65 protein-coding genes, 1 pseudogene and 1 riboswitch (1 of these 67 running past the window's edge) are annotated in these 56517 nt (G+C 46.3%); of the genes and pseudogenes, 49 read left to right on the forward strand and 17 right to left on the reverse strand.

Translation table 11 applies throughout. The annotated features are described in order from the left end of the window. Window positions 1-94 precede the first annotated feature (94 nt). The 3 genes from BV11031_RS00870 (at window position 95) to BV11031_RS00880 (ending at window position 1896) form a co-directional block, all read left to right on the forward strand. Window positions 95-532 carry a YusW family protein gene (locus tag BV11031_RS00870; RefSeq protein ID WP_010330026.1) on the forward strand — a complete coding sequence of 146 codons (438 nt, stop codon included), beginning with the start codon at window positions 95-97 and terminating at the stop codon, window positions 530-532. A gap of 218 nt (window positions 533-750) precedes the next feature. Continuing rightward, window positions 751-1578, forward strand: a complete 828-nt coding sequence (locus tag BV11031_RS00875) for an ABC transporter ATP-binding protein (protein WP_082246356.1) — start codon at window positions 751-753, stop codon at window positions 1576-1578. Between the two features lie 30 nt (window positions 1579-1608). Next, the gene (locus BV11031_RS00880; RefSeq protein ID WP_082246360.1) at window positions 1609-1896 is read left to right on the forward strand and encodes a YusU family protein; all 288 of its coding nucleotides are present in this window, start codon (window positions 1609-1611) and stop codon (window positions 1894-1896) included. A 16-nt stretch (window positions 1897-1912) separates the two neighbouring features. On the opposite strand, the gene BV11031_RS00885 is transcribed toward BV11031_RS00880, so the two are convergent. Then, window positions 1913-2800, reverse strand: a complete 888-nt coding sequence (locus BV11031_RS00885; protein ID WP_010330023.1) for a LysR family transcriptional regulator — start codon at window positions 2798-2800, stop codon at window positions 1913-1915. A 136-nt stretch (window positions 2801-2936) separates the two neighbouring features. Between BV11031_RS00885 and BV11031_RS00890 the strand changes: the two genes are divergently transcribed. Both BV11031_RS00890 and BV11031_RS00895 read left to right on the forward strand, forming a co-directional pair. Next, window positions 2937-3677, forward strand: coding sequence for an SDR family NAD(P)-dependent oxidoreductase (locus BV11031_RS00890; RefSeq protein WP_010330022.1), 741 nt, complete (start codon window positions 2937-2939; stop codon window positions 3675-3677). Window positions 3678-3695: 18 nt separating this feature from the next. Beyond that, entirely contained in the window at window positions 3696-4079 is a 384-nt protein-coding gene (locus BV11031_RS00895) for a tautomerase family protein (protein WP_010330021.1), read from the forward strand. Between the two features lie 36 nt (window positions 4080-4115). Here BV11031_RS00895 and mdtP read toward each other — a convergent pair whose 3' ends face one another. From mdtP to BV11031_RS00915, 4 genes are all read right to left on the reverse strand, one after another. Further along, window positions 4116-5732 carry a multidrug efflux MFS transporter MdtP gene (mdtP, locus tag BV11031_RS00900; RefSeq protein WP_010330020.1) on the reverse strand — a complete coding sequence of 539 codons (1617 nt, stop codon included), beginning with the start codon at window positions 5730-5732 and terminating at the stop codon, window positions 4116-4118. Between the two features lies 1 nt (window position 5733). Then, window positions 5734-6204 (reverse strand): MarR family transcriptional regulator MdtR, encoded by a 471-nt coding sequence (mdtR, locus tag BV11031_RS00905; RefSeq protein WP_010330019.1) that lies wholly within the window; start codon window positions 6202-6204, stop codon window positions 5734-5736. Window positions 6205-6362: 158 nt separating this feature from the next. Next, window positions 6363-6695, reverse strand: a complete 333-nt coding sequence (locus BV11031_RS00910) for a spore coat protein (protein WP_010330018.1) — start codon at window positions 6693-6695, stop codon at window positions 6363-6365. Between the two features lie 12 nt (window positions 6696-6707). Then, entirely contained in the window at window positions 6708-6953 is a 246-nt protein-coding gene (locus tag BV11031_RS00915; RefSeq protein ID WP_010330017.1) for a hypothetical protein, read from the reverse strand. Between the two features lie 94 nt (window positions 6954-7047). On the opposite strand from BV11031_RS00915, the gene BV11031_RS00920 reads away from it, so the two are divergent. Continuing rightward, complete coding sequence (locus BV11031_RS00920) at window positions 7048-7956, forward strand: proline dehydrogenase family protein (RefSeq protein ID WP_010330016.1); 909 nt, start codon at window positions 7048-7050, stop codon at window positions 7954-7956. Between the two features lie 24 nt (window positions 7957-7980). On the opposite strand, the gene BV11031_RS00925 is transcribed toward BV11031_RS00920, so the two are convergent. After that, entirely contained in the window at window positions 7981-8127 is a 147-nt protein-coding gene (locus BV11031_RS00925) for a YuzL family protein (protein WP_010330015.1), read from the reverse strand. 172 nt (window positions 8128-8299) lie between these two features. Here BV11031_RS00925 and BV11031_RS00930 point away from each other — a divergent pair, with 172 nt between their 5' ends. The 19 genes from BV11031_RS00930 to sufB all read left to right on the forward strand — a co-directional run bounded on the left by BV11031_RS00930 (window position 8300) and on the right by sufB (window position 25096). Beyond that, entirely contained in the window at window positions 8300-10669 is a 2370-nt protein-coding gene (locus BV11031_RS00930) for a 3-hydroxyacyl-CoA dehydrogenase/enoyl-CoA hydratase family protein (protein WP_129550672.1), read from the forward strand. 10 nt (window positions 10670-10679) lie between these two features. Continuing rightward, window positions 10680-11855, forward strand: coding sequence for an acetyl-CoA C-acetyltransferase (locus BV11031_RS00935; RefSeq protein ID WP_010330014.1), 1176 nt, complete (start codon window positions 10680-10682; stop codon window positions 11853-11855). Between the two features lie 14 nt (window positions 11856-11869). Beyond that, window positions 11870-13654, forward strand: a complete 1785-nt coding sequence (gene fadE / locus BV11031_RS00940) for an acyl-CoA dehydrogenase FadE (protein ID WP_010330013.1) — start codon at window positions 11870-11872, stop codon at window positions 13652-13654. Between the two features lie 111 nt (window positions 13655-13765). Continuing rightward, complete coding sequence (locus tag BV11031_RS00945; protein WP_010330012.1) at window positions 13766-14122, forward strand: arsenate reductase family protein; 357 nt, start codon at window positions 13766-13768, stop codon at window positions 14120-14122. A gap of 66 nt (window positions 14123-14188) precedes the next feature. Then, entirely contained in the window at window positions 14189-14572 is a 384-nt protein-coding gene (gcvH, locus tag BV11031_RS00950; protein WP_010330011.1) for a glycine cleavage system protein GcvH, read from the forward strand. A gap of 55 nt (window positions 14573-14627) precedes the next feature. Continuing rightward, on the forward strand, window positions 14628-14864 hold the full coding sequence (locus tag BV11031_RS00955; RefSeq protein WP_010330010.1) for a YusG family protein: 237 nt from the start codon (window positions 14628-14630) through the stop codon (window positions 14862-14864). 71 nt (window positions 14865-14935) lie between these two features. Beyond that, on the forward strand, window positions 14936-15298 hold the full coding sequence (locus BV11031_RS00960) for a toprim domain-containing protein (protein WP_026014508.1): 363 nt from the start codon (window positions 14936-14938) through the stop codon (window positions 15296-15298). A 1-nt stretch (window position 15299) separates the two neighbouring features. Beyond that, complete coding sequence (locus BV11031_RS00965) at window positions 15300-15620, forward strand: thioredoxin family protein (RefSeq protein WP_010330007.1); 321 nt, start codon at window positions 15300-15302, stop codon at window positions 15618-15620. 107 nt (window positions 15621-15727) lie between these two features. Next, window positions 15728-16072, forward strand: a complete 345-nt coding sequence (locus tag BV11031_RS00970; protein WP_010330006.1) for an SCP2 sterol-binding domain-containing protein — start codon at window positions 15728-15730, stop codon at window positions 16070-16072. Between the two features lie 114 nt (window positions 16073-16186). After that, window positions 16187-16293: riboswitch (SAM riboswitch) on the forward strand. A gap of 105 nt (window positions 16294-16398) precedes the next feature. Beyond that, a complete protein-coding gene (gene metN, locus BV11031_RS00975) occupies window positions 16399-17424 on the forward strand; it encodes a methionine ABC transporter ATP-binding protein MetN (protein ID WP_010330005.1) in 1026 nt (341 codons plus the stop codon). Further along, a complete protein-coding gene (gene metP / locus BV11031_RS00980; protein WP_010330004.1) occupies window positions 17417-18085 on the forward strand; it encodes a methionine ABC transporter permease MetP in 669 nt (222 codons plus the stop codon). Before metN ends, metP begins: the two co-directional genes overlap by 8 nt. A 13-nt stretch (window positions 18086-18098) precedes the next feature. Beyond that, entirely contained in the window at window positions 18099-18923 is an 825-nt protein-coding gene (gene metQ, locus BV11031_RS00985) for a methionine ABC transporter substrate-binding lipoprotein MetQ (protein WP_010330003.1), read from the forward strand. An 84-nt stretch (window positions 18924-19007) separates the two neighbouring features. After that, window positions 19008-19385 carry a carboxymuconolactone decarboxylase family protein gene (locus BV11031_RS00990; protein WP_026014507.1) on the forward strand — a complete coding sequence of 126 codons (378 nt, stop codon included), beginning with the start codon at window positions 19008-19010 and terminating at the stop codon, window positions 19383-19385. A gap of 192 nt (window positions 19386-19577) precedes the next feature. Continuing rightward, window positions 19578-19715 (forward strand): YuzK family famiily protein, encoded by a 138-nt coding sequence (locus BV11031_RS00995; RefSeq protein ID WP_052245606.1) that lies wholly within the window; start codon window positions 19578-19580, stop codon window positions 19713-19715. Window positions 19716-19908: 193 nt separating this feature from the next. Then, a complete protein-coding gene (gene sufC, locus BV11031_RS01005) occupies window positions 19909-20694 on the forward strand; it encodes a Fe-S cluster assembly ATPase SufC (protein ID WP_003327022.1) in 786 nt (261 codons plus the stop codon). Between the two features lie 17 nt (window positions 20695-20711). Next, the gene (gene sufD, locus BV11031_RS01010) at window positions 20712-22025 is read left to right on the forward strand and encodes a Fe-S cluster assembly protein SufD (RefSeq protein ID WP_010330000.1); all 1314 of its coding nucleotides are present in this window, start codon (window positions 20712-20714) and stop codon (window positions 22023-22025) included. Further along, window positions 22025-23245 carry a cysteine desulfurase SufS gene (sufS, locus tag BV11031_RS01015; protein ID WP_010329999.1) on the forward strand — a complete coding sequence of 407 codons (1221 nt, stop codon included), beginning with the start codon at window positions 22025-22027 and terminating at the stop codon, window positions 23243-23245. Before sufD ends, sufS begins: the two co-directional genes overlap by 1 nt. Continuing rightward, entirely contained in the window at window positions 23235-23678 is a 444-nt protein-coding gene (sufU, locus tag BV11031_RS01020) for a Fe-S cluster assembly sulfur transfer protein SufU (protein ID WP_010329998.1), read from the forward strand. Before sufS ends, sufU begins: the two co-directional genes overlap by 11 nt. 20 nt (window positions 23679-23698) lie before the next feature. Next, window positions 23699-25096, forward strand: a complete 1398-nt coding sequence (gene sufB / locus BV11031_RS01025; protein ID WP_003240854.1) for a Fe-S cluster assembly protein SufB — start codon at window positions 23699-23701, stop codon at window positions 25094-25096. Window positions 25097-25139: 43 nt separating this feature from the next. Here sufB and BV11031_RS01030 read toward each other — a convergent pair whose 3' ends face one another. The 3 genes from BV11031_RS01030 to BV11031_RS01040 form a co-directional block, all read right to left on the reverse strand. Further along, a complete protein-coding gene (locus BV11031_RS01030) occupies window positions 25140-25490 on the reverse strand; it encodes a BLB8/JUQZ-1 family protein (protein WP_026014506.1) in 351 nt (116 codons plus the stop codon). A 195-nt stretch (window positions 25491-25685) separates the two neighbouring features. Then, window positions 25686-25964: a hypothetical protein gene (locus BV11031_RS01035; protein ID WP_010329996.1), complete on the reverse strand. Its 279-nt coding sequence runs from the start codon at window positions 25962-25964 to the stop codon at window positions 25686-25688. Continuing rightward, entirely contained in the window at window positions 25964-26110 is a 147-nt protein-coding gene (locus tag BV11031_RS01040; protein ID WP_010329995.1) for a hypothetical protein, read from the reverse strand. The genes BV11031_RS01035 and BV11031_RS01040 overlap by 1 nt, the downstream gene beginning before the upstream one ends. Window positions 26111-26268: 158 nt before the next feature. Here BV11031_RS01040 and BV11031_RS01045 point away from each other — a divergent pair, with 158 nt between their 5' ends. The 7 genes from BV11031_RS01045 to BV11031_RS01075 all read left to right on the forward strand — a co-directional run bounded on the left by BV11031_RS01045 (window position 26269) and on the right by BV11031_RS01075 (window position 33108). Beyond that, window positions 26269-27387 (forward strand): NAD(P)/FAD-dependent oxidoreductase, encoded by a 1119-nt coding sequence (locus BV11031_RS01045; RefSeq protein ID WP_010329994.1) that lies wholly within the window; start codon window positions 26269-26271, stop codon window positions 27385-27387. A gap of 100 nt (window positions 27388-27487) precedes the next feature. Beyond that, a complete protein-coding gene (locus tag BV11031_RS01050; RefSeq protein WP_010329993.1) occupies window positions 27488-27862 on the forward strand; it encodes a nucleotide excision repair endonuclease in 375 nt (124 codons plus the stop codon). A 198-nt stretch (window positions 27863-28060) separates the two neighbouring features. After that, window positions 28061-29047, forward strand: a complete 987-nt coding sequence (frlB, locus tag BV11031_RS01055; protein WP_010329992.1) for a fructosamine deglycase FrlB — start codon at window positions 28061-28063, stop codon at window positions 29045-29047. A gap of 80 nt (window positions 29048-29127) precedes the next feature. Continuing rightward, window positions 29128-30396 (forward strand): ABC transporter substrate-binding protein, encoded by a 1269-nt coding sequence (locus tag BV11031_RS01060; protein ID WP_010329991.1) that lies wholly within the window; start codon window positions 29128-29130, stop codon window positions 30394-30396. Window positions 30397-30453: 57 nt separating this feature from the next. Beyond that, the gene (locus tag BV11031_RS01065) at window positions 30454-31332 is read left to right on the forward strand and encodes a carbohydrate ABC transporter permease (protein ID WP_010329990.1); all 879 of its coding nucleotides are present in this window, start codon (window positions 30454-30456) and stop codon (window positions 31330-31332) included. Between the two features lie 3 nt (window positions 31333-31335). Continuing rightward, window positions 31336-32238: a carbohydrate ABC transporter permease gene (locus BV11031_RS01070; protein ID WP_010329989.1), complete on the forward strand. Its 903-nt coding sequence runs from the start codon at window positions 31336-31338 to the stop codon at window positions 32236-32238. Window positions 32239-32253: 15 nt separating this feature from the next. Further along, on the forward strand, window positions 32254-33108 hold the full coding sequence (locus tag BV11031_RS01075) for a fructoselysine 6-kinase (protein ID WP_010329988.1): 855 nt from the start codon (window positions 32254-32256) through the stop codon (window positions 33106-33108). Window positions 33109-33132: 24 nt separating this feature from the next. Here the strand turns inward: BV11031_RS01075 and frlR are convergent, their stop codons facing one another. Further along, window positions 33133-33861, reverse strand: a complete 729-nt coding sequence (frlR, locus tag BV11031_RS01080; protein WP_010329987.1) for a transcriptional regulator FrlR — start codon at window positions 33859-33861, stop codon at window positions 33133-33135. A 180-nt stretch (window positions 33862-34041) separates the two neighbouring features. Here frlR and BV11031_RS01085 point away from each other — a divergent pair, with 180 nt between their 5' ends. Continuing rightward, window positions 34042-35145, forward strand: a complete 1104-nt coding sequence (locus BV11031_RS01085) for an ABC transporter ATP-binding protein (protein ID WP_010329986.1) — start codon at window positions 34042-34044, stop codon at window positions 35143-35145. 32 nt (window positions 35146-35177) lie between these two features. Here BV11031_RS01085 and BV11031_RS01090 read toward each other — a convergent pair whose 3' ends face one another. After that, complete coding sequence (locus BV11031_RS01090; RefSeq protein ID WP_010329985.1) at window positions 35178-36044, reverse strand: endonuclease I family protein; 867 nt, start codon at window positions 36042-36044, stop codon at window positions 35178-35180. A 354-nt stretch (window positions 36045-36398) separates the two neighbouring features. Here BV11031_RS01090 and allC point away from each other — a divergent pair, with 354 nt between their 5' ends. The 3 genes from allC to BV11031_RS01105 all read left to right on the forward strand — a co-directional run bounded on the left by allC (window position 36399) and on the right by BV11031_RS01105 (window position 40050). Then, window positions 36399-37637 (forward strand): allantoate deiminase, encoded by a 1239-nt coding sequence (gene allC / locus BV11031_RS01095; protein WP_010329984.1) that lies wholly within the window; start codon window positions 36399-36401, stop codon window positions 37635-37637. 17 nt (window positions 37638-37654) lie between these two features. Next, the gene (gene pucG / locus BV11031_RS01100; RefSeq protein WP_026014505.1) at window positions 37655-38905 is read left to right on the forward strand and encodes a (S)-ureidoglycine--glyoxylate transaminase; all 1251 of its coding nucleotides are present in this window, start codon (window positions 37655-37657) and stop codon (window positions 38903-38905) included. A 452-nt stretch (window positions 38906-39357) separates the two neighbouring features. Beyond that, window positions 39358-40050, forward strand: coding sequence for an aspartate/glutamate racemase family protein (locus BV11031_RS01105; protein WP_010329982.1), 693 nt, complete (start codon window positions 39358-39360; stop codon window positions 40048-40050). 118 nt (window positions 40051-40168) lie between these two features. Here the strand turns inward: BV11031_RS01105 and BV11031_RS23320 are convergent, their stop codons facing one another. Together BV11031_RS23320 and pucR are read right to left on the reverse strand one after the other, a co-directional pair. After that, window positions 40169-40330: a hydroxyisourate hydrolase gene (locus BV11031_RS23320; RefSeq protein WP_164834087.1), complete on the reverse strand. Its 162-nt coding sequence runs from the start codon at window positions 40328-40330 to the stop codon at window positions 40169-40171. 10 nt (window positions 40331-40340) lie between these two features. Continuing rightward, on the reverse strand, window positions 40341-41936 hold the full coding sequence (gene pucR / locus BV11031_RS01115; RefSeq protein WP_010329981.1) for a purine catabolism transcriptional regulator PucR: 1596 nt from the start codon (window positions 41934-41936) through the stop codon (window positions 40341-40343). A gap of 174 nt (window positions 41937-42110) precedes the next feature. Here pucR and BV11031_RS01120 point away from each other — a divergent pair, with 174 nt between their 5' ends. Further along, window positions 42111-43451 (forward strand): allantoinase, encoded by a 1341-nt coding sequence (locus tag BV11031_RS01120; RefSeq protein WP_010329980.1) that lies wholly within the window; start codon window positions 42111-42113, stop codon window positions 43449-43451. A gap of 15 nt (window positions 43452-43466) precedes the next feature. On the opposite strand, the gene BV11031_RS01125 is transcribed toward BV11031_RS01120, so the two are convergent. After that, complete coding sequence (locus BV11031_RS01125; protein ID WP_026014504.1) at window positions 43467-44738, reverse strand: glycosyltransferase; 1272 nt, start codon at window positions 44736-44738, stop codon at window positions 43467-43469. A 106-nt stretch (window positions 44739-44844) separates the two neighbouring features. Here BV11031_RS01125 and BV11031_RS01130 point away from each other — a divergent pair. The 6 genes and pseudogenes from BV11031_RS01130 (at window position 44845) to yunB (ending at window position 49522) form a co-directional block, all read left to right on the forward strand. Next, window positions 44845-45180 (forward strand): annotated as a pseudogene (locus BV11031_RS01130) (YunG family protein). A gap of 37 nt (window positions 45181-45217) precedes the next feature. Continuing rightward, on the forward strand, window positions 45218-46066 hold the full coding sequence (locus tag BV11031_RS01135; RefSeq protein WP_010329977.1) for a DUF72 domain-containing protein: 849 nt from the start codon (window positions 45218-45220) through the stop codon (window positions 46064-46066). Between the two features lie 17 nt (window positions 46067-46083). Beyond that, on the forward strand, window positions 46084-46905 hold the full coding sequence (locus tag BV11031_RS01140; protein WP_010329976.1) for a sulfite exporter TauE/SafE family protein: 822 nt from the start codon (window positions 46084-46086) through the stop codon (window positions 46903-46905). 19 nt (window positions 46906-46924) lie between these two features. Next, window positions 46925-48313, forward strand: a complete 1389-nt coding sequence (locus BV11031_RS01145) for a bifunctional metallophosphatase/5'-nucleotidase (protein ID WP_010329975.1) — start codon at window positions 46925-46927, stop codon at window positions 48311-48313. Between the two features lie 64 nt (window positions 48314-48377). After that, complete coding sequence (locus BV11031_RS01150) at window positions 48378-48683, forward strand: YunC family protein (RefSeq protein ID WP_010329974.1); 306 nt, start codon at window positions 48378-48380, stop codon at window positions 48681-48683. Window positions 48684-48754: 71 nt separating this feature from the next. After that, on the forward strand, window positions 48755-49522 hold the full coding sequence (yunB, locus tag BV11031_RS01155; protein WP_010329973.1) for a sporulation protein YunB: 768 nt from the start codon (window positions 48755-48757) through the stop codon (window positions 49520-49522). Between the two features lie 28 nt (window positions 49523-49550). On the opposite strand, the gene lytH is transcribed toward yunB, so the two are convergent. After that, window positions 49551-50531 (reverse strand): L-Ala--D-Glu endopeptidase, encoded by a 981-nt coding sequence (gene lytH / locus BV11031_RS01160; protein ID WP_026014503.1) that lies wholly within the window; start codon window positions 50529-50531, stop codon window positions 49551-49553. Window positions 50532-50766: 235 nt separating this feature from the next. Between lytH and lipA the strand changes: the two genes are divergently transcribed. Then, on the forward strand, window positions 50767-51663 hold the full coding sequence (lipA, locus tag BV11031_RS01165) for a lipoyl synthase (protein ID WP_010329971.1): 897 nt from the start codon (window positions 50767-50769) through the stop codon (window positions 51661-51663). Between the two features lie 15 nt (window positions 51664-51678). On the opposite strand, the gene BV11031_RS01170 is transcribed toward lipA, so the two are convergent. Beyond that, window positions 51679-52299 carry a YhcN/YlaJ family sporulation lipoprotein gene (locus BV11031_RS01170; RefSeq protein ID WP_241210322.1) on the reverse strand — a complete coding sequence of 207 codons (621 nt, stop codon included), beginning with the start codon at window positions 52297-52299 and terminating at the stop codon, window positions 51679-51681. A gap of 128 nt (window positions 52300-52427) precedes the next feature. Between BV11031_RS01170 and BV11031_RS01175 the strand changes: the two genes are divergently transcribed. From BV11031_RS01175 to nucF, 3 genes are read left to right on the forward strand one after another with little or no spacing between them, the layout of a single operon-like run. Then, the gene (locus tag BV11031_RS01175; RefSeq protein ID WP_010329969.1) at window positions 52428-52703 is read left to right on the forward strand and encodes a YutD family protein; all 276 of its coding nucleotides are present in this window, start codon (window positions 52428-52430) and stop codon (window positions 52701-52703) included. Between the two features lie 23 nt (window positions 52704-52726). Continuing rightward, the gene (locus tag BV11031_RS01180) at window positions 52727-53161 is read left to right on the forward strand and encodes a DUF86 domain-containing protein (protein ID WP_010329968.1); all 435 of its coding nucleotides are present in this window, start codon (window positions 52727-52729) and stop codon (window positions 53159-53161) included. Between the two features lie 28 nt (window positions 53162-53189). After that, window positions 53190-53960 (forward strand): 5' nucleotidase NucF, encoded by a 771-nt coding sequence (nucF, locus tag BV11031_RS01185; protein ID WP_010329967.1) that lies wholly within the window; start codon window positions 53190-53192, stop codon window positions 53958-53960. Window positions 53961-53986: 26 nt separating this feature from the next. Here nucF and BV11031_RS01190 read toward each other — a convergent pair whose 3' ends face one another. After that, a complete protein-coding gene (locus BV11031_RS01190; RefSeq protein WP_010329966.1) occupies window positions 53987-54487 on the reverse strand; it encodes a phosphatidylglycerophosphatase A family protein in 501 nt (166 codons plus the stop codon). A gap of 152 nt (window positions 54488-54639) precedes the next feature. Between BV11031_RS01190 and cotNH the strand changes: the two genes are divergently transcribed. Further along, window positions 54640-55692, forward strand: a complete 1053-nt coding sequence (gene cotNH, locus BV11031_RS01195; RefSeq protein ID WP_010329965.1) for a spore coat-associated protein CotNH — start codon at window positions 54640-54642, stop codon at window positions 55690-55692. Between the two features lie 167 nt (window positions 55693-55859). Beyond that, a protein-coding gene (locus BV11031_RS01200) for a homoserine dehydrogenase (RefSeq protein WP_010329964.1) crosses the window boundary here: on the forward strand, window positions 55860-56517 show its 5' portion. The gene runs 644 nt beyond the window's last position; the window shows 658 of its 1302 coding nt (coding positions 1-658); the start codon lies at window positions 55860-55862; its stop codon lies off the right edge, out of view.

Below are 56517 nucleotides of genomic sequence, written 5' to 3' on the forward strand. Positions count from 1 at the left end.
GTTATACGCCTCGGCTTTTTCAATCCATCTCTGAATGAGGATTCCATTCTCTGGACATACCTAAAACAAATGGAATCCTACAGGGGGGAGACATATGCGTTTGATCAGAGCAGCCGGGGCTATTTGCTTCGCAATGGTTCTGATTGCTGGCTGCCGTCTCAACGAAGACAAGCAGCAGGCAGAAGGAGAAAATACAGCCGTCACCCAGCTGAAGTCTGTTCCTTACAGCGATTTTTCGCTCCGTGTGAGCTACGGAGATGGTGAGCATAATCGGTATGAAGGCATATATACAAAAAAAGGGACTCAGGAAACAGCGGAAATCCAGGATAAGCTCTCCGGTGTCAAGCAGGAGGGGGAAGAAGCCTTAGATGAGATGAAAATGATTCTGAGCGAGCTTTCCGTAACAGAGCAAATGGCTGAATCTGAAGTGATTCACAGTGTGCTGGCAGCGTTTAATCTGGACAGCCATTATGATCATATCGACTTAAAACTAAAGCTGAAGGACGGCTCAGTCAGAGAAATTAAGAAATGATCTTGTGATGAAAAACCCATAAACGCCAATTATGTCCAAAATACTAATTGAAAATGATTTTCAAAGTCACTGTTTTCTGCTACAATGAGGGATATATGGCCATATGAAAATGGCTGAATATCGAATCACTTGCATTGATGACAATTGACTTCAGACGCATATATATAGAAAACGTGTAATACATAGTGCTGCTAAAAAGCCAGCAAAAAGGAGCGGTTATGGGTATGAGTGCAATTTCTACAGAAACGCTGAGCTTAGGATACGGGGATGCCGTTATTATTGATGAGTTGAATTTAACCATTCCAAAAGGTGAAATTACCGTATTTATTGGCAGCAACGGCTGCGGAAAATCGACACTTTTACGTTCATTAGCGCGCCTGATGAAGCCGAGAGGCGGTTCAGTGCTGCTGGAAGGAAGAGCGATTGCCAAGCTTCCGACGAAGGAAGTCGCAAAAGAGCTCGCAATCCTGCCGCAGGGCCCTTCGGCTCCAGAGGGGCTGACGGTGCATCAGCTGGTGAAGCAAGGAAGGTACCCTTACCAAAATTGGCTGAAACAGTGGTCAAAAGAGGATGAGGCAGCGGTTGAGAGAGCGCTTAAAGCAACCAAACTTGAGGACATGGCTGACCGCGCCGTCGACTCTTTGTCAGGAGGACAGCGCCAGCGGGCTTGGATCGCGATGACGCTTGCGCAGGAAACGGATATTATCCTTCTGGATGAGCCGACAACGTATTTAGACATGACGCACCAAATTGAAATCCTTGATTTGCTGTTTGAGCTGAATGAAAAGGAAGAGCGGACGATTGTGATGGTTCTTCATGACTTAAACTTGGCATGCCGCTACGCGCATCACCTTGTAGCCATAAAAGATAAACGGATTTATGCTGAAGGACGTCCGGAAGAGGTTATCACCTGTGACCTTGTGCAAAATGTGTTTTCTATGAACTGCCAGGTTACACAGGACCCGCTGTTCGGAACGCCTCTTTGCATTCCTCACGGCAGGGGCAGATGCATTGTCCAGGAAGCGGCTTTCACATCACATGGGTAATCAATAATGCCAGCGAAAGGAGCTTTCAATTTGAGAAAGCTCCTTGCTGTTTTTTCGAAAGGAAGATGGAAAATGGATCACAAACTTCAGGAGCAGCTCGATGGATTGCTGGAGAAGTATACTGAGCTTCTGCTTGGTGAAGCAAGCAATGAGCTAAAAGAAGAAGTGAAGCAATGGATTTTGTACACGCATATAGCCAAAAGCATGCCGCCGCTCGCTAAGCATTGGAATGCGACATATCCTGACGCGAAGCAGGGCATTAAAGATGTTATTCAGCATATTAAGGAATTGAATGAAGCCCATCGAAACAAACAATAAAAAAGCAGTCTGCCCATTACAGCAGACTGCTTTTTTGTGATGCTGCCGTTTGATCTGGCGCAAAGGAATCCATAAAGGTCCGCAGCGCACTGCTGATAAACGAATCTTTACGGACAACAAATTCTGTTTTCATCTGGCTAAGCGCTTTAGGCAACGGGTACAAGCGAATCGCCCCTTCAGCCTCGTGTTTCTGCACAACCGTTCTCGGCAGCAATGAGATGCCAAGACCCGCTGTAACCCCGCCGATAATCGCTTCAAGCGTGCCAAATTCCATCATGACCGGCTGTGTGACACCGACGGAACGCAGCCATTTTTCAAGTGTCTCACGATATGAACAGCCTGTGCTGTAAACGAGAATCGGCTTTGTGGCGGCTTCTTCTGCATCAGACACGGAAGCCGCCGAAACAACCACTGGTTCTTCCTCAAATGCGGGATAGGATTCGAGATCAGGATGATTGCATTCACATCCGATAAACGCGCCATCCAATTCGTAACGAAGAACTTTATCGAGGAGAAATTGAGTATGCCCTGTCGTTAATGACAGCTGTACGTTTGGGTATTCTTCATAATAAGAAGCCAGAAGCTTCGGAAGCCTTACCGCGGCGGTTGTCTGTGTGGAGCCGATCATAAGCGGCCCGCTTGGTTCGACAGAGGATGAGAGTGCTTTTGACGCTTCATCCAGCAGGCCGATAATTTTATTCGCATAGTCCAGCAGCAGTTTTCCGCTTGCAGAAAGTGTCATGCCCCGATTATGGCGCAAAAACAGAATGGTGCCAAGCTCAGCTTCCAATTGCTGAACTCTTGCCGTGACATTCGATTGCACATAGCCAAGCTGCTTGGCCGCTTTCGTAATGGAACCTTCACGGGCTACCATTTGAAACACACGTAAATCTCCGCTTTCCATTTTGAATGCCTCCGTTCGTTTGTTGATATCAATCTGAATGATAACAAGTATCTTTAACAATCATTATACGTAACACCCAACCTGGATTACAATGGAATCAGCAAGATCATTTCATAAACAGCAAGGAGTGGAGGCAATGAATGTCATGAACAAAATAGCTCTCGTAACGGGGGGCGGTACAGGAATCGGAAGAGCAGCCAGCATGGAATTGGCAAAACGCGGAGCGATTGTTGCGGTGAATTATTCACGTTCGCAATCTGAAGCGGAGGAAACAGTCGAAATGATTCAAAAATCTGGCGGGCAAGCCTTTGCCATCAGAACGAATGTCTCAAAAGAGCGCGAAGTGCAGGATATGGTTCAATCGATCGTAAAAACGTACGGCACGATTGATGTTTTAGTCAATAATGCCAGTATGACACGGCATATTCCAATGGATGATCTTGAAGCTGCGACAGAAGATGTCTGGGATGAACTGTATGCTGTCAATGTGAAAGGGATGTTTTTCTGCGCGCGGGCAGTGGTCCCGTTCATGAAAAAAAGCAAGGCTGGAGCAATCGTAAATGTCGGAAGCATCGCAGGGATAACTGGGGCGGGCTCATCTATGCCTTACGCTGTGTCAAAATCGGCTGTACACGGTTTAACGAAATCTTTGGCGCACGCCTTGGCGCCTGAAATCAGAGTGAACGGTGTAGCACCGGGGGCTGTAGCAACGAGATGGTGGGCTGGCCAGGAAGAGAAAATGAAGAGCATGATCGGCACTTTGCCGCTGCAGCGAATGGCTGAATCGGATGATGTCGCCAAATTGATTTGTTCGCTTGTTGAACAGGAATCACTTACAGGCCAAATCATCACAGTTGACAGCGGACAGACGCTATAAAGAGAGGAGATGCGGGAGATGCCATTTGTACAGATTCATTTGCGGGCGAGGAGAAGCGAAGCGTGGCTTCAAACCCTAAGCAGGACCATCCACCAATCGATGATCGAAGAAATCAATGTGCCGGAAGATGACTATTTTCAAGTCATCAGGCAGTATGATAACAGCGAATTTTTTTATGATCCGTCTTATCTGCGGGTCGAGCGCACTGATGAACTGGTATACATTCATTTTACCTTGAAAGATTCAAGAACCACTGAACAGAAAAAAGCGCTTTACCGCTCAATCGCAAGCAGCCTTCATTCCAAGCTTGGCATAAGAAAAGATGATGTGTTTATCATGCTGGCCGGAAACCAGGATGAGGATTGGTCGTTTGGAAATGGAAGGGCCCAGATGATCGAATAAAAAAACCCCGCGGATTGGTACCCGCGGGGCGCTCTATTAATGCGAAGGTGATTCAATGGCTTGTGCCGCTTTTTCTTTTACTTGTTCATCCGTTTTCTTGTTCGATAGCTTGATTGGCTTTAAGAACAAGGTAAAAACGGCTCCGACTGCGATAAAGATCAAGCCTGTATAAAACACGCTGTGGAGCGAATCCATCAACGATGTTTTTAAAATGGGCATAATATGTGATGAGAAAGCCGCAGGGATTTGTTTCAATGCGTCCGGACTGAACAGTGATTGCAGCAGCCCTTGCGGATTAGTATCAATCATACTCTTTAGCTGGTCGGCAAATGAGCTTGCCTGTGCCGGAAGTGAGTCTAAATACGGCACAAGTTTATCTGTTAATAAGTTTCCTGACCTCGCATTCATTACAGCTCCCAGCATGGTAATGCCGAATGTTCCTCCGATAGAACGGAAGAATTGACTGGATGAGGTGACAACCCCAAGCTCTTCCTTCGAAAAGCTTTCTTGTAAAGCCAGTGTCAGAATCGGCATAACCAGACCCATTCCCAGACCAATAATCGCCATATACGATGTAGCGACAAGCTTGCTTGTATCAAGATCCAAAGTCGTTAACAGCAGGAATCCCCCGGCCATAATCAGCATGCCTGTTATGATTTGCGGTTTAATGCCGATTTTATAAACCAGCTGGCCGCCGATAATGCTTGTGATAATCATAGAGATCATCATCGGTGTCATAATCGTGCCTGATTCAGACGCACTTACACCGACAATTCCCTGCATAAAGAAAGGAACAAACGTAATCGCACCAAACATGCCGATACTCATAAAGAAACCGATCAAGTTTAAAAATGTAAACGTTCTGTTTTTAAAGAGATACATGGGCAGGATCGGTTCTTTTGCTTTTGATTCCACGATAATAAAGCTGACAATGCCGATCAGCGCAAGGGCAAACAGGCCAAGAATCTGCCACGAACCCCACGCATAATCTTTTCCGCCAAAGCTTAAGGCGAGCAGGAGGCTGACAACCCCGACAATCATTGTGAAAATCCCAGCGATATCGAAGTTGATCGGACCTGTCTGCTGGCGGCCCTGCAATCCTCGGGCAATAAAAATAACGGCAATAATTCCGACTGGAAGGTTAATATAGAAAACCCATTTCCAGTTGAGCGAGTCTACAATCCAGCCGCCGATTTGCGGCCCAATCACTGAAGCCAGCCCGTAAATCGCACCAAAGACCCCTTGGAATTTGGCACGCTGTTTTCCAGTGAATAAGTCACCGATGACAATCATCGCCATCGGCATCATAATGCCTCCGCCGATTCCCTGCAGCCCTCGGAAAATAATCAATTCTGTCATATTGTTGGCCATTCCGCACAAAGCGGAAGCGGCCATAAAAATAATCAAACCTGATACATAGACAATGCGCCGTCCCAATAAATCGGCCAGTTTACCGGCAATCGGAACGACTGTTGTTGAGGTTAATAAGTATGCTGTTGTCAGCCATGTCATCATGCTCAAACCGCCCAGATCACCGACAATTTTCGGCATGGCCGTTCCGACAATGGTACCGTCAAGAGCTGAAAAAAACATGGCAATCACTAAGCCTGTGATTAATAACGTCCGTTTTGATTGTTTGCCTTCATTACTCATGTCATCCGTTTCCTCTTTTCATGTTTTGCTTTTCATCCGCTTCAGCCGCAGCCTGTGCGAGTTTTTCTGTGATACGTGCCGCCTGAAGCATTTCCTCCTCCGTCAAGAAGGAAAGGTATCGGGCCATAATGGCTTTTCTGCCTGCCAAAATCTCCTCGAACTTTCTGTCTCCTTCATCAGTAAGACTGATATCAATCACTCGCCTGTCTTTTGTATTGTGTGTTCTGGCGATAAGATTTTTTTGTTCAAGTCGATCTGCCATTAACGTCACAGCGCTAGGCTTGACCTCCATCCGCTCGGCGATTTCAGAAATTTTAAGGCTGCCGTGTTTTTTTAAGCTGGCCAGCACAAACAGCTGCGCTGGGGTAACTCCTTGTTTCTCCATGCTTTCCAGCATTTCAGGCTGTATCCTTTGAAAGAGCGCCTGAAGCGATAATTGAATATCGGACATTAGCTGATCCGCACTTTTCATATTCATTTCTCCCCTGTTACATAAACTGCATTTATATTTAAGATAGTAAAATAGTTAAGGTGTATTAAATATAAATAAATATAAATAAAAAGTCAACCAATTTCACACAAAAAAAGGATAGATGCCCTTTAAGAACATCCTATCCTTTTTCTCGATGTTTATTGCTGATAAGGAGACTGCTGCTGAATGGTCTTGTCGAATTTTTGATAAGACTTCTGCAGCTTTTGGGCATCCTCCGCTTCAACAGAATACCATCCATATTGGAACATGAGGTCATACAGTTTTCTTTGTGTTTTTTGTGACTCATCAAAAATGGCCTGAATATCCTGATAGAGAGACTCATGGCTGAATTCGTTCAAGGCTGTGCAATAAGCTGTTGTCATATATTTTTCTGTTGTCAGCAGTTCGTTGATGAAATCTCTGTCATTCATCTTCGGAGTTGTCGGTACAGGTGTTTGCGGGTTGCTGATTTTTTGATTTTGCTGATTCATTCTGTCGCCTCCTTATTGGATATAGCTGGACTGCTGCTGGCCTGGCTGCAGGTGTTTTACTATTCTTTGAAAGTGGTCATGATGCATATGTCCGACGCGGTCTAGTTCTTGTTTTAACGATTGATCCTGGCACTGCTGCGCCATGAAATGCGCTTTTTTCATTGCGAGCAAATTCCAGTTCAACATGTCTTTCAGATACAAGTGATCTTTTGTGGAAATGACGGAAGGCGGCATATTGGATTGCTGCTGATTGTCCATTGTAATCCTCCTTTGGTTTTTTGTTCATGTATAGTTTCCTTCAGTCTGGGAGTTATATACAGATGTTTTGAAGATGAAGGCAGGAGGGAGTCGGATGTTGAGACGTGTGTTTTTATTTTTATCTCAAAATAAAGCACTTACCAAGTTCGCAAAAGCATATGGGGCGCGGCTTGGAGCACGAAGGTTTGTCGCAGGGGATACAATTGAATCGGCGGTTAAGGCGGTCAAAAGGCTAAATAGATCCGGTTTGCGCGCAACAATTGATTATTTAGGCGAGTATGCAGCTTCGGAAAAAGAAGCGAAGCAAGTCGCAGAGGAATGCAAGAAAGCCATTCAAGCCATTGCCGAGCATCAATTGGACTCAGAGCTCTCACTCAAGCTGACCTCAATCGGGCTCGATCTTTCAGAAGAACTTGCCCTTTCTCATTTGCGAGCGATTCTATCTGCTGCGAAACAATATGGTGTTGCTGTGACGATTGATATGGAAGACTATTCTCATTATGAACAGACACTCGCCATCTACAGGCAATGCAAACCAGAATTTGAGATGCTCGGCACGGTCATTCAGGCATATCTGTACCGGGCGGCAGAAGATATCAGGATGATGCGCGGCTTAAAGCCAAATCTCAGACTTGTGAAAGGCGCTTATAAAGAATCTGCGGCGGTCGCGTTCCCTGACAAAAAAGGAACAGACCTTCATTTTCAGAGTTTAATAAAGCTGCAGCTGTTAAGCGGAAACTACACGGCTGTCGCCACACATGACGATGATATCATTGCGTATACGAAACAACTCGTTGCTGAACATCATATCCCAGCGTCACAATTTGAGTTTCAAATGCTGTACGGCATCAGGCCGGAGCGGCAGAAGGAACTGGCTAAGGAAGGGTACAGAATGCGTGTGTATGTCCCGTATGGAACGGACTGGTTCAGCTACTTTATGAGAAGAATTGCCGAACGGCCCGCCAATGCAGCGTTTGTGTTAAAAGGGATCTTGAAAAAGTGAAAGCAGCCGCGGGAAGCAGCTGCGTCATGATTGATCCATGTTTTGTTTTTTATACTGCTGATTTTGACTTGTCCGTTTTCCGCCGCCGTAATGCTGTGTCGGACCGGCATCGCCCTTTACGCTCGCCGCGCTGACTGCCGCTGAAGACGGATTTTTTTTCTCTCGCACCATTCCCTTCACCTCCGGGTTTAAGTTGCCCGTCTTTTATAAGCTTCATACAAAAAATACAAATTAGCTATTGAAGTCGAAGCGGAAATCTTTTAAGATGAAAGAAGAAACGGGTTTCATTTTTTTTGGCCAAAAAATGAATGACTATTCATTCAATGTTCAAGGGGGATATCTCATGCACAAACATATTCGGAAGGCAGCCGTTTTAGGATCGGGGGTAATGGGTTCCGGGATTGCGGCGCATTTGGCTAATATCGGCATTCCTGTCCTGCTGCTTGATATTGTGCCGAACGATTTGACAAAGGAAGAGGAAAAAAAGGGGCTGGCGATGGACAGTCCGGAGGTGCGCAGCAGGCTGAGCCGGCAGGCGGTGAAAAAACTGCTGAAACAAAAGCCCGCTCCCCTCACATCAGCGGAAAATACATCCTATATCACGCCAGGCAATCTGGAGGATGATGCAGCGAAGCTGAACGAAGCGGATTGGATCATTGAGGTCGTTGTCGAAAATCTAGAAGTCAAAAAGCAGATTTTCGCACTTGTGGATGAACATCGAAAGCCTGGAAGCATTGTCTCAAGCAACACCTCCGGCATATCTGTGCAGGAGATGGCTGAAGGGCGATCGGCAGATTTTAAAGCCCATTTTCTCGGAACGCACTTTTTTAATCCCGCCCGCTATTTGAAACTGTTGGAGGTCATTCCGATTAAGGAAACGGACCCTGACATTTTAAAGTTTATGACAGCTTTCGGCGAAAATGTCCTCGGCAAAGGCGCCGTCACAGCAAAGGACACACCGAACTTTATCGCAAACCGCATCGGAACGTACGGGCTTCTCGTCACAGTCCAAGAAATGCTCAATGGCGGTTATCAGGTCGGGGAGGTCGATTCGATCACAGGCCCGCTGATCGGCAGGCCGAAAAGCGCGACCTTTAGAACGCTTGATGTTGTCGGGCTCGATACATTCGCCCATGTCGCCCGAAATGTGTATGACAAAGCGGATGGGGAAGAGAAAGAAGTGTTCCGCCTGCCAGTTTTCATGAACGATATGCTTGAAAAAGGGTGGATCGGAAGCAAGGCGGGCCAAGGCTTTTATAAAAAAGAAGGAAAAACGATTTATGAGCTTGACCCCGTGACGCTTACTTACGGCGAGCGGACAAAAATGAAATCACCGGCACTTGAAGCGGCAAAACAGGCAAAAGGGACAAAAGCCAAAATGAAAGCGCTTATTTATTCGGGTGACAGAGCCGGCAGACTGCTGTGGAATATCACAACTCAAACGCTGCTGTACTCAGCCGAACTGCTTGGGGAGATTGCCGATGATATTCATTCGATTGACCAAGCCATGAAGTGGGGATTCGGCTGGGAGCTGGGTCCGTTTGAAATGTGGGACGCTATCGGCCTCAAACAGTCGGCGGAAAAGCTTGAGCAGCTTGGAGCAGAAATGCCCAGCTGGATCAAAGACATGCTGGCCAAAGGAAATGAAACCTTCTACATCAGAGAAAATGGAACGGTATTTTATTATGACCGCGGCGAATACAGAGCCGTGAAAGAAAACAAGAAACGAATTCATTTACAAACGCTCAAGGAAACGAACGGCGTGATTGCGAAAAACAGCGGAGCAAGCCTGATCGACCTTGGAGATGATGTGGCCCTTCTTGAATTTCATTCGAAAAGCAATGCGATCGGCCTCGATATCATCCAAATGATTAACAAAGCATTAGAGGAAACAGAACGGAACTACAAAGGACTTGTGATTGGTAACCAAGGGAAAAATTTCTGCGTCGGCGCAAATCTCGCCATGATCTTAATGGAAGTTCAAGATGACAATTTTCTGGAAGTGGACTTCGTGATACGCCGTTTCCAGGAGACGATGATGAACATCAAGTACAGCGCGAAACCGGTTGTCGCCGCTCCATTCGGAATGACGCTCGGCGGCGGAACGGAAGTGTGCCTGCCGGCGGCGCGCATTCAAGCAGCAAGTGAAGCCTATATGGGGCTTGTGGAAACCGGCGTCGGCCTCATCCCTGGCGGAGGAGGAAACAAAGAGCTGTACATCAACCATCTCCGCCGCGGTCTTGATCCGATGAAAGCCGCAATGAAAACATTCGAAACGATTGCGATGGCGAAAGTGTCCGCTTCCGCCCAAGAGGCTCGTGAGGTGAACATCTTAAAAGAAACGGATCACATCAGCGTGAATCAGGACCACCTGCTGTACGATGCAAAACGGCTGGCCGCATCTTTATACGACACAGGCTGGCGGCCGCCTGTAAAAGAAAAGGTTAAGGTGGCGGGAGAAACCGGTTATGCGGCACTCTTGCTTGGCGCCGAGCAAATGAAGCTGTCCGGCTATATATCTGAGCATGATGTCAACATCGCGAAAAAGCTCGCTTATGTCATTGCCGGAGGAAAAGTGCCGTTTGGTACAGAGGTCGATGAAGAATATTTATTAGAGATCGAGAGAGAAGCATTTTTGAGTTTGGCAGGAGAGGCGAAGTCTCAAGCGAGAATGCAGCATATGCTTGTGAAAGGTAAACCTTTACGGAATTAGGAGGGAGCTTATGAAAGAGGCAGTCATAGTGTCAGGTGCAAGAACACCGGTTGGGAGAGCAAAAAAAGGATCGCTGGCCACCGTTCGCCCGGATGATTTGGGAGCGATTTGCGTCAAAGAAACAATGAAACGGGCAGGCGGTTACGAGGGCAATATTGACGACTTGATTATCGGCTGTGCGACACCTGAAGCGGAACAAGGATTAAATATGGCGAGAAATATCGGCGCGCTCGCGGGGCTGCCGTACACGGTTCCGGCGATTACAGTCAATCGCTACTGCTCATCTGGCCTTCAGTCTATCGCATATGCGGCAGAAAAGATCATGCTCGGCGCTTATGATACAGCGATCGCGGGCGGCGCAGAATCGATGTCGCAGGTTCCGATGATGGGGCATGTGACCCGTCCGAACCTCGCATTGGCAGAAAAGGCGCCGGAGTATTACATGAGCATGGGACACACAGCCGAGCAGGTCGCGAAAAAATACGGCGTCTCCCGCGAGGATCAGGATGCGTTTGCCGTTCGCAGCCACCAAAATGCGGCGAAAGCCCTTGCAGAAGGGAAATTTAAAGATGAAACTGTTCCCGTCGAAGTGACGGTGACAGAAATCGGAGAAAACCATAAACCGCGGGAAAAACAGTTTGTGTTTTCTCAGGATGAAGGCGTTCGCCCGCAGACGACGACAGACATCTTAGCGACATTGCGCCCGGCTTTTTCCGTTGATGGAACGGTTACTGCGGGCAATTCCTCGCAGACGAGTGACGGAGCGGCGGCAGTTATGCTGATGGACCGGGAAAAAGCTGATGCGCTGGGCTTGGCCCCGCTTGTGAAATTCCGCTCCTTTGCAGTAGGAGGCGTGCCGCCGGAAGTGATGGGCATCGGGCCGGTGGAAGCTATCCCACGTGCTTTAAAGCTTGCCGGGCTTCAGCTGCAGGACATCGGCTTGTTTGAACTGAACGAAGCTTTTGCTTCACAGGCTATTCAAGTGATCAGGGTACTCGGAATTGATGAAGAAAAATTGAATGTCAACGGGGGCGCAATCGCGCTTGGGCACCCGCTTGGCTGTACAGGCACAAAGCTTACACTCTCACTTATTCATGAAATGAAACGGAGAAACGAGCAATTCGGTGTCGTCACAATGTGTATCGGCGGCGGGATGGGAGCGGCCGGTGTATTTGAATTATGCTAAAGGGGGAAAAACAAATGGCGAAAAAAACGGCTGAAGTACAAAAAGGCGGCGGTTTCTTAATCGAGGATGTCTCATACGAGCAAATGTATACACCAGAGGATTTCACTGACGAACATAAAATGATCGCGAAAACAACAGAGGACTATATTGAGCAAGATGTTCTCCCTCATATAGATGATATCGAAAACCACAAATTTGAACATTCAGTCCGGCTGTTAAAGAAAGCGGGCGAACTTGGGCTGCTTGGGGCTGATGTGCCTGAGGAATACGGAGGGCTCGGCCTTGATAAAATCAGCTCCGCGCTCATCACTGAAAAATTTTCGCGTGCGGGAAGCTTTTCGCTTTCTTATGGCGCGCATGTCGGTATCGGGTCCTTGCCAATCGTGTTTTTTGGAACAGAAGAACAAAAGAAAACATATCTGCCCGGGCTCGCTTCAGGCGAAAAGATCGCGGCATATGCACTGACTGAGCCGGGCTCTGGGTCTGATGCGCTAGGGGCAAAAACAACTGCCGTGCTGAATGAAGCGGGAACGCATTACGTGTTAACCGGAGAAAAACAGTGGATTACCAACTCAGCCTTTGCTGATGTGTTTGTTGTGTACGCTAAGGTAGACGGTGACAAGTTTTCAGCCTTTATTGTAGAAAAAGATTACCCGGGTGTATCTACAGGTCCGGAAGAAAAGAAAATGGGAATCAAAGGATCATCGACAAGAACCCTCATTTTAGATCAAGCTGAAGTGCCAAAAGAAAACCTGCTTGGCGAAATCGGCAAAGGGCATGTGATCGCTTTTAATATTTTAAATATCGGCCGTTATAAGCTGGCGGTCGGCACAATCGGCGCGTCTAAGCGGGTGATCGAGCTGTCCGCGGCATACGCAAATCAGCGCCGCCAATTCAAAACGCCGATTGCGGGCTTTTCGCTGACACAGGAAAAAATCGCGACAATGGCATCAAGGCTGTACGCGATGGAAAGCTCTGTGTACAGAACCGTCGGACTGTTTGAAGACAATATGAGCCAGTTTACGGCCGAAGACCTCAAGGACGGCCGGCAAATCGCCAAGTCAATTGCTGAATACGCCATTGAATGCTCTCTAAATAAGGTATTCGGCTCCGAAACGCTTGATTATATCGTTGATGAAGGCGTGCAGATTCATGGAGGCTACGGTTTTATGCAGGAGTACGAAGTGGAAAGGGCTTATAGGGATTCAAGGATCAATCGAATTTTTGAAGGCACAAACGAAATCAACCGGTTAATCGTGCCAAGCACCTTCCTGAAAAAAGCGCTTAAAGGTGAATTGCCTCTATTTGAAAAAGCACAGTCGCTTCAAGAAGAACTCATGATGCTTATGCCTGAAGAGCCTGGCAGCGGCGTTTTAGAGCAGGAGAAATATATAGTGAAGCAAGCCAAAAAAATCGCGCTGTTCGCCGCCGGTCTCGCCGCGCAGAAGTACGGAAAAGCCATCGACCGCGAACAAGAAATTCTTGTCAACGTGGCGGATATCGTCAGCAATGTGTACGCAATGGAATCAGCCGTGCTGAGAACGGAAAAGGCCATTGCCGCGCAAGGCGGAGAAAAAGCGGCGCAAAAAGTGCTGTATACTGAAATTTTCGTTCAGGAGGCCTTTAACGAAATTGAAGCGCACGCGAAGGAATCCCTCATCGCAATGGAAGAAGGAGATTCACTCCGCATGATGCTTTCCGCTCTGCGCAAGCTGACGCGCGTCACACCTAAAAACGTGATTCAGAAAAAACGCGAAGCGGCAGCGGGCGTTTTCGAAGCTGAAAAATATATTGTTTGATTGGCGAAGAGCTCCGCGTGCGCGGAGCTCTTTTTAAGAAGCACTGTTTTAGGTTTTTAAAACAAACTGTGTTAAAATAACCACGATTATTTTATCGAGGGGGAAGAAGAGATGTCGTTAACTTTTTACTGGTACCCTAAGTGCGGAACGTGCCGCAAAGCAAAGAAATGGCTTGAAGATCATGGAAAAGAAATAAACGAAATACATATTGCAGAGCAGCCTCCAAGCAAAGAAGAACTAAAAGCGCTTTATGAAAAAAGCGGGCTGGAGCTCAAGAAATTTTTCAACACGAGCGGCATGAAATACCGTGAGCTGAATCTCAAGGAAAAGCTGTATCACATGTCAGAGGACGAACAGCTTGAACTGCTTGCTTCAGACGGAATGCTGATCAAACGCCCGCTTACAACAGACGGCGAAAAAGTGACAGTCGGTTTTAAAGAAGACCAATTTGAAGAAAACTGGGCTTAAGGTCAATTTTTTTTGAAAAGTATGGTATCTTCTTATTATAGTGCTGTAAAAAATGGAGGGATTCAATTGAGCATACCTAAAGATTTGCGTTACTCAGGAGAACACGAGTGGGTAAAAGTTGAAGGAGAAAAAGCCAGAATCGGGATTACACATTTTGCCCAGTCCGAGCTAGGTGATATCGTGTTTGTCGAACTTCCTGAAGTGGGTGCTGAAATCAAAGCGGACGAGCCATTCGGCAGCGTTGAATCCGTTAAAACGGTATCTGAGCTTTATGCGCCGATTAACGGAACTGTTGTGGAAATAAACGAAGATCTTGATGACAGTCCGGAATTCGTCAATGAATCTCCGTACGAAAAAGCATGGATGATCGTCGTTGAGCCGTCTGACGCTTCTGAAATTGAAAAACTGATGACAGCAGAACAATACGAAGAGATGACACAGGAAGACTAAAACAGGATAGCTGTAAAGGCAATTGGACACGCTAACGTTATGGGAGGTGTCCAATATGGCTTTCAGCAAACAAAAGCTCGATGTCACCAATGATGTGACAGGCCGCTTTCAAAATGGCCGGCTCTCGTTATATCATGAAAATGAGAGGATCGGACAAATGACAAGCATGAATGAATATGAGCTTAAATCCGGTTATTCCTTTGAAAATGAGAAGTTTTATAAGACAGCTGACGTGGTCTCAGGAAATGACGCAAAATATGTGGACTGTGACTACGAAAATGGCTGGTGTTAATGATGGCGGTGAATTTCACTGCCTTCTTTTACAATCTGAACGTTTCAAATTTGACGCGGCAGGTGAAGAAAATGGATGAGCTGGAAAAGGTTTTGATTGTCGAAGGGAAATCAGATAAAGAGAAAATCGAAAGCGTCTTGAATGAACCGGTGCGCATTATCTGCACAAACGGAACAATCAGCCAGCTGAAGCTTGAAGAATTGGCTGACGAGCTTTACGATAAAGACGTCTATATATTGGTTGATGCTGATGAATCAGGCGAGAAATTGAGAAAACAGCTGAAAAGAGAGTTTAACGAAGCCTGCCATCTGCATATCGACAGAGCCTATAAAGAAGTCGAGGCTGCGCCCAGGCACCATGTCGCCTCTGTATTGCTGCGCGCGAATTTGAATGTCCATACTATTTTTCTTGAAAGAAAGCCCCGAGGTGTATAGCATGAAAGAACTCCAGGAACATGAACTTGAGCACATTTCTGATGATGTGTATCTTCTATATTTATATACTCCATTTTGCGGCACTTGCCAGCTTGCAAGCAAAATGCTGACAGTCGTGAAAGAAATGCTGCCTGATGTCGCCTTCTATCAAAACAATGTCAATTATTCTCCGACTTTCGCAAAAGCGTATCAAATTGAGAGCGTTCCTTGTTTTCTGCTGTTTAAAGGCGGAAAAGTGGTCGAAAGAGGATATGCGTTTCATTCCGTTTCTTATTTATATGAGCTGATCAAACAAAAATCATCTTCCGCATCCCATTTATGACATATTTCTCAGCACATTCCAATGAAATTGTCGTTCGTTTTATAAAGGGGTTCATATGCTAAAGAGAGAAATGTCTATGTATGACCAACAAATAGGAGGTTGTACATATGGAGAAAGCGGAAGTTTTAGAAGATGAGTATCAGCATCTGTTTTTAAGACCCCTTTTGAGCGCTTCAACATTGCTCATTACCTTCCAAGGAGAAACAGAAGCCTTAACCGTCTCAATAAACGAACAGGGAGAAATGAAAGAAATTTCTCAGCGCCAAACGTCCAACCTGACCTTTTACGGAAACCAATCCGAAATCATTCATTTATTGCACGGAGATATTTCCCTTCAGCATCTGATTCAGAGCGGAAGCCTGAAAGTTAAGGGGTCCTTCAGAGCCCTGTTAAAGCTAGAAGCGATTCTCTGGCTGACGAATGGTTTTTTTCAGAGGATTGCAAAGAATTAAAAAATAGCAAATTATTATAATAGTAAAAGTTGACATCATTTATTTTATTGACATGCAAACATCCCCCATGCTATTCTACATTAAGAATTTCCGGACGAAAAAGACTATATATTTCTCTTATCAAGAGAGGTGGAGGGAAGTGCCCTATGAAGCCCGGCAACCATCAACGCTGTTGAAATGGTGCCAATTCACACGAAGCGTTCAGCTTTGAAAGATGAGAGAAAGGCGTTTTATATAAGCCTTTCTGCTCACATGTGCAGAAAGGTTTTTCTTTTGCAGAAAATCCCGGAAGATTTCTTAGAATAGTGTTAAGGCAGGTGATTGCTTTGATCAATCTTCAAGATGTTTCAAAAGTCTATAAGTCGAAACATGGAGATGTCAATGCTGTCCAAAATGTCTCGCTTTCCATCAAAAAAGGTGAGATTTTTGGAATTATAGGATATAGCGGAGCTGGAAAAAGTTCCTTAATCCGTCTGCTGAACGGCCTTGAGAAACCAACCTCAGGAACCGTGGAAGTAGCGGGAACCAAGATTAATGAAGTAAACGGACGCGGGTTAAGAAAAGCACGCCATAACATCAGCATGATTTTCCAGCATTTCAATTTGCTGTGGTCGCGGACGGTCAGAGATAATATCATGTTTCCTCTGGAAATTGCCGGGGTGAAAAAGAACGAGCGTATCAAGCGCGCCAATGAACTGATTAAACTGGTAGGTTTAGAAGGAAAAGAAAAATCTTATCCTTCTCAGCTGAGCGGCGGACAAAAGCAGCGTGTCGGAATCGCCAGAGCGCTCGCAAACAATCCGAAGGTTCTCCTATGTGATGAAGCGACATCAGCATTAGATCCGCAAACGACTGATTCAATTTTGGATCTATTGTCCGATATTAATGATAGACTCGGTTTGACAATTGTGCTGATCACGCATGAAATGCATGTGATCCGCAAAATCTGCAACAGAGTCGCTGTCATGGAAAACGGAAAGGTTGTGGAAGAAGGCGAAGTTCTTGATGTCTTCAAAAACCCGAAAGAAGACATGACAAAACGGTTTGTTCAGCAGGTGACAGAGCCGGAAGAAACGAAGGAAACGCTTCAGCACCTTCTTGATGAAACAGCATCAGGAAAAACGGTTCAGCTCACATTTGTCGGTGATTCGGCTGAACAGCCTCTGATTACAGAGATGATCAGAAACTTTAATGTCAGCGTCAATATTTTGCAAGGGAAAATTTCGCAAACGAAGGATGGAGCTTACGGTTCACTGTTCATCCACATTGACGGTGACGAGGAAGAAGTGCAAAACGTGATCCGGTTCATTAATGACAAACAGGTAAAAGCAGAGGTGATCACGAATGTTTGAAACATATTTTCCGAATGTTGATTTAACTGAATTGTGGAACGCGACATATGAAACCCTTTATATGACGCTGATCTCTCTGCTGTTTGCTTTTGTTATCGGGGTGATTCTCGGCTTGCTGCTCTTTCTGACAAGCAAAGGGAGCCTCTGGCAGAATAAAACGGTCAACTCTGTGATTGCGGCTGTTGTCAACATATTCAGATCGATTCCGTTCCTCATTCTAATTATTTTATTGCTTGGTTTTACGAAGTTTTTAGTCGGCACGATCTTAGGGCCAAACGCCGCATTGCCGGCGCTGGTGATCGGCTCGGCACCGTTTTACGCGCGCCTCGCTGAAATCGCGCTGCGCGAGGTAGACAAAGGTGTTATCGAAGCTGCCAAATCAATGGGAGCCAAGACGTCTACGATTATTTTCAAAGTGCTGCTTCCTGAATCTATGCCGGCTCTCATTTCTGGCATCACGGTGACGGCGATCGCTTTGATCGGCTCAACGGCAATCGCCGGGGCCATCGGTTCAGGCGGCCTTGGAAACCTTGCGTACGTAGAAGGCTATCAGTCGAACAATGCTGATGTTACCTTCATTGCTACTGTGTTTATTTTAATCATCGTATTTATTATTCAAATCATCGGTGATGTCATAACAAATATTATAGATAAACGATAAGGGAGGATTTACAATGAAAAAGCTATTTTTAGGTGCACTATTGCTTGTATTTGCAGGAGTTTTGGCTGCCTGCGGTTCGAATAAAGGCGCAGAGTCTGGCAAGAAAGAAATTGTCGTTGCTGCGACAAAAACACCGCATGCGGAAATTTTAAAAGAAGCTGAACCACTGTTGAAAGAAAAAGGCTATACGCTGGAAGTGAAAGTGCTTAGTGATTACAAGATGTACAACAAAGCTTTATCTGATAAAGAAGTGGATGCGAACTACTTCCAGCACATTCCTTACCTTGAGCAAGAAATGAAAGAAAACACAGATTACAAACTTGTGAATGCCGGCGCTGTTCACTTAGAGCCATTCGGTATTTACTCTAAAACATACAAATCGCTGAAAGACCTTCCAAAGGGTGCGACAATTATTCTGACAAACAACGTGGCTGAACAAGGCCGTATGCTTGCAATGCTTGAAAATGCGGGGCTAATCACACTTGATTCTAACGTGGAAACAGTTGACGCAACTTTGAAAGACATTAAGAAAAACCCGAAAAACCTTGAATTCAAAAAAGTAGCGCCTGAAGTAACGGCAAAAGCATATGAAAACAAAGAAGGAGACGCAGTCTTCATCAATGTAAACTATGCGATCCAAAATAAATTAAACCCTAAAAAAGACGCGATTGAAGTGGAAGCAACGAAAAACAACCCATACGCTAACATCGTCGCAGTAAGAAAAGGCGAAGAAGATTCTGACAAGATTAAAGCGCTGATGGAAGTTCTTCACTCTAAAGAGATCAAAGACTTCATCGAGAAAAAATACGACGGAGCTGTGCTTCCTGTCTCTGAATAAGACTGAAACCCCGGATGAGAAATCCGGGGTTTTTTTCGGGTATTTTCCTAAAAGCTGTTCATAATAAAAAGGAATGTTAAACAGATGGAGGGATTTTCTTTGAATCAAGACAGAGGAAGCATGCAGGACGCGCTAAAAGAATATAAATTAGGTTTAGGCACATTTGAACAAAAGATGCCGCTGATGGGAAGAAAGTTTAATGAGTTTACCGAACAATGCTTTGCCGGGAATTCACTGACTGAGAGAGAAAAACAGCTGATCGCCCTCGGAATCGCAATCAATGCCCAGGATGAATATTGCATGATCTATCATACAAAAGGCTGTCTTGATGAGGGAGCGACAGAGGAGAATATTCTCGAAGCCGTAAGTGTGGCAGCGGCATTCGGAGGCGGCGCGGCTCTTAGCCAAGGCGTAACAGTCGTCCAGCAGTGCATAGAGGAATTTGGAAGCACCGCGCATTAAGAGAAGGAATGTTCCGAAAAACCATTCTCATTTGAGCTGAAAGGATGCTTTCGTCTCATCTGCCGTTATTTCGAGCCGTTTCCTTTTTGCAGCTTCCATCGCAGCGTTGTTACAATAGAAGCAAATAAATGAAGGGATTGATTTATTATTTGTAACAGCCAGGATAGACTGAACCTCGATTATACGTCAGAAATGGAAAAAGCGATGCAGCTGTCTCACGGAATTGGATACGAGGAATACGGACGCCGGCTGGAAACAAGACTGAGAGTAGAGCGGCAGAGAGAGCTTGATTATAAAAAGAGCAAGCGGATTTCTGCGGGAGCTTATTGAGAAAATCAATCTTCTAAAAAAGGGTGGGAATCCACTCTTTTTCTTTTTCAATCGCTTTAATAAAGTGCTGATCTTTGTTAAACTTGAGAAATGTGCGAGGCACGATAAAAAGTTGTATTTACTTTTCATTTGTTATAAAATTAGAATGAGAATAAAATGAGAATAATGATTATATATTTTTGGAGGTATAGATATGGCTGCTTCAACATTAACGATCAAAGATCTTCACGTTGAAATCGAAGGGAAAGAGATCTTAAAGGGTGTAAACCTTGAAATAAAAGGTGGAGAGTTCCACGCAGTAATGGGACCAAACGGAACTGGTAAATCCACTCTTTCAGCTGCTATTATGGGGCACCCTAAATATGAAGTAACAAAAGGCAGCATCACGCTTGACGGCAAAGATGTACTGGAGATGGAAGTGGACGAGCGCGCGCAGGCGGGTTTATTCCTAGCCATGCAGTATCCAAGTGAAATCAGCGGTGTAACAAATGCCGACTTCCTTCGTTCAGCAATCAATGCGCGCAGAGAAGAAGGCGATGAAATTTCTCTCATGAAATTCATCCGCAAAATGGACGAAAACATGGAGTTCCTTGAAATGGACCCTGAAATGGCACAACGTTACCTTAATGAAGGATTCTCAGGCGGGGAGAAAAAACGCAACGAAATCCTTCAATTAATGATGATTGAACCAAAAATCGCCATCCTTGATGAAATCGACTCAGGCCTTGATATTGATGCTCTGAAAGTCGTATCTAAAGGGATCAACAGAATGCGCAGCGAAAACTTCGGCTGCCTGATGATCACTCACTATCAGCGCCTGTTAAACTACATCACTCCGGATGTTGTTCACGTTATGATGCAAGGCCGCGTGGTGAAATCCGGCGGTGCAGAGCTTGCACAGCGTCTCGAAGCAGAAGGTTATGACTGGATTAAACAAGAACTTGGTATTGAAGACGAAACTGTAGGCCAAGAAGCGTAAGCGTTAGGGGGATTAACATGACACTAGATACAAAACTATCCGTAGATCAGGAGTATCTCAAAAGCTTTTCCGAAAAGCATCAAGAACCTGCCTGGCTGAAAAACCTGCGCTTACAGGCTCTTGAACAAGCTGAGGATCTGCCGATGCCGAAGCCTGATAAAACAAAAATCACAAACTGGAACTTCACAAACTTCGCGAAGCATACAGTTGATAACGAACCGCTTTCTTCATTAGAAGACTTGACTGATGAAGCAAAAGCGCTGATCGATATTGAAAACGAAGATAAAACATTATACGTGCAGCGTGACCAGACGCCGGCATACCTTTCTCTTTCTCAGGAATTGAAGGATAAAGGCGTCATCTTCACTGATATTCTGACGGCTGCACGCGAGCACAGTGACTTAGTGGAGAAATACTTTATGAAAGACGGCGTGAAGGTTGATGAGCACAAATTAACTGCGCTTCACGCGGCTCTTGTTAACGGAGGAGCATTCCTTTATGTTCCGAAAAACGTTCAGGTGGAGACGCCGGTTCAGGCTGTTTATGTCCACGAAAGCAACGATACGGCTCTGTTCAACCACGTGCTGATTGTGGCTGAAGACCACAGCTCTGTCACATATGTAGAAAACTACATCAGCACTGTAAATCCGAAAGATGCCGTGTTCAACATTATCAGTGAGGTCATCACAGGTGATAATGCCAGCGTGACATACGGTGCGGTTGATACGCTGTCCAGCGGTGTGACCACATATGTGAACCGCCGCGGTGCCGCGCGCGGACGCGACAGCAAAATCGAGTGGGCTCTCGGCCTGATGAATGACGGCGACACGATCTCCGAAAACACAACAAACCTTTACGGTGACGGCACATACGGCGATACAAAAACGGTTGTAGTCGGAAGAGGAGAGCAAACAGAGAACTTTACAACACAAATCATCCATTTCGGTAAAGCTTCAGAAGGATATATCTTGAAGCACGGTGTGATGAAGGATTCCGCTTCTTCTATCTTTAACGGAGTCGGAAAAATTGAACATGGCGCTTCAAAAGCGAATGCGGAACAAGAATCACGTGTGCTAATGCTAAGCGAAAAAGCACGCGGAGATGCAAACCCTATTCTTTTAATTGACGAAGACGATGTAACTGCAGGACATGCGGCATCTGTCGGCCGTGTTGACCCTATTCAGCTTTACTACCTGATGAGCCGCGGAATTGCGAAAGAAGAAGCAGAACGTTTAGTCATCTACGGATTCCTTGCGCCGGTAGTAAACGAACTTCCGATTGAAGGCGTTAAGAAACAATTGGTTTCTGTTATCGAAAGGAAAGTGAAGTAATGAATATCACAGATATTCGTGAACAGTTCCCGATCCTTCATCAGCAAGTGAACGGACATGATCTCGTTTATCTCGACAGCGCGGCGACTTCCCAGAAGCCGCGTGCTGTCATTGAAACATTGGATAAGTATTATAATCATTACAATTCCAATGTTCACCGGGGCGTCCATACACTTGGAACCAGAGCGACAGACGGTTATGAAGGGGCGCGTGAAAAAGTCCGCAAGTTTATTAACGCGAAGTCAATGGCTGAGATTATTTTCACAAAAGGCACGACCACATCACTGAATATGGTGGCGTTAAGCTATGCGCGCGCCAACCTGAAACCGGGTGATGAAGTGGTCATCACCTACATGGAGCATCATGCGAATATCATTCCGTGGCAGCAGGCTGTCAAAGCGACTGGCGCCACATTAAAATATATTCCGTTGCAGGAAGACGGAACGATTTCTTTAGAAGACGTAAGAGAAACGGTCACAAGCAACACGAAAATTGTTGCAGTGTCTCATGTATCTAACGTCCTCGGCACGATCAACCCGATTAAAGAAATGGCGAAAATCGCCCATGACAACGGGGCTGTTATTGTGGTGGACGGTGCACAAAGCACGCCTCACATGAAGATTGACGTGCAGGATCTCGATTGCGACTTCTTTGCGATTTCTTCCCATAAAATGTGCGGCCCTACCGGTATTGGTGTGCTGTACGGGAAGAAAGCCTTGCTGGAAAACATGGAGCCTGCCGAATTCGGCGGTGAAATGATCGACTTTGTCGGGCTTTATGAATCAACTTGGAAAGAGCTTCCGTGGAAATTTGAAGCGGGTACGCCGATTATTGCGGGAGCAATCGGTCTCGGCGCCGCCATTGATTTTCTCGAAGAAATTGGTCTTGATGAAATCTCCCGCCACGAGCACAAGCTTGCGGCTTATGCGCTTGAACGCTTCCGCCAGCTTGACGGCGTAACGGTTTATGGGCCGGAAGAGCGTGCCGGGCTTGTCACTTTTAATCTTGATGACGTTCATCCTCACGATGTGGCGACTGTGCTTGATGCGGAGGGAATCGCAGTCAGAGCCGGCCATCATTGCGCGCAGCCGCTGATGAAATGGCTGGATGTAACTGCTACTGCAAGAGCAAGCTTTTATCTGTATAATACAGAGGAAGAGATTGATAAGCTTGCGGAAGCTCTTCAAAAGACAAAGGAGTATTTTACAAATGTCTTTTAATGCAAACTTAGATACATTGTACAGACAGGTGATTATGGATCATTACAAAAACCCGCGCAACAAAGGGGTTTTGAATGACAGCATCGTCGTGGACATGAACAATCCGACATGCGGCGACCGAATCAGACTGACAATGAAGCTTGACGGAGACACCGTGGAAGATGCGAAATTTGAAGGGGAAGGCTGTTCCATTTCAATGGCATCCGCTTCGATGATGACGCAGGCGATTAAAGGGAAAGATATCGAAACAGCCCTTTCCATGTCTAAGATTTTCTCGGATATGATGCAAGGGAACGAGTATGATGATTCTATAGATCTCGGGGATATTGAAGCCCTTCAAGGCGTTTCAAAATTCCCCGCCCGTATCAAATGTGCCACCCTGTCATGGAAAGCACTTGAAAAAGGAGTCGCGAAAGAAGAAGGCGGCAATTAAAAGGATTGGAGTGAAAATGGATGGCTAAAAAAATGCCTGATATTGGTGAATACAAGTATGGTTTTCACGACAAGGACGTTTCCATTTTCCGTTCAGAGCGCGGATTGACAAAAGAAATCGTAGAAGAAATTTCTCGCATGAAAGAAGAGCCTCAATGGATGCTTGATTTCCGCTTGAAATCACTTGAGCATTTCTACAACATGCCAATGCCACAATGGGGCGGAGATTTAAACTCACTGAACTTTGACGAAATTACGTATTACGTAAAACCGTCTGAGCGTTCAGAGCGTTCTTGGGATGAGGTTCCTGACGAAATTAAGCAAACATTCGACAAGCTCGGTATTCCTGAAGCTGAACAAAAATACCTTGCGGGTGTTTCTGCTCAGTACGAATCTGAGGTTGTATACCACAACATGAAAGAAGATCTTGAAGCGCAAGGCATCGTCTTTAAAGACACTGACAGCGCGCTGAAAGAAAATGAAGATATTTTCCGTGAGCACTGGGCGAAAGTGATCCCGCCGACTGATAACAAGTTTGCGGCGCTTAACTCAGCTGTTTGGTCCGGCGGATCTTTCATCTACGTGCCTAAAGGCGTGAAGGTTGAAACACCGCTTCAAGCTTACTTCCGTATCAACTCCGAAAACATGGGTCAGTTCGAACGTACGCTGATCATCGTTGACGAAGAAGCAAGCGTTCATTATGTTGAAGGCTGTACGGCGCCTGTTTACACAACAAACTCACTACACAGTGCGGTTGTTGAGATCATCGTGAAAAAAGGCGGCTACTGCCGTTATACAACGATCCAAAACTGGGCGAATAACGTTTACAACCTTGTAACGAAGCGTACGATCTGTGAAGAAAACGCAACGATGGAATGGATCGACGGCAACATCGGGTCTAAACTGACAATGAAATATCCGGCTTGTATCCTAAAAGGCGAAGGCGCGCGCGGTATGACGCTTTCTATCGCTCTTGCGGGTAAAGGCCAGCATCAGGATGCGGGTGCGAAAATGATTCACCTTGCACCAAACACATCATCCACAATCGTATCAAAATCGATTTCAAAACAAGGCGGAAAAGTAACATACCGCGGAATCGTCCACTTCGGACGCAAAGCGGAAGGCGCCCGCTCTAACATCGAGTGCGATACGCTCATTATGGATAATAAATCGACTTCAGACACCATTCCTTACAATGAAATCTTAAATGATAACATTTCATTGGAGCACGAAGCGAAAGTGTCTAAAGTATCTGAAGAGCAGCTCTTCTACTTGATGAGCCGCGGCATTTCCGAAGAAGAAGCGACTGAAATGATCGTAATGGGCTTCATCGAGCCATTCACAAAAGAGCTTCCGATGGAATACGCAGTTGAAATGAACCGTTTGATTAAGTTCGAAATGGAAGGTTCAATCGGTTAATATAAATGAAACCCGGCGGATGGTTCCGCCGGGTTTTGTCTATTTACTGACGAACACTGATCGTTACAACGCCTAGTACGCTCGATCCTTTATAGATCGTGACTTGGGCAGATCCAGGTATTGACTTGCTGTATACCATTCCGCTTTGACTGACAGAGATATAATCGCGGCCGGAGGTTACTACGTAGCTAGTAGCTCCATCTCTGGCAATATTTAAGTAACTGTTTACTTTCATCTGATAAAAGGCATCCATGACTTTTATCGGGCTGTGTGAGGCATTTTGAATGGAAGATGCCGGTGCAGCTGACATTTCTTCAGCGGATGCCACACCACCTAAGCTGAGAGCTAAAGCAGAAACTGACAGTGCAGAAATAATAACTTTTTTACCTTTCATTTGTAACACTCCTTTTTTACCTTTCATTTGTAACACTCCTTTTTATTTTTTCTTACACTATACAATTTTGATAAAGAAACTCTGCTTCCTGTAACTAAATATGTATAAAATGTTAACAAATGGTTATTTACCGAATGATAAGTTCTATTTAAAAGGTAGAAACCGCAGGCGTCATTTAAGCCTGCGGCTGCTTCTCTAACGTTCGGGGATATCATTGGGTTGAATATTGATAACAGATGCCGCTTGGGGGCTATGAATGTTTTTCATTTCTAACAATTGTCTATAAGCCGTGTCAAATTCCTCTTTTGACATCTGTTTTGCGGCTAATGCAGAACACAAAACAGCAAAGGCGATCGGCATTGTATCAATGTGAATGTCGATATGAACCTCGGAGTTGCCACTGTTTTTGATCACGGATTCGGTAGCGGGTATCTCTTGAGTATGTCTGTTGATTGGAATGATGTTTTCGTTCATTACTCATCCCCGTCTTGTGCCTGCGCCTGTTCCTGATCCTGATCCGTGTTCACGTTGACCACCACTTTTGCATTACCGCTGTTTTGGACGTTTGCGACAGCTGCATCTCGTCTGTTTTCCTCATTTTCATGACGATTTTCGCTCATGGTATCATCCTTTCTCTATTGATAGTGACAGGATATTCGATAGAAGAGTGAAGAGATTGGACGAACTTCGCGGTTTTTCCACATTGGGTCAAAAGGTCGAAGGAAAGCACTCGATTTGGTAAAATGAATAGACATTATAATAGAAAAGGTGTTTTCATATGAAATCGTACATCATCGTCGGCGCAGGGATACTTGGCGCTTCGGCTGCTTACCATCTTGTCAAATGGGGTGCCAGGGTTACGGTGGTTGACCGGAAGGAACCTGGACAAGCGACTGATGCGGCGGCCGGGATCGTCTGTCCCTGGCTATCGCAGCGCCGCAATCAGAAGTGGTATCAGCTCGCGAAGGGCGGAGCACGCTACTATACGGATTTAATCCATCAATTGGAGGAAGACGGAGAAACGGACACAGGATATAAGCGTGTCGGTGCCATCAGTATTCATACTGATGCGTCCAAGCTTGATAAGATGGAGGAGCGGGCGCATAAGAGACGGGAGGATGCGCCGGAGATCGGCGACATTACCCGCTTGTCCGCAAGTGAAACGAAAAAGCTGTTTCCGATTTTAGCTGGTGGCTATGAATCGGTTCATATCAGCGGGGCCGCCCGTGTGAATGGGAGGGCGCTGTGCCGGTCGCTTTTAAACGCAGCTAAGAAACGCGGCGCAGAGATCATCAAAGGAAATGCGTCCTTGCTTGTTGAAAACGGAACGGTCACCGGCGTGCAAACAGACGCACAGCAGTTTACGGCTGATGCGGTCATTGTGGCGGCAGGGGCATGGGCCAATGAGGTCATGAAGCCTCTTGGCATTCATTTTCAAGTGTCCTTTCAGAAAGCGCAAATTATGCATTTTGAAATGACGGAAACAGATACAGGATCGTGGCCGGTTGTAATGCCGCCGAACGATCAGTATATTCTTTCGTTTGATAACGGCAGAATTGTAGCCGGCGCCACGCATGAAAACGATGCCGGGCTAGATGATCTTCGTGTGACAGCCGGAGGGCAGCACGAAGTATTGAGCAAAGCATTAGCTGTTGCGCCGGGTCTAGCTGATGGCGCTGCCATTGAAACAAGAGTGGGCTTTAGGCCGTTTACGCCGGGATTTCTCCCGGTTGTCGGCGCTGTGCCGGATGTTCAAGGGCTTTACGCCGCTAACGGTTTAGGCGCCTCGGGATTAACGATGGGACCGTTCTTAGGTTCAGAGCTCGCAAAGCTAGTTCTCGGAAAGCAGACGGAAATAGACCTTAGTCCGTATGATCCAGCCGGAGCGCTTGCATAATAAGTAAAAGCTTAACAAACAAATAATATAAAGCTGTTCTGGCTTTTCTTTTCTGTCTATGTTAGCATTTATCTTTAATGAAAAAGAGGACGTGACTGATTTGATAAAAATTGATATACCCGCACCGAATGTCACCATCACCGAACGGCAACAGGCAGCGAATGAAAACGAACCGAAAATAAAGGCGATTTACGGCTTCATCGACTTTCACCAGATCCCAAGAGACAAAGGGGGCATCTTCATGTTTTACAACATTCATGACGAGCTGCTGTTTGTCGGCAAAGCGAGAAAGTTAAGACAGAGAATTAAGAAGCATTTTGAAGACAATGTCTCACCGATCAAACATCACAGAGACGAAGTATATAAAATTGAAGTATGTGTCGTCGATGACCCAATGGAAAGAGACATTTACGAAACGTATATCATCAATACACAGCACTCGAAGTACAATGTAGACAAGGTATTTTTTAAGTAAGACATCAGTCTGCGGAGGCACAGCGAAGCCAGAGCTCATGTGAAGTTCTGGCTTTTGTTGCGCCTTTTTCCGTATTGTCATCTGATTCGATTATTGAGAAATTTCAGAAAACAATATTGACAATTTTCCCAGCGGACTTTAATATAACAATATATAATGTTATATAACGTTATATAATAAAAAGAAGGAGTGAAGGATTTGAGTCCATCCACAGCAAAAGTAAATCGTGAGGTTCAAGCTTTCTTGCAGGATTTGAATGGGAAAACCATTGACCATGTATTTTTTGTCGCATGCGGAGGGTCTTCGGCCATCATGTATCCGAGTAAATATGTGTTTGACAGAGAGTCAAAATCAATCAACTCCGATCTTTATAGCTCGAACGAATTTATCCAGCGCAATCCTGTCCAGCTTGGTGAAACGTCTCTTGTCATTTTGTGCTCGCATTCGGGAAATACCCCGGAAACGGTCAAAGCCGCTTCGTTTGCGAGGAGCAAGGGCGCACTTACGATTGCGATGACGCATGAGCCGGAGTCTCCTTTAGCGCAAAAAGCGCAATATGTTGCCCAGTACGATTGGGGTGATGAGGCGCTTGCGATCAATACGAACTATGGCGTTCTGTATCAAATCGTTTTCGGCACTCTGCAAGTATTAGAAAACAATACGACATTTGAACAAGCAATTGAAGGATTAGATCAATTGCAGGCTGTGTATGAAGGAGCCCTTAAGAAGGAAGCTGACAACGCACAGCAATTCGCAAAAGCCCATGAAAAAGAAAGCATTATTTATACAATGGCAAGCGGTGCAAACTACGGTGTCGCTTACTCCTACAGCATCTGCATTCTCATGGAAATGCAATGGATTCATTCCCACGCCATTCATGCCGGAGAATATTTTCACGGACCGTTTGAAATTATTGATGAATCCGTGCCGTTTATCATCCTGCTCGGTTTAGATGAAACAAGGCCTCTTGAAGAGCGGGCGCTTACCTTCTCGAAAAAATATGGCAAAAAGCTCACTGTGCTTGATGCTGCATCTTACGACTTCACTGCAATAGACGATTCAGTTAAAGGCTATCTAGCGCCGCTCGTTCTCAACCGTGTGCTGAGAAGCTATGCGGACGCGCTGGCAGAGGCGAGACATCATCCTTTATCTCATAGAAGATACATGTGGAAAGTTGAGTATTGATCTGAAACTGAGGAATCATTATCCATTAGACTATAATGTTATATAACATTATAGTCTAATGTCCAGAGGAGGCCAACCCTTTGAAGAAAATGTTGTTGTTTTTGATCATTGCCGCTGTCAGTATGTTCACCATTGCGGGCTGTTCGAGCCAGAGCAGTTCAGCGGACGGAAAGGTGACATTGAAATTTTTCCACAGATGGCCGAAGGAGCCGGAAAAAAGTTATTTTGAAGAGGTTGTGAAGGCATTTGAAAAAGAGCACCCGGATATCGACATTCAAATTGAAGCGGTTTTGAATGACTCCTATAAAGACAAAATCAAGGTCATGCTGGGAACCACCAGCCCTCCTGACATTTACTTCTCATGGAGTGACGAGTTTGCTTTTAAATTTATCAGAGGCCATAAGGCGCTTGATCTCTCGTCCTACTACAAAAATGATACAGATTGGTCATCACAGCTCGTTCAATCGCAAGTCACACCATTTACTTATGAAAACAAGCAATATGGCGTGCCGTGGCAAATGGACGCTAAATCATTCTTCTATCATAAAGACATTTTCCAAAAGCTGAATCTTGATCCCCCGAAGACATGGGATGAATTCATCGATGTGTCAAAGAAGCTGAAAGAAAACGGCTATACGCCGATCAGCTTCGGAACAAAGGCGACTTGGACCATCTCACACTATATCGGCACGCTCAATCAACGGATGGTCGATGAAAAAACGCGGGAAAAGGACTATAACGCCAAAACGGGTGAATTTACTGATGAAGGTTATGTGAAAGCACTTGAAAAGCTTCAGGAGCTGATGCCTTACTTCAATAAACATGTAAACTCCGTCGACCACGAATATGTGAGACAGCAGTTTAAGAGCGGAAAGTCGGCGATGATATATGCGGAAACAGCGGAAATCAAACTGGTTGAACCGGTGGATCTCGGGATGTTCCCATTCCCTGAAATCAGCGGGCAAAAAGGATCTTCAGAAGCGCTAACGGGAGCTCCGGAAGGGTTCATGATTGCCTCAAAAACAAAACATCCGAAGGAAGCGATGGCATTTTTGCAGTTTCTGACGTCGAAAAAAATGGGTGAAAAGCTCGTCAAAGATGTCGGGAAATACAGTGCTGTGCAAGGAGCGGCTACTGAAGAAAATTCTACAGCCATTCAGCGTGAAGCCATTCAGCAAATTGTTGATGCCGAATCTATGGTTCCGTGGTTTGATATGGATGTCGATGTTGAAATCGCCGATGCGTACTTAACAAACGTCCAGCAAATGCTTGGCGGCGACATGACACCGGAGCAGGTCATGAAAGCTGTTCAAAAAGCAGCGAAGCAAGTAAGGGCGTCAGCTGAATAAATCAAAGAAAAGGTGAAGCTTCGCACCTTTTCTTTTTATAAAGGAGATGAGATATCCTTGGTCAATCAGAATAAAACAATTCCCTATTTGTTTTTGGTGCCCGCTCTCGTTTTTTTACTTTTCGTTTATATCCCGATTGTTGAGAATGTCTTCCTCAGCCTGTTTCAGTGGAGCTCTTTTTCTCCGGAAAAAACGTTTATCGGCTTGAAAAACTATGTTGACTTATTTCATGATCCTGTCTTTTATCAGGCACTAGCCAATAATGTGCTTTACGCAGTGATCTCAATTGCATGCCAGGTATTTGGTGGTTTGATTTTGGCGGCGGTGCTTGAGGATAAGCTGGTCAGAAAATGGTCGCCGTTTTTTCGTACTGTTTTCTTTTTGCCGGTTGTCATCTCGATGACGGTGATCGCGCTTTTGTTTGATTTTATTTATAACCCTGAGACGGGGCTTTTGAATCAGCTGCTTCAGGCGGTTGGTCTTGATCAGCTGACGAGAGCTTGGCTCGGGGAGGACAGCACGGCTATGCTTTCTGTCATTTTTGTCTCTCAATGGCAGTCTGTCGGTTATATTGCGATGCTGTACATTGTGTCGATTCAAAAAATACCGGATGAACTGTATGAAGCGGCCCGTCTTGACGGTGCGGGGAAAATTCAGCAGTTTTTTCATATTACCGTTCCCCAGACGAAAGAGATGTCTTTTGTCGCGGTAGTGATGACGCTGACCGGCGCCTTTACGGTATTTAATGAACCGTACATATTGACAGGCGGAGGGCCGGGCAACGCTTCAGAAGTCTTGAGCACGTTTTTATATAAAAGCGCCTTTACAAAGGATATGATGGGCTATGCTTCAGCGATTGCCACCGTTGTATTACTCATTACGCTCGCATTGTCGCTCATGCAAATGAAGTTCTTTAAAACCGGAAAGGAGGACTAACAGATGCTGCCTCAGAAGAAGACAGATTCGTTCAGATTGGAGCCTGTGCCTGACCGGCACATGGAGGTGAAAAGAAAGCCTAGACGAAAATGGTACATCGGAGAAACGTCTGTATGGGTTTTTCTGTTTCTTTATCTGATTGCGATCGCCTATCCGCTGCTATGGATGGTCATGAGCGCCTTTAAAAGCTCGGACGATATTTTTGAGCACAGCTGGTCGGTGCCGTCTTCGTGGCATCCGGAAAATTTTGTGTCCGCTTGGAATCAAGGCATTTCTTCTTATTTTATGAACAGTGTCATCGTGACGGCGCTGACGTGTGTGATCACTGTTTTTATCAGTGCATGGGCGGCTTACGGCCTTTCCCGGTTTGAGTTTACAGGAAAAAGGTTCTTTTTGGTGCTTTGTCTTGGCGGTTTGATGCTGACGCCGCAGGTCAGTCTTGTGCCGCTTTATTCTATGATTCAGTCGCTGGGCCTTTACAATACGTATTGGGCGTTAATCCTGCCGTATGCGGCTTACCGGATCCCGTTCACCATCATTTTGATCCGCTCTTATTTTCTTTCTATTTCCAAAGAATTGGAGGAGGCGGCTTATTTAGATGGGTGTACGAGTTTTGGAGTATTTTTCAGAATTTTCTTACCAATGAGTGTGCCGATTTTGGTGACATCCGGCATTTTGACGGCTTACCATACGTGGAATGAATTTATGTTTGCGATTATTTTCATAGATGATGAGAATTTGCGGACCATTCCAGCCGGGCTGATGCAGTTCAGAGACGCGCTGCAGACAGATTGGGGCGTGCTGCTGGCGGGATTAACGATTTCAGCCGCGCCGATTATTATTCTATTTTTATTGATGCAGAAATATTTTGTCCGCGGGATTGCAAGCGGAAGTGTAAAAGGATAAAGGGGGATGCACCATATGAAATTGATTGCGGTTGGAGATAACGTTGTTGATTACTATCAGGATCAAGAAACGTTCTACCCGGGAGGAAATGCCTTAAACGTCGCTGTGCTTGCCAAGCGGCTCGGGCATGAGGCTTCCTATATTGGGATCGTCGGCAATGACGAAGCAGCGGCACATTTGTTGAACGTATTGAAATTGGAGCAGGTTAACGCGGATTATATCCGCCAGGCGCACGGTGAAAATGGGATGGCGATTGTCACCCTTGATGAACAGGGGGACCGTATTTTTGTCAGATCAAATAAAGGGGGCATTCAGTCCCGGCTCCGTCTTATGTTTCAGGAGAAAGATATAACCTTTATCAGCGGGCATGATCTGCTCCATACGAGTGTGTACAGCCGGCTTGAGAACGATCTTCCGCAGCTGTGCGGGCTGATTCCGGTCTCCTTTGACTTTTCAACCAATCGCAAGGAGGATTATTTGAGGAAGGTTTGTCCATATGTGACGTATGCGTTTTTTTCAGGAAGTGACCTGAGTGAGTCGGAATGCGGCGAGCTTGCCAAACAGGCACATGACTACGGAGCGAAAATCGTTTGTATGACCCGCGGGGGACAAGGAGCGGTCCTGTCTGAGGGAGACCGAATCTATCATCAGCCGATTGTGGAAACTGATATAATAGATACACTTGGAGCGGGAGATTCTTTTATAGCGGGCTTTTTGACTGCTTTTTGCGTGAAGCAGGATATAACGTACGCTTTGCGCCAGGCCGCCGAAACGGCTGCGAAAACATGCGGCGTGTACGGAGCTTTCGGCTATGGCCATCCTTTTCGCTTGGAGGACGGAGGAAGCAGTGAAAAAACGAGAGTACTGTAAGCAGTGTCTCGTTTTTTATGCCGGTTATGTGTAGGGGCTGTTGATCGTAAAAGTGACGCGGTTTGTGTGCATCAAAAACAGTGAACAATAGATTGGCTGGTCGTTTGATGTAAAAGCTGTTTTATCGATTTCAAACAGCGCATCCCCGATATCGCAGTCTAAGTATTTGCTTTCCTCTTGTTGGGCATATACAACGTTTAATAGTTTCGTATTGTGAGTAGGCACGACTTGATACCGCTGCTTTAACATATCATGCATGGACACGCCGTCCGCAATAAAGGCATCAATGCCGGGAAACAAATCCAGCGGATAATGTGTCACTTCAAAGGTGAGCGGCTGGTCATCGTTATATAAAATCCGTTTTAATTCAACGACAGGGCTCTCAGGATTGATTTTCAGCTTTTCGGCAATGGGTTTCGCCGCTGAAATGATCGCATGGGACAGCACTTGATGCTTCGGTTTTTTGCCGGTTGATTCCATAAATTCCGAGTAGCCGTTTACTGCGATCAGCTCCCGTTTTAATTTAGGGCTTTTCACGAACGTTCCCTTTCCTTGCTGCCTGATTAAGTAGCCTTCTTCGACCAAATCGAGAATGGCTTTCCTGACGGTAATGCGGCTGACATTATACTTGCTGCATAGTTCGCTTTCGGTAGGCAGCTTGGCGGTGGGGGAATATACGCCCTTTTTGATGTCATCGGTGATGATTTGTTTTAGCTGAATGTATAAAGGTGTAGAACTTCCGTTGTTTAACAAAAGGTAGCCTCCTTTTAACCAATTATTCATATTATAATGTATTATGACGTTATAATACAAATTTACATTTTTTATTTTAGAAATATAGCAAAAATGGAATCGATTACTCTAAAAATAACAGAAAGACCTGGTTGTTTCCAGTGACGAAATAACAGACGAAAAGATTGGGGGAAATGTCTGATGGCTTCATTAACATTTGAGCATGTCAAAAAATCATACCATTCCCAATTCACGGTGAAGGACTTTGATTTAGATGTAAAGGATAAGGAGCTTTTGGTGCTGGTGGGACCGTCAGGATGCGGAAAATCGACCACGCTGCGAATGGTGGCGGGGCTGGAAAGCATCTCTGAAGGCAGCCTCCTCATTGATGGGGAACGGGTCAATGATCTTCCGCCGAAAGAACGTGATATTGCGATGGTATTCCAAAACTACGCGCTTTATCCGCATATGACGGTTTTTGATAATATGGCGTTTGGATTAAAGCTTAGAAAGATGCCGAAACAGGAAATCGGCGAGCGGGTTCATGCGGCAGCGAGAATTTTAGAGATTGAGCATTTGCTGAAGAGAAAACCGAAGGCGCTCTCCGGCGGACAGCGGCAAAGGGTGGCGCTTGGCAGATCGATTGTGAGGGAGCCGAAGGTCTTTTTAATGGACGAGCCGCTTTCCAATCTGGACGCGAAGCTGAGAGTGACGATGCGGACAGAAATCAGCAAGCTGCACCAGCGTTTAGAGGCAACTATCATATATGTCACGCATGACCAGACCGAAGCGATGACAATGGGCGATCGGATTGTCGTGATGAACGAAGGGGAAATCCAGCAAGTGGCGAAACCGCATGACATTTATCATTACCCGGCAAATCTGTTTGTTGCGGGTTTTATCGGCTCCCCGGGAATGAATGTTTTGAAAGGCGTGATAGAAGAGCAGCATGGCGAGCTGTTTTTCACAAACCCTTCGATCCGGCTTCATATTCCTGAAGAAAAAGCGAAGCGGCTGAAGGAAAAGGGATATGCCGGAGAACAGATGATTGCCGGCGTTAGGCCGGAGCATATCACACAATTGACAGGACATGATCAGCTGTTTGATGCAGTGCTGAAAGCGAAGGTGGAAGTGAATGAAAATTTGGGATCAGAGCTGATTGTACATGTCAGGGCAGGAGATGAGCGGCTTACGGTCCGTCTAGATGGAAACACGCGAATCGCCGCAGGCGATTCGATCCAGTTGGCAGTGAAAATGGATCACGTCGTTTTTTTCGATGCGGAGACGGAAGAGGCTGTGTATTAGGAAAGGTGCTCCCTGGCAGGAGCACCTTTTTCTTACGGCCAAATGTCGTCTGCCCATTCAGGGTGGTCGATAAATGGATTGCGGTTGTGCTGATATTTCTCATAAATGATTTCGTTTCTTTTCCGCTCGCGGTCGTCAACCGGGTCCTGCCTATTCCATTCGAGCAGGACAGATTTCTTTCCGTGATAAGGGGCTGAGCCGTTGCCCGTTTTATCATTCAGTTCAAGATCAGGGTATCCGTCATCACCTTCGTAACGGACAGCCATGTAAAACAGCATGCGGGCGACATCGCCTTTCACATCATCGCGGGGCTCCCATGAATCTCCATCATCATAATTCCCAGGCGCTTTCGCATGTTCTGTGCCGCCGTTGTCAAAATCCTTATTTCCTCTGGCACTATTGACTTGGACATCAGCCGGGCGTAAATGATGAATATCTGTGCCAGGCCCCTTGCTTGTGCCAAAATTGCCATGGGATTTCGCCCAAACGTGCTCGCGGTTCCAATCGCCGACATTGCCGCCATTCAAGTTTTTCGACCGCGATTCATTCGTGTAGAGCAAAATGACGTTATTTGGGTTTCTCGGGTCTTCATCAGTTTCTTTCAGCGCATTCCATACTTCGCTGTAGGACAGCGTCTTGTGTCCGCTGATGATGTGATGCAGGGCGCTTTTTAGCGATTCACCTGTCTTTCCTTCTGTCCCTTTATAATAGGTATCTGTGTCAGCATAGGGTGCAGCGGGAGCGGCTAACGAGAGCAGGCCCCCGTTTCCTGATGGGGAAGCAGCCAATCGGTCATTCAGGCTTAATACGGTTTGCGTGTTTGCTGAAGCGGCGGGCGCAAACCATCCGGAAATCAGTAACACCAAGACGAGCGGCAGAAACCTTGCCATTTTTGTCATCACTTGCCCTCCTTTTATCAGATCATGAGATCATGTCTATTATCTAAAATTCAAATAAAGGATAGAAGTGTTATTTTGTATATTTTTCATTAACATTGTAAATGAGTCCCTTTGGAGGAGGCGGATATCCACTGTGCCAATATCTTAAGGCCTAGTTTTTGCTTCAGCTGGGACTTGGCAAGGTGTCTGTTCCTTCTTCAATTCCGCAAAATTGTAAAGCAGCCCCACATTCATGATGACTTGGGGGTGGATACTGTGCCTAAAAAATAAACGTTTTTTTGGTTAATATGCCAATGAACTATCGAGTTCCTCCTTCTATAATGAAGTCACCATAACGGCCATAGGGGGGAGTACATGGAAAAGCAGAAGCTTTCAGTCAAAAACAGCATCACAGATTATATTGAATGGCTCGCCCGATACGGCGCATCTGCGGACAGCGGCGTAACGAGGCTTTTGTACACAAAAGAGTGGATGGACGCGCAGCTCGCAGTCAAAACGGAAATGTCTTCATTAGGGCTTGAAACAAGATTCGACGATGTCGGCAATGTGTTTGGAAGGCTTTCGGGCACCCAGACTCCGGATGAAGTGATTTTAACCGGTTCACATATCGATACCGTCATCAATGGAGGAAAGTTTGACGGTGCCTATGGCGTTCTTGCGGCAATGCTCGCGATAAAGCAGCTCAAAGAAACATACGGAGCACCGAAAAAAACAATCGAAGCAGTCTCCTTATGCGAGGAGGAGGGCAGCCGCTTTCCAATGACCTATTGGGGATCGGGGAATATGACGGGCGTTTTTTCAGGACAGGATGCAGAAGAGCCGAGGGACGAATCAGGTGTTTCTTTGCAAACAGCGATGTATGAGTGCGGTTTTGGTAAAGGGGTGTATCAGGCGGCCCGCAGGACAGATATCAGCGCCTTTGTCGAGCTTCATATTGAACAGGGGCAGACGTTGGAAATGTCAGGCCGGGATCTCGGCATCGTAACAAGTATTGCGGGGCAGAGGCGATACCTCGTCACGCTTGAGGGGGAATGCAACCACGCGGGAACCACTTCCATGAAATGGCGCAAGGACCCGCTTGCAGCCAGCAGCCGCATCATTCATGAGCTGCTGCTGCGGTCGGAGGAGCAGCCGGATGAGCTCCGCCTGACATGCGGAAAGATAACGGCAGAGCCCAATGTGGCCAATGTTATACCGGGCCGCGTGCAGTTTTCAATCGATATTCGCCATCAGCATCAGCACGTGCTCGAGCAATTTCATGACAACATGGCTGCTGTGATCAACAGCATTTGCCATCAAAAAGGGATTCGCGCCGATATTGATGAATATATGCAGATAGAGCCTGTGCCGATGGACGAAAGGCTGAAGGCTGCGGCTCTTGAAACAGCGGCAGAAAACGGCATCAGCTGCGAGGAAATGGTGAGCGGAGCAGGGCATGACGCGCAAATGATCGGAAGACGCTATCCGGCTTGTATGCTGTTCGTGCCAAGCCGCGGCGGCATCAGCCACTCACCGAAGGAGTACACCTCAGCCAGACAGCTTGAGATCGGTGTCCGCGCATTGGCTGATTTATTATACAAACTGGCTTACTGATAAAGGGAGGAATGGCTGTGTCAGGCAGAAAAGAACTATGTACCCCGTTAAGAACGATTATGACGCCGGGACCTGTGGAGGTAGATCCGCGTGTCTTAAGAGTGATGAGCACCCCGGTTGTCGGCCAATTTGATCCGGCGTTTACGGGTATCATGAATGAAACAATGGAAATGCTCCGGGAGCTGTTTCAAACGAAAAACCGCTGGGCATACCCAATTGACGGCACTTCACGGGCGGGAATCGAAGCGGTTCTTGCGAGTGTGATCGAGCCGGAAGATGACGTGCTCATTCCCATTTATGGCCGCTTCGGTTATTTGCTGACTGAAATTGCTGAGCGGTATGGGGCAAATGTTCACACGCTTGAGTGTGAATGGGGAACGGTTTTTGAACCGGATGATATCATACGGGAAATGAAAAAAGTAAAGCCGAAAATTGTGGCAATGGTGCATGGGGAAACATCGACAGGGCGGATTCATCCGCTGAAAGCAATCGGCGAAGCCTGCCGAGCCCAGGATGCATTGTTTATTGTCGATGCAGTTGCGACGATTGGCGGCTGCGAGGTCAAAGTCGATGATTGGAACATTGACGCAGCCATCGGCGGCACGCAAAAATGTTTGTCTGTTCCATCGGGAATGGCGCCGATTACATATAATGAGCGGGTGGCGGATGTGATTGCGGCGCGTAAAAAGGTAGAGCGTGGGATTGCGACACAAGCGGACAGGGCGACGCTTTCGGGAAACCGGCCGATCACAAGCAATTATTTTGATTTAAGCCAGCTTGAGGATTATTGGAGCGAAAGACGGCTCAATCATCATACTGAAGCAACGACGATGCTGTACGCCTTGCGTGAGGGTGTCAGGCTTACGCTTGAAGAAGGTCTTGAAGCCCGTTTTGAGCGGCATCGCCGCCATGAGGCCGCATTAGCAGCAGGGATTAGGGCCATGGGGCTGAAGCTATTTGGAGATGACAGCTGCAAAATGCCTGTTGTCACCTGTGTAGAAATCCCCGGCGGCATTGACGGCGAGTCTGTCCGCCACATGCTGTTGGCGCAATTCGGCATCGAAATCGCCAGCTCATTCGGCCCGCTGGCGGGGAAAATCTGGAGAATCGGAACGATGGGCTACAGCTGCAGAAAAGAAAACGTGTTGTTCGTGCTTGCCGGGTTAGAGGCTATGCTGCTGAGACATGGCGCAGGGATCGAAGCAGGAAAAGCGCTCCAAGCGGTGCTTGATGTGTATGAAAACGCCGGCCGCCAGACAGCGGTATAAAGAAAAGCTTGCGGGAACGCCGCAAGCTTTTTTAGCGATACGATTTCGCTTTTTCTCCGTCTGATTTTTTTCGTTGGACTCTTTTTACAAATCCTCTTTCTCCATGCTGTTTCTTATAGCGGTTTTTGAGAGGGGGATGCCGCATTGGGAAACTTGCACATGATGGTAGATGTGCTTCTGGAAGATCCGGATGAGGCTGAGCTGGCTGCACTCGGTCTGACGTAGACATAGAAGAAAAATGATAGGGAGTATATGCTGGAATGGCGGGATTTTGCAGATGAGAAAACGCGGCGGGAAAAGGAAAGCCCGGCTGTGAAAGCAGGATTTCCAAGTGAAAAAACGTCAAGATGCCTCTTACAGGCTATTCCCTTGAAAAATTAATGATTGTATTGGATGACCCTATACTTTAGAATGACTAACTATATTTTGAAAATTCTATCAGGGGTGGGCTTATGAAAAAGATCGGTCTTATTGGCGGAATGAGTTGGGAATCTTCAGCTGAGTATTATCGAATGATCAATGAAGAGATAAAAAAGAAATTAGGGGGGCTGCATTCGGCAAAGTGCATTTTATACAGTGTTGATTTTAAGGAGATTGAACACTATCAGTCCGAAGGGGCTTGGGATAAAGCAGGTGCAGCCTTAGGGGAAGCAGCGAGATCATTAGAAAAAGCCGGTGCAGATTTTATAATAATCTGTACAAATACGATGCATAAAGTAATTGGCTATATCCAAGAAATGATCACGATCCCTATTTTACATATTGCAGATGCAACTGCCGATCAAATCACTAGGCAAGGGATTCGTTCAGTAGGATTACTTGGTACTAAGTATACGATGGAACAAGATTTTTATAAATCACGTATTGAGTCTCACAATATCAATGTCATTGTGTCTACTGATGAGGAAAGAGAATTAATCAATGCTATTATTTATCAAGAACTGTGTTTGGGTGAAATCAAACAGTCGTCCAAAAACACGTATAAGAAGATTATCAATCATTTGGTGGATAGAGGGGCAGAAGGGATTATTCTCGGATGCACTGAAATTGGTTTACTGGTAAAAGCAGAGGATTCAGAAGTGCCATTATTTGATACGACTTTCATCCATGCTCATAGCGCAGCGCGTACATCTCTTTCGATTTAGCTGTGTGTTGTCAAGTGAAAAGGGATGTTAGAAAAGGCGTACATATCGGTCTGGGCGTAACCCAACTTGGAAAAAGGAAGCCCGCCTCACCGGCTGGCTTCCTTTTTCTTAACTCCCCCTATACACCTGACGGCGACAGCAAAAGCGGGATATGATAATTCGCATCTGGATCTGCAAGCTGAAAACGGACGGTGATAATAGAGAAAAATGGATACAGTAGCCGAAAAAGACAGGTGTTATTGCTGAATGTGACGAAAAACGATTCAGTTTGTAAGAGAATAAGACAAACATTAGCTGATCAGCCGCTGCATCCGTAAGGCAAGCCGCAGTCGCATTGTCGTTTCAGGATCTTTTAAGCTTTTGCCCAGCAGCTCCTCGCATTTTTCAAGGCGGTAGATGACTGTATTGCGATGAACGTAAAGGCGTTTTGCCGTCTCGGAAATTTGGCAGTGTGTCTCTAGATAGACAGACAGCGTATGAAGCAGGCTTTGATCCTCCTGCTGTTTTTCAGCGAGGCTTTGAAGCGTGGAGTTGTAAAATTTCTTCAAATCCTCAACCGGGAGCAGGCGGAGAAGCTCAGGCACATCTTTTGCGTGATACACCTGAATAAACGACGTGCTTCTTGACAAATGCCCTGATTGCAGAGCGTCTGAAGCTTCGGTGAACGCGTCGGGAACATCAATGAGCCTTTGGCATATATTGCTGATGCCAAAGGACACAGTCCGTTTACATTGAGCTTTGACTTGTGCTTGGAACTGCTCTAAAAAGCTGATCACTGAGGCGTGCATTTCACTCCAGCTGTCTGTTGCCTCAATCAGAATAATGCCGACATTTCCTTTCATAAAAAAGTGGGGCGGAAACGGGAAGGCTGATAATTCGCCTTCAAGAAACTCGAATATGCCATCGGAGGCGAGCTGATTTTCTGTAAAGCTGATTGATTCATCATTCCGGTCAAGTTTTCCGGCGATGCACATATATTTTTGATCCCAGCGCAGCTTAAATTCCTTCGCCCGGCTTTTGATTTCATCGTCTGAAGAAAATGACCGCTCAATAAAATTGCTGAAAAACTCATTGCGCGCCCGCCGGCCGTATTGCTTCAGCGCATTTTCCTTCAGCAGTTCAAAGGAAATCACGTTGGCCGCTTGTTCAATGGTGAGAATTAATCCTTTGTCGCCAGCCTGCACCATATCGGGTATCAGCAGGTAGCCGCAGTTTTTTTCGTGATTATAAATAGGAAGAACAGAATAGGTTTTTTGATTCGAGAGCATAGAGAAACAAGTGAAAAACGGCCCTGATATCGTATGTAGGGTTCCTTTCAGCTTTTCGGTTTCAAATGAAATCTGATGGGACGCAGACAGCATGTTGGCATGTTGGTCAAGTAGCAGCACAGAAAGCTGAAGGAGGTCTGATACCTTTTTGAGGAGAGATTGCAGCCCCTTGCCGCTCATAATGTGGTTTGTGAATTTTTTGTGCGCGTAAATGGCTTGCTGCAGCTCGTTAGAACGCATATCAAGGATGTGGCTGAGTGTTGCATTCACAATATCGCCGAGGCGGATGTGTTCTGGTAGCTCAATGATCGGAAACGCGTATGAATCGGCCAGCTCGATAATTTCTTTTGGGATATCCTCCAGGTAGCGTTTTGTTTTAATGCCGAGGCCCGCGCAGCCGCGTTTTGCCATTTGCTGAATCAGTTCAGATAACTGGTGCGGATGATCCTTCAAGTGATATGCGGTGGTGACGAGCAATTCATTCTTATGCAGAAAGTCTGCGATATCCGGAGCGTCCATCATATTGACATGCTGAACCTCTCTTTCTCCTCCTGCTTTTCCAGCGATTAAATGGGCGTTTTCATAAGCCGGTATTTTCATCACATCAAAAATATTCATTTGGCATTCTCCTTTTCTATCAAAACATTGGTTAAGATGAATAATTTTCAAGAGGAATTCTAGCGGTTCTGCTGATGTAATACGATCATAGTAGCAGTAAACTGTTGAAAATAGAATGGATTGTGTTACATAAACTGACATAAAAAATCGTCAACCTGACATGGGGGTATGATAATGGCTTACGATATGGTGATAAAAGGTGCGAAGGCAGTTACGCCAGACGGCGTGAAAGAAGCTGATATTGCGGTTCAAAATGGTGTCATTGCCGAGATTGGAATTGCCATTGAAGCAAACGGGGCAGAAACGATCCAGGCGAATGGACAATATGTGTTTCCGGGTGCGATAGACTGCCATGTTCATTTCAATGAACCGGGCAGAGAGGACTGGGAGGGGTTTGAAACAGGTTCGAGAATGATGGCAGCAGGCGGCTGCACCACTTATTTTGATATGCCGCTCAATTGCATCCCATCAACCGTGACGGCAGAACATCTTCTCGCAAAAGCTGAACTGGGCAGGCGAAAATCAGCCGTGGATTTTGCGCTATGGGGAGGCCTCGTGCCCGGCCATATTGATGACATCCGCCCAATGGCTGAAGCGGGTGCGATCGGATTTAAAGCGTTTTTATCAAGATCAGGCACAGACGAGTTCCGCTCTGTTGATGAACGAACCTTGCTCAAAGGCATGACAGAAATCGCGGCTGCAGGAAAAATCCTCGCTCTTCACGCGGAGAGCGACGCAATCACAAGCTATTTGCAGATGGTTTTGGCTAATCAAGGAAAGGTGGATGCGGATGCGTATGTTGCCTCCCGCCCGGAGGAAGCTGAAGCTGAGGCGGTGTATCGCACGATTCAGTATGCGAAGGTGACAGGCTGTCCGGTTCATTTCGTCCATGTCAGCACGGCGAAAGCGGTTCGGCTGATCAGGGAGGCGAAACAGGAAGGGCTTGATGTTTCGCTCGAAACATGCCCGCATTATGTCTTGTTCAGCCATGACGCTTTACGGGAAAAGGGCTCTGTCGCGAAATGCGCGCCGCCGCTCCGTTCACAGCAATCAAAGGAGGCGCTGATCGAGGCACTCATTGCGGGGCATATTGACATGGTCTCCTCAGACCACTCTCCTTGCCGTCCGTCCTTAAAGCGGGAGGATAATTTGTTTTTATCATGGGGCGGAATCAGCGGCGGGCAGTTCACTTTGTTAGGGATGCTGGAACTCGCGCTTGAGCATCAGATATCGTTTGAAACCATCGCTGAATGGACAGCGGCGGCACCTGCGAAACGTTTCGGCCTTCAGCAAAAAGGGCGGCTTGAAGCGGGGTGTGATGCGGATTTTGTGCTCGTCACTATGGAGCCGTACACTGTCACAAGAGAATCGATGTTTGCAAAGCATAAGCTAAGCCTTTACGAAGGACATACATTTCCCTGCCGCGTTTCGGCCACATACAGTAAAGGCCGGTGTGTCTACAGTGATGGGGAGATAGTCAGCGGAATTGACGGAGCGCTGGTCGTTCCATTGTAAATAAACCCGGCAGATTTATGTTGCCGGGGTGTTTTCCTCTAGTTTTTCTTCGATAAAGTCCACAGTAAGTCTGATTCCATCTTCTTTTTCAATAAGAGCGGCAGCTTCAGATGCACGTTGAGAATACGTATGGTTGGAGACCAGTTCGTTGATTCTGGAAATGAAGGCTTCAACTGACATCTCTTTTTCTTTCAGAGGGGCGGCAGCTGCTCCAATGTCTCGCATCTTTCTAGCCCAAAAAGGCTGATCACCAGAGAATGGGCAGATCACCATAGGTTTGCCGGCCTTCAATGCCGCGGCCGTAGTCCCAGCCCCTCCGTGATGAATGACAGCTCGTGATCGAGGAAAAATCCAACTGTGAGGAATGGAGTCGGATGTAAAAATATGGGGCGAAGCTGTCATCTGTTTAATCCCGCTCCACCCCGTCAGCAAAATGGCACGCTGCCCGGTTTCTTTGAATGCTAGCTGAAGCATGTTCACAATGTGATCAGGGTTTCGTAATGGCATACTGCTAAAGCTAACGGTAAAAGGAGGCGGTCCCGCTTCTAAAAAGCGCGAGAGCTCAGGTGGAGGGGTCCGGTCATCTTCAGCTAAAAACCAGAATCCTTGCATCGAAACACGGCCTTTCCATTGTTGGTCAAAGGGAATGATGGAAGGACTGCACCCATACAGAATAGGGATGTGCTTTCCATTCAGTACGGAATCATCTTGAAAAACAGAACGTTTATCGGGCAGGCCGAGCGTCTCATGTCTCCACTTGTTAATCAGCGAAAAAAACGCTGCGGTCATTAATCGATTGATTTGAAAACTGGCCCTGTTAAGCGTTCCGCTTCGCATGGCGAATGGCAAGACAGGATTAGTAAACTGGCGGGTGGGAGCTATAACAGGAACCGGATGAGCGATAAAGGCAGGAATGTGTAGGGCTTCGGCGAGATCATATCCGCCAAATACTTTTGGATGATAAATGATTGCCTCTGCATCTATAGAGGCGGCCCATATATCGTCTAACATTTGTTCCATCATCGGATAAATGACGGTTTTCATCTGGCTGACAATGGATAGCGGATTTCCTTTCAGGATGTTTTTTCCTTCTTCTGATTGCGTCAAATCTGCGTAATCGGCTCTGATGGCTGAAAAGGAGAGCCTGTTTTTCTCGGCTAGATCTTTGAACGAGCCTTCGGTGCAAATCGTCACATGATGTCCGCGTCTGGATAATTCTTTTCCTAATGCAATAAAAGGCTGTACATCGCCTCTCGTACCGATCGTCAGCAGGTTAATTTTCATCATTCGCCTCCAGAATGTCATTCATTACCACTAATTTATCACACATAAGCACCTATCAGTTTTTAAAACGGAATCAACGTGGTATCTTTTTTTAAAGGAGGCGAAGGAATTGGAACATGTCACATACATACTCAAACAATCTTGGTCGCGCCATACGAGCTCCAAATGGACCGAAGAATGCCCGGCATGCGGCCAATGCGGTGTGACGGCGTTGGTATTCAGGATCAATTCGGCGGCGCCATTTTTAAAACAAAAGTCGGTTTTATAACTGCATCAACGGCGTGGTGTATGACTTTACGAGTGAACAGTTTCAAGCGCCGATTGACTATCAGCATATCCCTTCCCCTCAAGAGAAGAAGCGTTTCTAGATACGAATGAGGAACAATACCTGCATCTTCGTTCAGCGTTTTCTCTCCATATGAACAGCATTTCCGAGGAAACCTGAAAACACGTGTGATAAACTGGGAGAGAGGTGAATGAATGTGATTTATATCGGACTGACGGGATGGGGGGATCATGACAGCATCTATCCGCCGAAAACGCCCAGCCAGAAAAAATTGCAGGCCTATTCCTCCCATTTTCCGATCGTTGAATTAGACGCGAGCTTTTATGCCATTCAGCCAGCGCGAAATAATGAAAAATGGGTGAAGGAAACGCCGGAAACCTTCCAATTTATCGTGAAAGCTTATCAGGGCATGACGGGGCATCAGCGCGGCGACATTCCCTTTGACTCAAAAGAGGAGATGTTTGACGCGTTTAAGGTGTCGTTAACGCCATATGTACATAGCAATAAACTCGCCATGGTGCTGTTTCAATTTCCGCCGTGGTTTGACTGCAAGAAGGAGAATGTCGCTTATTTGAGATGGTGCAAGCGCCAAATGGGCGATATCCCATGTGCGCTTGAATTCAGGAACCGCTCCTGGTTTTCGCCGCCATTTTATGAGCAGACACTTTCATTTATGAAAGAGGAAGGCTGGATTCACAGTGTCTGTGATGAACCGCAAATCGGAGAAGGCAGTGTGCCGACTGTGCTGCGCGCGACCGATGAAAACAAAACGCTCGTCAGGTTTCACGGGCGCAACAAGCAGGGTTGGATGAAGCCCGATGGCGGGAAAAACTGGCGGGAGGTCAGGTACTTATACCGCTACAACCAACAGGAACTGACGGATTGGAAGCAGCACCTGAATGAATTGCAGCGGCAATGTAAGGATGTTTTTGTCCTATTCAACAACAATTCCGGCGGAGACGCCGCGGATAATGGCAAGCAGATGCTTGAACTGCTTGAGATCGAGTATGGCGGACTTGCGCCGAGACAGCTCGATTTATTTTAGAAAAGAGGTTTTTACTGATGTCGTTTGTGATTTTGGCCGTATTGGGGTTAGTTGCAGGTACGGTAGGAAGCCTGATTGGACTTGGCGGCGGAATTGTCATCGTGCCGTCTCTGATGTTTTTGAGCACAGTGACGCCGCTGTTTCAAGATGTGACACCGCAGATCGCGATTGGGACTTCGCTTTTGGTCATTATTTTTACGGGTCTTTCTTCAACTTTGGCTTATATTAAATATAAAACCGTTGATTATAAAAGCGGACTCATATTCTTTATTGGTTCAGGTCCCGGGAGCTTGATCGGTGCTTATGTGTCAAAGCTGTTTAATTCAAACTCGTTTTCCATTTGGTTTGGCATTTTTATGATTTTGATTTCATTGAGCTTAATGCTGAAAGCGAAAGCCCGGCCGATCAACAAAGCCCATAAAGGAATAATTCGGACACTCCAGGATGAGGACGGTGAGCCGTATACGTACTCCTATCAGGCCCCTGTCGGCATTGCGATCGCCTTTGTTGTCGGCTTTTTAGGCGGGCTGTTCGGAATAGGCGGCGGATCGCTGATGGTTCCGGCGATGATGCTGTTATTTCTGTTCCCGCCGAAGGTTGCGGTGGCAACGTCCATGTTTATTATATTCCTGTCCTCAATGACAGGGTCTGTTTCACATATTATGTCCGGGCACGTCAATTGGCTGTACGCCCTCGCGCTTGTGCCAGGCGCTTGGTTCGGCGGAAAGCTTGGCGCCGCCATCAACAGAAAAATGCAGACGAAAACGATCGTCATGATCATGCGGATCGTATTGATTTTGATCGGCTGCCAGCTCATTTATGAAGGCATTTTCAGCTGAACGATTAGGGAGAGATAATATGAAGGAGAAGCTCCGCTTATATCATACCAATGATTTGCACAGCCATTTTGAAAACTGGCCGAAAATTGTAGATTATATCGAGCAGAAAAGAAAAGAGCATCAATCAGACAGCGAAGAGACGCTCGTTTTTGATATTGGCGATCATCTCGATCGTTTTCATTTCGTAACAGAGGCGACTTTCGGAAAAGCGAATGTCGATCTGTTAAACCGTCTTCACATTGATGGAGCGGCAATTGGCAATAATGAAGGGATCACGCTTCCGCATGAAGAGCTCGCTGCCTTATATGATCATGCTGAATTTCCCGTTATCGTCTCCAATCTGTATGACAAAAACGGGAACCGGCCGTCCTGGGCGGTTCCTTACCATATCAAATCATTGAGAAACGGCATGTCCATCGCCTTTTTAGGCGTAACAGTGCCGTATTATCCCGTCTATGACAAGCTGGGATGGACAGTAACCGATGCCCTTGAAAGCGTAAAGGGAGCCATTCAGGAAGTGAAAGGCCAGGCTGATATCATCGTGCTCCTATCGCATTTAGGCATTCTTGATGATCAGGAAGTGGCTGAGGCGGTGCCAGAGATTGACGTGATCCTTGAATCACACACCCATCATTTGCTTGAAGATGGACAAGTGGTTAACGGTGTTTTGCTTGCCAGCGCAGAGAAATACGGGCATTATGTCGGCTGTGTGGAAATGACAATCGACAGCGTAGAGCGAAGCATTATCAGCAAAACAGCGTCTGTGCAGAACATGGCGGAATGGACGGGAGAATCCGCAGAAACAAAAGTGTTTCTTCGTGAACAAGCACGTGAAGCCGAAGATAAGCTGTCCGAAGCCGTTGCGGAGCTTGCGCAAGACGCTGAGGTGAAGTGGTTTGAAGAATCAGAGCTGCCTTTGCTGTTGGCATTCGCGCTAAAGGAATGGTGCGGGACGGACATCAGCATGGTGAATTCCGGTGTCATTCTCGGTCCGCTGAAAGCGGGTCCTGTGACAAAGCTGGATCTGCACCGCATCTGTCCTCATCCGATCAACCCGGTGGCTGTCCGCCTGACGGGAGAAGAACTGAAAGAGACCATTGTCCACGCCGCTTCCGAACAAATGGAGCAGCTCCGGATTAAAGGGCTCGGCTTCCGCGGAGAAGTAATGGGGAAAATGGTGTACGCGGGTGTTGATGTAGAAACAATACGGCTGGATGACGGGATAACGCATGTCACACGCGTCACACTGAACGGTGAAGAGATTGATAAACATAAACAATACTCTGTTGCCGTGCTAGACATGTTTACGCTCGGCAGACTGTTCCCGATCATCCGCGACGCCGCAGACAAAGAATATTTCATGCCGGAATTTTTGCGGGATCTGCTCGCTTGGAAGCTCGCGCAATAAGGCGGTCAGCCCACAACAAGCTCTGCCCTTCATCATAAAGTGATGAATGAAGGGAGAGGTTGACGTGGTAAATCTGACACCAATCATGATAGAAGAACAGCCTTTTACAGCTGTGACAGTAAAGCTTCCAAAAACAAATTTTATGGCCGTCACTAATGATCATGGATACATTATGTGCGGGGCGCTTGATGTGGCGCTGCTGAATGAAAAATTAAAGGAGCGGGGCATAGTGGCGGGGCGCGCAGTTGGGGTGCGCACCATTGACCAGCTGTTAGACGCACCTTTAGAATCCGTCACATATGCTGCGGAAGATCTCGGCATCCATGCCGGCATGAGCGGCAGAGAAGCGCTTTTGAAAATGGTGAAATAAAATAATTTGGCCCAGCTATTACTATGTCCCCTCTTACAAGCATACATTGTGATATGTAAGGGGGGATTTTCTTGCCAAGATACCGCGGCCCTTTTCGCAAGAGAGGACCTTTGCCTTTCCGGTACGTGCTGCTCTTGTCAGTTGCCTTTTTTATTCTTTCGACAACAGTCAGCCTTTGGATGATCAATAGCTCAATTAAACCTGTTTTAATGAGCATCGGCGAGATGGAAACGAAGCGTGTGGCAACAGAGGTAATCCAGGATTCGATTGAGGATTATATGTCTGACAGTGAAAATATGAAAGATATGTTTCAAATGAGTTCTGATGAAAACGGAAAATTAACGACAATTGATTTTAATACACAGGTTGTAAACAGCGTGAAAACAAAAGTGACAAAGCAGCTTCAGGCGCATCTGAAAGAGATGGAAACCCACACCGGGCACAGCGGCGCCAGTGAAAATATTATGATTAACATTCCGCTCGGACAGGTAACCGGCAACAGTCTGCTCGGAAACCTCGGGCCGAAAATCCCGGTCCGGTTCAATTTAATCGGTGACGCGTTTACAGATGTCAAAACCAAAATCAAGCCGTATGGCATTAATAATGCACTTATTGATATCAGCATCTTTGTCGAAATTAAAGTGAAGGTCATCATTCCGTTCGCAAGCAAAACCGCTGTCATCACAAATAATGTGCCTGTGTCGATTAAAGCAGTACAGGGCGAAGTGCCGCAGTTTTACAACGGAAGCGGCGGCTCAGGTGTCACCCCTTCTGTCCAGCTTCCAAGCAGCAAAGAAGAGGACAGTGCCGATGTGAAAAATGAAAAAAGCAACAAATAAGCCGCCTGTCCAAGAGGCGGCTTTTTCATTATTTCTTTTTTTTGTATTCATAACGCTCCCACGCTCTCAAATGCGGGTATGGATCAAATGACCATTCGGTTTTTCCATTATCTTTGTACATGCCGTAGTGAAGATGCGGCGGGAATTTTCCGGCGGTTCCCGGCGGGCCGTATCCTGAGCTGCCGACTGACCCGATCACTTGGCCGGGCTCAACGATTTGTCCTGTTTTTATCCCTTTGGCAAACCCATTAAGATGGGCAAAATAATGATACGTATTGTTGATGTCTCTGATGCCGATTCTCCATCCTCCGAAGCGGTTCCAGCCCTTCATTTCAACTACGCCGTAACAGGTGGACCTGACAGGAAGGCCGTAATGGGCAAAGATATCCGTGCCTTCATGAATCCGTCTCCCTCCAAACCCGCGGGCATCTCCCCACGTGCTCCGATAGCTGTAATCGGTTCTGATTGGAAGCGGAAACGCATGCTCGCCCAGATCAATATGTCCGTAAGCTTTAAATAACTTCATGAATTCAGATATGATCCCAACTGTTTGATCACGCCGGTAATAATTCCAAAGCCCAATGCGGATGTTGTCCTCATCTGTGCCATACGACAGCAAGTATTGGCTAAATGTATACAAAATATCATCATCATTGCTGACCTCGGCTTTTCCGTCACCGTCACCATCCATTCCGATCCCGTCAAACACCTTAATGCTTAACGGCGCGTCATCTTTTGGATTCGGGTTTTCAGGGCCGCTCCAGATTTCATCGGGTATATAGATGCTGATGATGCCCGCTTTGTCAGGCAGGTCTTTTCGGTTGCTCCGCACATTTTCCTCGTATTGATCTACTGCGGCGAGCGCATACCAAGGAATCTGCGTTACAGCCTCGATTTTATGATATAATTCCATCCGTTTCGACAGTACTCGATCTGAAAGCTCTTTTCCAGATGCAGTAGGATCAAACGCAAACAAAAGGAGAAGAAGAGCGGATAAGAAAACTTTCACAACATAATCTCCTTTCATATTGAATACACATAGTTTGCGGCAAGCCGGCTTAAAAATGTCAGTAATCATCTTCCCTTGTCGAGAAATTTTTCCTATGGTAAAGTGTCTAAAGAAAAGACTTTCTTTAGTTAGATAACTATGACTTATGTTGCGGAAAAGAAATCTGCACCTTTCTCGTTTTCAGAATGTTTCGTGCCAGAAATTTGAGTATATTGGATATTGGAGATGATGGGAATTGGCAAAGAAAGACGAACACCTCAGAAAGCCCGAATGGCTCAAAATCAAATTAAATACAAATGAAAACTATACAGGGCTCAAAAAACTTATGCGGGAAAACAATCTGCATACCGTATGTGAAGAAGCTAAGTGCCCGAATATTCATGAATGCTGGGCGGTCAGACGTACAGCGACATTTATGATTTTAGGTTCTGTTTGTACTAGAGCATGCCGTTTCTGTGCGGTCAAAACGGGCCTTCCAACTGAGCTTGATCTGCAAGAGCCTGAACGCGTAGCGGATTCTGTCGCCCTTATGAACCTGAAACACGCGGTAATTACCGCTGTAGCGCGTGACGATCAGAAAGACGGCGGGGCTGGCGTTTTCGCGGAAACCGTTCGTGCGATCCGCAGAAAAAGCCCGTTCACGACAATTGAGGTGCTCCCGTCTGATATGGGCGGGAACTACGATAACCTGAAAACGTTGATGGATACACGCCCAGATATCCTGAATCACAATATCGAAACGGTTCGCCGCCTGACGCCAAGAATCCGCGCGCGCGCAACGTACGACCGTTCGCTGGAGTTTTTGCGCCGCGCGAAGGAAATGCAGCCTGATATTCCGACAAAATCAAGCATCATGATCGGACTTGGCGAAACGAAGGAAGAAATTATTGAAGTGATGGACGACCTCTTGGCAAACAACGTGGATATTATGGCAATCGGCCAATATCTCCAGCCGACGAAGAAACACTTGAAAGTCCAAAAATACTATCACCCTGATGAATTTGCAGAATTAAAGGAAATCGCGATGCAAAAAGGCTTTAGCCACTGCGAAGCCGGTCCGCTTGTCCGTTCTTCTTATCATGCGGATGAACAAGTGAACGAAGCATCTAAAAAGCGCCAAGCACAAGCGTAATGCCAAAACGCCAGATCATCTGGCGTTTTTGTCATTCCTATCGGTTTTCATGTCCTGGCGGGTTTCTCCGTTGGCATTTTCATTCTCTGAGACCGGGCTTCCTTGCGGGGAGGTTTTCATTTCTTCAATTGTCCCCGACATGATTTCTCTGATATCCCTTGAACCGGAGCCGAGATTGCTGAAATTTTCAATCGACTGCATATGGTTTGGATGATCGGAAATATACACATGATAGTAACGAGGAATCACTGAAGCGGCTGTTTTCTTCACCTGATCGGCCGTCAGTTCCCGGTTTTTGGTATCGGTTTTGTATACGACAAGCGCTTCTTGATCAGTCACCAGCGTTGCAGCCTCTTGAATATGGGGAAGCTGAACCGTTAAACTTGAGATGATATGAGCGGTTTCTTCCCGTTTCATTACGGGGACCTCCTGTTGCTCGCCGTCGAATTGTTCTTTTTGATAGCGGACATAGCCAAATTGTTCGTTCTCATCATGCCGGTTAAAAGCCTCGTTGCGGTCGGACACATGAATGGGCCTGGTTTGGTTCTGCGTCTGATTTTGGGCAGTTTGCCCGGCATTATCAAACCCTTTGCCTCCGCACCCGGATAAAAGCCCGGTCAACAGGCACAGGCTGATTGCAGTTCATTTCATTGTTAAATCCCTCCTCATGTGTAGGGTAGCCAAATCGCATGATTTATTCTTTAGCAATTGATGGGGACGGGGCAATGAATTATGATAGGAATGAGTGAAAAAGAGGTGAGATCATGATTCTTATTCAAAATGCCGAATTTGACCTGGTGCATAATGTCAAAGACGGCTTCAACGAAGAGGCTTTCAAAGCCCGCTACTCTGATATTTTAAATAAATACGATTATATTGTGGGAGACTGGGGATATGGCCAGCTCAGGCTCAAGGGCTTCTTTGACGACCAGAATCAAAAGGCAACCTTCGAAACGAAAATCAGCACACTAGATGAATACATTTACGAATACTGCAATTTCGGCTGTGCGTATTTTGTCTTGAAACGGATCAGAAAATAAACATACACAAAGGGGATGCTGTCATGTATTTTGTTGACAGAAATAAGATCGAGCAAACACTCGGGTTCTTTGAGCACCAGCTGGCGCTTTTCAACTCACAAAGAGACTGGCAGTCTGAAATCGAGAGAGTGGCGCTCCAGCGTATAGGCCATCTGTTAATCGAGTGCATTCTGGATACTGGCAATGACATGATTGATGGTTTTATTATGCGGGACCCGGGCAGCTATGATGACATTATGGATATACTTGTTGATGAAAAAGTCGTCTCGGAACAAGAGGGAGCTGTGCTCAAGAAATTGATCGCCTACCGCAAAACACTGGTTCAGCAGTACCTGCTCGCTGACAGCGCCGAGCTTTACAGGCTGATCGCGGCTCATCAGACAGCTCTTCAAACCTTCCCGAAACGGATCAGAAGCTACTTGGAAACAGAGCTTGGCCCTGTTTCCGCGTTTAAATAACAACTGGAAAGCCACAGGAGTGTTGGACATGAAAACATATAAAGGATATTTAATTGATTTAGACGGAACGATGTACAATGGCACGGAAAAAATCGAGGAAGCGTGTGAATTTGTCAGAACGCTGAAAGATCGCGGAGTTCCCTATCTTTTCGTGACAAACAATTCTTCGCGCACACCGAAGCAGGTGGCGGACAAGCTCGTGTCTTTTGATATTCCGGCAACGGAAGAGCAGGTCTTCACAACCAGCATGGCGACTGCCCAGCATATCGCCCAGCAGAAAAAAGGCGCGTCTGTGTATGTGATCGGGGAAGAAGGCATCCGTCAGGCGATTGAAGAAAACGGCCTGACATTTGGCGAAGAAAACGCGGATTTTGTCGTTGTCGGGATTGACCGTTCCATTACATACGAAAAATTTGCTGTCGGCTGCCTGGCTATCAGAAATGGCGCCCGCTTTATTTCCACTAACGGAGATATTGCAATTCCGACTGAAAGAGGCCTCCTGCCTGGAAACGGTTCACTGACATCGGTACTAACCGTCTCCACAGGCGTACAGCCGATATTTATCGGCAAGCCCGAGTCAATCATCATGGAGCAGGCGATGCGCGTTCTCGGCACGGATGTGTCCGAAACACTCATGGTCGGCGACAACTACGCGACGGATATTATGGCCGGCATGAACGCCGGTATGGATACACTGCTTGTGCACACAGGCGTAACGAAAAGAGAACACATGACAGACGATATGGAAAAACCGACTCACGCCATCGACTCTCTGACTGAATGGATTCCATACATTTAAAAAAAGGGCGCCCCAAAAGGGTGCCCTTATTCTGTATGCCGCGCGCGGTGTGCGAGCCTGCTTGAGGCTGCGGCGGAAATCGCGCCGACGATGTCATCTAGAAAGGTATGGCATTCGCCGGTTGATTTATCATTCAAATGTTTGAGGATTCCGGGTTTTTCTTTATCGATATAACCGTAGTTCGTAAACCCAATCGATCCGTAAATATTCACAATGGAAAAAGCCAAAACTTCATCTACTCCATATAAGCTTTCATCTGTTTCCAGCATCGTTTGCAGCGGTTCAGACAGTTTTTTCTGCTCAGCAAGCACATCCAATTCAATGCCCGTTAAAATGGCGTTTTGCACCTCGCGTTTTGCGAGAACGCGATTGACGTTCAACGTGCATTCATCAATGTGTAAATCCGGATGATATTTTTTTTGCAGGAAAAAGACTAGCTCGGCAATGTCTGACACCTCAACACCGCGCTCCTTCATCCGTGCTCTTGCTTTTGCTTCCATCTGACTGATTTGTTCGTTTTCTGACATCAGCTTCACCCAATCTTTTTTACTAGTTTATACAAAATAGTTAAGATGTTTACGACTTTTTCTTGCGCCTTCGTCTGATGAAAATATGTATTCATAATTCCGGCCGTGTATGACTACGATGTGATGAGCCCTAATTCAACAGGCAGGTGATCATGGTGAAAGGCACAATAAAAGAAAAATACGGTATTCACATCAGGCAGCTTTCCACGTACCAGCGCACCTATCAATGCTTTCAGACACCGAATTCATTCTTTTTGATCGTCCCCGTTTCCCAATTCTCAGAGACAGAGCTGACGGAGCTTTATTACATGAGTCAGTATTTACAAGAACAAACTGACCCATACGTTTCGATTTTTATCTTTACAAAAGAAGGTGAGCTGACGTTTGAATATGAGGGGAAAACGTACGCTCTGCTGAAGGCGGCGCCGCCTTATTCAAATCGGGCGCTTTCCATTGGGGCGGAACTTGCGGAATTCCACCGAAAAGGCAGAGGGTACCCGTATGAAGTAAAGGCAGCCGGAAGAATCGGCCAGTGGAAAGATCTGTGGGGAAAACGCATTGATCAGCTGGAAGTGTTTTGGCAACGAAAGGTTCAGACCCCTCCGCACGAGCCATTTGATAAAAAAATGATCGAATCATTTCCATATTATCTAGGGCTGTCAGAAAACGCGATCCAATATTTAGTGGACACTGAGCTGGATGACAAACCCCAAGCCGCTGACTCAGGAACGATATGCCATCAGCGGATGGAAAGGCATACGTGGTCATCCGAATCTTTAATCAGGATTCCGGCTGATTGGGTATTTGACCACGCCTCACGCGATTTGGCTGAGTATATGAGGCATACGTTTTTGCATCATAGACAAGATTTTCATCAGCAGGGCTTTCTCTTTTTACAGGAATATGAGAAAGTCACGCCGCTGTCTTCGTTTTCAAAACGTCTCCTGTACAGCCGTTTGCTCTTTCCGCTTCATTATTTTGAAATCGTAGAGAGTTACTACATGTCATCAGAATCAGAAAAGCATTATTATGAAGAACAGTTTGACTTCATTCTGAACGATTGCGGACGCTATGAGCAATTTCTCAATACAGCACAGGAATTCATGAATATGCGGACGCAGAAGCCATTTGTTCCCCGCGTGAGCTGGCTCGGCAAAGGGAACCTGAGAAGAGGAGAAAATCTGACAAAAATAATTAGAAAATAAAGAATCTTGTCATATCAGTACGTTAAGCGTTTACATTCGTAAAATTCAGCCGACTGCTATCTTGTCAAAACAGGAGCGGGCTTATATAATGTTTGTAACTTATATGTCTGTGTTGAGTTAACAATTGTCTTTTTAGAGAGGACAATTATATGAAAGGTGGAGTTGTTTTGAAAGCGATTCGTGTAGGGCTTTTAGGTTTAGGCACCGTCGGAAGCGGTGTCGTTAAAATTATTCAAGACCATCAGGATAAGCTGATGCATCAAGTCGGCTGTCCGGTTACAATAAAAAAAGTGCTCGTAAAAGATGTAGAGAAAAAGAGAGAAGTAGATTTGCCGAAGGAAGTGCTCACGACAGAAGTGTATGATGTCATTGATGATCCAGGTGTTGATGTCGTTATCGAGGTAATTGGCGGAGTTGAGCAGACAAAACAATATTTGGTCGACGCGCTCAGATCGAAAAAGCATGTTGTCACAGCAAACAAGGATTTAATGGCTGTGTACGGCTCCGAGCTGCTTGCGGAAGCGAAGGAAAATGGCTGTGACATCTACTTTGAAGCTAGTGTTGCCGGCGGAATCCCGATTTTGCGCACGCTAGAGGAGGGACTCTCATCAGACCGAATTACAAAAATGATGGGAATCGTGAACGGTACAACGAACTTTATCTTAACTAAAATGATCAAAGAAAAAAGTCCTTACGAGGAAGTGCTGAAAGAAGCGCAGGATCTCGGATTTGCAGAAGCTGATCCGACTTCAGATGTGGAAGGGCTTGACGCTGCACGAAAAATGGCGATATTGGCGCGCCTCGGCTTCTCGATGAATGTTGATC

The organism is Bacillus vallismortis (assembly GCF_004116955.1).
GTDB classification, from domain to species: domain Bacteria; phylum Bacillota; class Bacilli; order Bacillales; family Bacillaceae; genus Bacillus; species Bacillus vallismortis.

Coding starts and splice junctions, on each gene's coding strand:
- BV11031_RS00870 (WP_010330026.1), top strand. CDS start 95: ATGCGTTTGATCAGAGCAGCCGGGGCTATTTGCTTCGCAATGGTTCTG.
- BV11031_RS00875 (WP_082246356.1), top strand. CDS start 751: ATGGGTATGAGTGCAATTTCTACAGAAACGCTGAGCTTAGGATACGGG.
- BV11031_RS00885 (WP_010330023.1), bottom strand. CDS start 2,800: ATGGAAAGCGGAGATTTACGTGTGTTTCAAATGGTAGCCCGTGAAGGT.
- BV11031_RS00890 (WP_010330022.1), top strand. CDS start 2,937: ATGAATGTCATGAACAAAATAGCTCTCGTAACGGGGGGCGGTACAGGA.
- BV11031_RS00895 (WP_010330021.1), top strand. CDS start 3,696: ATGCCATTTGTACAGATTCATTTGCGGGCGAGGAGAAGCGAAGCGTGG.
- mdtP (WP_010330020.1), bottom strand. CDS start 5,732: ATGAGTAATGAAGGCAAACAATCAAAACGGACGTTATTAATCACAGGC.
- mdtR (WP_010330019.1), bottom strand. CDS start 6,204: ATGAAAAGTGCGGATCAGCTAATGTCCGATATTCAATTATCGCTTCAG.
- BV11031_RS00910 (WP_010330018.1), bottom strand. CDS start 6,695: ATGAATCAGCAAAATCAAAAAATCAGCAACCCGCAAACACCTGTACCG.
- BV11031_RS00915 (WP_010330017.1), bottom strand. CDS start 6,953: ATGGACAATCAGCAGCAATCCAATATGCCGCCTTCCGTCATTTCCACA.
- BV11031_RS00920 (WP_010330016.1), top strand. CDS start 7,048: ATGTTGAGACGTGTGTTTTTATTTTTATCTCAAAATAAAGCACTTACC.
- BV11031_RS00925 (WP_010330015.1), bottom strand. CDS start 8,127: ATGGTGCGAGAGAAAAAAAATCCGTCTTCAGCGGCAGTCAGCGCGGCG.
- BV11031_RS00930 (WP_129550672.1), top strand. CDS start 8,300: ATGCACAAACATATTCGGAAGGCAGCCGTTTTAGGATCGGGGGTAATG.
- BV11031_RS00935 (WP_010330014.1), top strand. CDS start 10,680: ATGAAAGAGGCAGTCATAGTGTCAGGTGCAAGAACACCGGTTGGGAGA.
- fadE (WP_010330013.1), top strand. CDS start 11,870: ATGGCGAAAAAAACGGCTGAAGTACAAAAAGGCGGCGGTTTCTTAATC.
- BV11031_RS00945 (WP_010330012.1), top strand. CDS start 13,766: ATGTCGTTAACTTTTTACTGGTACCCTAAGTGCGGAACGTGCCGCAAA.
- BV11031_RS00955 (WP_010330010.1), top strand. CDS start 14,628: ATGGCTTTCAGCAAACAAAAGCTCGATGTCACCAATGATGTGACAGGC.
- BV11031_RS00960 (WP_026014508.1), top strand. CDS start 14,936: ATGGATGAGCTGGAAAAGGTTTTGATTGTCGAAGGGAAATCAGATAAA.
- BV11031_RS00965 (WP_010330007.1), top strand. CDS start 15,300: ATGAAAGAACTCCAGGAACATGAACTTGAGCACATTTCTGATGATGTG.
- BV11031_RS00970 (WP_010330006.1), top strand. CDS start 15,728: ATGGAGAAAGCGGAAGTTTTAGAAGATGAGTATCAGCATCTGTTTTTA.
- metP (WP_010330004.1), top strand. CDS start 17,417: ATGTTTGAAACATATTTTCCGAATGTTGATTTAACTGAATTGTGGAAC.
- metQ (WP_010330003.1), top strand. CDS start 18,099: ATGAAAAAGCTATTTTTAGGTGCACTATTGCTTGTATTTGCAGGAGTT.
- BV11031_RS00990 (WP_026014507.1), top strand. CDS start 19,008: ATGGAGGGATTTTCTTTGAATCAAGACAGAGGAAGCATGCAGGACGCG.
- BV11031_RS00995 (WP_052245606.1), top strand. CDS start 19,578: ATGGAAAAAGCGATGCAGCTGTCTCACGGAATTGGATACGAGGAATAC.
- sufC (WP_003327022.1), top strand. CDS start 19,909: ATGGCTGCTTCAACATTAACGATCAAAGATCTTCACGTTGAAATCGAA.
- sufD (WP_010330000.1), top strand. CDS start 20,712: ATGACACTAGATACAAAACTATCCGTAGATCAGGAGTATCTCAAAAGC.
- sufS (WP_010329999.1), top strand. CDS start 22,025: ATGAATATCACAGATATTCGTGAACAGTTCCCGATCCTTCATCAGCAA.
- sufU (WP_010329998.1), top strand. CDS start 23,235: ATGTCTTTTAATGCAAACTTAGATACATTGTACAGACAGGTGATTATG.
- sufB (WP_003240854.1), top strand. CDS start 23,699: ATGGCTAAAAAAATGCCTGATATTGGTGAATACAAGTATGGTTTTCAC.
- BV11031_RS01030 (WP_026014506.1), bottom strand. CDS start 25,490: ATGAAAGGTAAAAAAGTTATTATTTCTGCACTGTCAGTTTCTGCTTTA.
- BV11031_RS01035 (WP_010329996.1), bottom strand. CDS start 25,964: ATGAACGAAAACATCATTCCAATCAACAGACATACTCAAGAGATACCC.
- BV11031_RS01040 (WP_010329995.1), bottom strand. CDS start 26,110: ATGAGCGAAAATCGTCATGAAAATGAGGAAAACAGACGAGATGCAGCT.
- BV11031_RS01045 (WP_010329994.1), top strand. CDS start 26,269: ATGAAATCGTACATCATCGTCGGCGCAGGGATACTTGGCGCTTCGGCT.
- BV11031_RS01070 (WP_010329989.1), top strand. CDS start 31,336: ATGCTGCCTCAGAAGAAGACAGATTCGTTCAGATTGGAGCCTGTGCCT.
- BV11031_RS01075 (WP_010329988.1), top strand. CDS start 32,254: ATGAAATTGATTGCGGTTGGAGATAACGTTGTTGATTACTATCAGGAT.
- BV11031_RS01085 (WP_010329986.1), top strand. CDS start 34,042: ATGGCTTCATTAACATTTGAGCATGTCAAAAAATCATACCATTCCCAA.
- BV11031_RS01090 (WP_010329985.1), bottom strand. CDS start 36,044: ATGACAAAAATGGCAAGGTTTCTGCCGCTCGTCTTGGTGTTACTGATT.
- allC (WP_010329984.1), top strand. CDS start 36,399: ATGGAAAAGCAGAAGCTTTCAGTCAAAAACAGCATCACAGATTATATT.
- BV11031_RS01105 (WP_010329982.1), top strand. CDS start 39,358: ATGAAAAAGATCGGTCTTATTGGCGGAATGAGTTGGGAATCTTCAGCT.
- pucR (WP_010329981.1), bottom strand. CDS start 41,936: ATGAATATTTTTGATGTGATGAAAATACCGGCTTATGAAAACGCCCAT.
- BV11031_RS01120 (WP_010329980.1), top strand. CDS start 42,111: ATGGCTTACGATATGGTGATAAAAGGTGCGAAGGCAGTTACGCCAGAC.
- BV11031_RS01125 (WP_026014504.1), bottom strand. CDS start 44,738: ATGATGAAAATTAACCTGCTGACGATCGGTACGAGAGGCGATGTACAG.
- BV11031_RS01140 (WP_010329976.1), top strand. CDS start 46,084: ATGTCGTTTGTGATTTTGGCCGTATTGGGGTTAGTTGCAGGTACGGTA.
- BV11031_RS01145 (WP_010329975.1), top strand. CDS start 46,925: ATGAAGGAGAAGCTCCGCTTATATCATACCAATGATTTGCACAGCCAT.
- BV11031_RS01175 (WP_010329969.1), top strand. CDS start 52,428: ATGATTCTTATTCAAAATGCCGAATTTGACCTGGTGCATAATGTCAAA.
- BV11031_RS01180 (WP_010329968.1), top strand. CDS start 52,727: ATGTATTTTGTTGACAGAAATAAGATCGAGCAAACACTCGGGTTCTTT.
- nucF (WP_010329967.1), top strand. CDS start 53,190: ATGAAAACATATAAAGGATATTTAATTGATTTAGACGGAACGATGTAC.
- BV11031_RS01190 (WP_010329966.1), bottom strand. CDS start 54,487: ATGTCAGAAAACGAACAAATCAGTCAGATGGAAGCAAAAGCAAGAGCA.
- cotNH (WP_010329965.1), top strand. CDS start 54,640: ATGGTGAAAGGCACAATAAAAGAAAAATACGGTATTCACATCAGGCAG.